The 52,302-nt window shown below is 61.9% G+C and carries 43 protein-coding genes; 21 read left to right on the top strand and 22 right to left on the bottom strand.

Going from position 1 to position 52,302, the window contains the following annotated elements:
- A partial coding sequence (locus tag SGJ19_01095) for a PQQ-binding-like beta-propeller repeat protein (protein MDZ4778831.1) occupies positions 1–462 on the bottom strand: 462 nt, incomplete at its 3' end.
- Between the two features lie 221 nt (positions 463–683).
- On the opposite strand from SGJ19_01095, the gene SGJ19_01090 reads away from it, so the two are divergent.
- Positions 684–1,598, top strand: a complete 915-nt coding sequence (locus tag SGJ19_01090) for an AraC family transcriptional regulator (protein MDZ4778830.1) — start codon at positions 684–686, stop codon at positions 1,596–1,598.
- A gap of 44 nt (positions 1,599–1,642) precedes the next feature.
- Here SGJ19_01090 and SGJ19_01085 read toward each other — a convergent pair whose 3' ends face one another.
- From SGJ19_01085 to SGJ19_01070, 4 genes are all read right to left on the bottom strand, one after another.
- On the bottom strand, positions 1,643–3,034 hold the full coding sequence (locus SGJ19_01085; GenBank protein MDZ4778829.1) for an aspartate aminotransferase family protein: 1,392 nt from the start codon (positions 3,032–3,034) through the stop codon (positions 1,643–1,645).
- A gap of 6 nt (positions 3,035–3,040) precedes the next feature.
- Complete coding sequence (locus SGJ19_01080; GenBank protein MDZ4778828.1) at positions 3,041–3,526, bottom strand: TIGR03067 domain-containing protein; 486 nt, start codon at positions 3,524–3,526, stop codon at positions 3,041–3,043.
- 86 nt (positions 3,527–3,612) lie between these two features.
- Positions 3,613–4,176 (bottom strand): hypothetical protein, encoded by a 564-nt coding sequence (locus SGJ19_01075; GenBank protein MDZ4778827.1) that lies wholly within the window; start codon positions 4,174–4,176, stop codon positions 3,613–3,615.
- 14 nt (positions 4,177–4,190) lie between these two features.
- On the bottom strand, positions 4,191–4,790 hold the full coding sequence (locus tag SGJ19_01070; GenBank protein MDZ4778826.1) for a hypothetical protein: 600 nt from the start codon (positions 4,788–4,790) through the stop codon (positions 4,191–4,193).
- Positions 4,791–4,950: 160 nt separating this feature from the next.
- On the opposite strand from SGJ19_01070, the gene SGJ19_01065 reads away from it, so the two are divergent.
- Positions 4,951–5,637, top strand: coding sequence for a response regulator (locus SGJ19_01065; protein ID MDZ4778825.1), 687 nt, complete (start codon positions 4,951–4,953; stop codon positions 5,635–5,637).
- Between the two features lie 3 nt (positions 5,638–5,640).
- Positions 5,641–7,449 carry an ATP-binding protein gene (locus tag SGJ19_01060; protein MDZ4778824.1) on the top strand — a complete coding sequence of 603 codons (1,809 nt, stop codon included), beginning with the start codon at positions 5,641–5,643 and terminating at the stop codon, positions 7,447–7,449.
- On the opposite strand, the gene SGJ19_01055 is transcribed toward SGJ19_01060, so the two are convergent.
- Together SGJ19_01055 and SGJ19_01050 are read right to left on the bottom strand one after the other, a co-directional pair.
- A complete protein-coding gene (locus SGJ19_01055) occupies positions 7,435–8,901 on the bottom strand; it encodes a hypothetical protein (GenBank protein MDZ4778823.1) in 1,467 nt (488 codons plus the stop codon). The genes SGJ19_01060 and SGJ19_01055 overlap by 15 nt on opposite strands.
- 82 nt (positions 8,902–8,983) lie before the next feature.
- Positions 8,984–9,520 carry a PEP-CTERM sorting domain-containing protein gene (locus SGJ19_01050; GenBank protein MDZ4778822.1) on the bottom strand — a complete coding sequence of 179 codons (537 nt, stop codon included), beginning with the start codon at positions 9,518–9,520 and terminating at the stop codon, positions 8,984–8,986.
- A 270-nt stretch (positions 9,521–9,790) separates the two neighbouring features.
- Here SGJ19_01050 and ahcY point away from each other — a divergent pair, with 270 nt between their 5' ends.
- On the top strand, positions 9,791–11,104 hold the full coding sequence (gene ahcY, locus SGJ19_01045) for an adenosylhomocysteinase (GenBank protein MDZ4778821.1): 1,314 nt from the start codon (positions 9,791–9,793) through the stop codon (positions 11,102–11,104).
- Between the two features lie 179 nt (positions 11,105–11,283).
- Here ahcY and SGJ19_01040 read toward each other — a convergent pair whose 3' ends face one another.
- The 6 genes from SGJ19_01040 to SGJ19_01015 all read right to left on the bottom strand — a co-directional run bounded on the left by SGJ19_01040 (position 11,284) and on the right by SGJ19_01015 (position 19,301).
- Positions 11,284–13,599 (bottom strand): ankyrin repeat domain-containing protein, encoded by a 2,316-nt coding sequence (locus tag SGJ19_01040; GenBank protein ID MDZ4778820.1) that lies wholly within the window; start codon positions 13,597–13,599, stop codon positions 11,284–11,286.
- Between the two features lie 280 nt (positions 13,600–13,879).
- Positions 13,880–14,356 carry a TerB family tellurite resistance protein gene (locus tag SGJ19_01035; GenBank protein MDZ4778819.1) on the bottom strand — a complete coding sequence of 159 codons (477 nt, stop codon included), beginning with the start codon at positions 14,354–14,356 and terminating at the stop codon, positions 13,880–13,882.
- A 74-nt stretch (positions 14,357–14,430) separates the two neighbouring features.
- The gene (locus SGJ19_01030) at positions 14,431–14,952 is read right to left on the bottom strand and encodes a hypothetical protein (GenBank protein ID MDZ4778818.1); all 522 of its coding nucleotides are present in this window, start codon (positions 14,950–14,952) and stop codon (positions 14,431–14,433) included.
- 38 nt (positions 14,953–14,990) lie between these two features.
- On the bottom strand, positions 14,991–16,049 hold the full coding sequence (locus SGJ19_01025; GenBank protein MDZ4778817.1) for a polysaccharide biosynthesis/export family protein: 1,059 nt from the start codon (positions 16,047–16,049) through the stop codon (positions 14,991–14,993).
- A 262-nt stretch (positions 16,050–16,311) separates the two neighbouring features.
- A complete protein-coding gene (locus tag SGJ19_01020) occupies positions 16,312–18,531 on the bottom strand; it encodes an ABC transporter permease subunit/CPBP intramembrane protease (GenBank protein MDZ4778816.1) in 2,220 nt (739 codons plus the stop codon).
- A gap of 2 nt (positions 18,532–18,533) precedes the next feature.
- Positions 18,534–19,301 (bottom strand): ATP-binding cassette domain-containing protein, encoded by a 768-nt coding sequence (locus SGJ19_01015; GenBank protein MDZ4778815.1) that lies wholly within the window; start codon positions 19,299–19,301, stop codon positions 18,534–18,536.
- 488 nt (positions 19,302–19,789) lie between these two features.
- Here SGJ19_01015 and SGJ19_01010 point away from each other — a divergent pair, with 488 nt between their 5' ends.
- The 4 genes from SGJ19_01010 to SGJ19_00995 all read left to right on the top strand — a co-directional run bounded on the left by SGJ19_01010 (position 19,790) and on the right by SGJ19_00995 (position 25,150).
- On the top strand, positions 19,790–21,004 hold the full coding sequence (locus SGJ19_01010) for a hypothetical protein (GenBank protein MDZ4778814.1): 1,215 nt from the start codon (positions 19,790–19,792) through the stop codon (positions 21,002–21,004).
- A gap of 13 nt (positions 21,005–21,017) precedes the next feature.
- On the top strand, positions 21,018–21,389 hold the full coding sequence (locus SGJ19_01005; protein MDZ4778813.1) for a CoA-binding protein: 372 nt from the start codon (positions 21,018–21,020) through the stop codon (positions 21,387–21,389).
- A 118-nt stretch (positions 21,390–21,507) separates the two neighbouring features.
- Entirely contained in the window at positions 21,508–23,856 is a 2,349-nt protein-coding gene (locus tag SGJ19_01000; GenBank protein MDZ4778812.1) for a hypothetical protein, read from the top strand.
- Positions 23,857–23,932: 76 nt separating this feature from the next.
- Positions 23,933–25,150 (top strand): VCBS repeat-containing protein, encoded by a 1,218-nt coding sequence (locus SGJ19_00995; GenBank protein MDZ4778811.1) that lies wholly within the window; start codon positions 23,933–23,935, stop codon positions 25,148–25,150.
- 106 nt (positions 25,151–25,256) lie between these two features.
- Here SGJ19_00995 and lpxI read toward each other — a convergent pair whose 3' ends face one another.
- The 5 genes from lpxI to SGJ19_00970 all read right to left on the bottom strand — a co-directional run bounded on the left by lpxI (position 25,257) and on the right by SGJ19_00970 (position 30,487).
- Positions 25,257–26,144, bottom strand: coding sequence for a UDP-2,3-diacylglucosamine diphosphatase LpxI (gene lpxI / locus SGJ19_00990; GenBank protein MDZ4778810.1), 888 nt, complete (start codon positions 26,142–26,144; stop codon positions 25,257–25,259).
- Between the two features lie 75 nt (positions 26,145–26,219).
- Positions 26,220–27,275 carry a UDP-3-O-(3-hydroxymyristoyl)glucosamine N-acyltransferase gene (gene lpxD / locus SGJ19_00985; protein MDZ4778809.1) on the bottom strand — a complete coding sequence of 352 codons (1,056 nt, stop codon included), beginning with the start codon at positions 27,273–27,275 and terminating at the stop codon, positions 26,220–26,222.
- A gap of 236 nt (positions 27,276–27,511) precedes the next feature.
- Positions 27,512–28,999, bottom strand: coding sequence for a hypothetical protein (locus SGJ19_00980; GenBank protein MDZ4778808.1), 1,488 nt, complete (start codon positions 28,997–28,999; stop codon positions 27,512–27,514).
- A 102-nt stretch (positions 29,000–29,101) separates the two neighbouring features.
- Positions 29,102–29,668, bottom strand: a complete 567-nt coding sequence (locus SGJ19_00975) for a hypothetical protein (protein MDZ4778807.1) — start codon at positions 29,666–29,668, stop codon at positions 29,102–29,104.
- A gap of 48 nt (positions 29,669–29,716) precedes the next feature.
- A complete protein-coding gene (locus SGJ19_00970) occupies positions 29,717–30,487 on the bottom strand; it encodes a GYF domain-containing protein (GenBank protein MDZ4778806.1) in 771 nt (256 codons plus the stop codon).
- Positions 30,488–30,737: 250 nt separating this feature from the next.
- On the opposite strand from SGJ19_00970, the gene SGJ19_00965 reads away from it, so the two are divergent.
- Both SGJ19_00965 and SGJ19_00960 read left to right on the top strand, forming a co-directional pair.
- Entirely contained in the window at positions 30,738–31,322 is a 585-nt protein-coding gene (locus SGJ19_00965) for a hypothetical protein (protein ID MDZ4778805.1), read from the top strand.
- 204 nt (positions 31,323–31,526) lie between these two features.
- On the top strand, positions 31,527–32,714 hold the full coding sequence (locus SGJ19_00960) for a tetratricopeptide repeat protein (GenBank protein ID MDZ4778804.1): 1,188 nt from the start codon (positions 31,527–31,529) through the stop codon (positions 32,712–32,714).
- Positions 32,715–33,175: 461 nt separating this feature from the next.
- On the opposite strand, the gene SGJ19_00955 is transcribed toward SGJ19_00960, so the two are convergent.
- Entirely contained in the window at positions 33,176–34,924 is a 1,749-nt protein-coding gene (locus SGJ19_00955) for a DUF1598 domain-containing protein (GenBank protein ID MDZ4778803.1), read from the bottom strand.
- A gap of 1,366 nt (positions 34,925–36,290) precedes the next feature.
- Between SGJ19_00955 and SGJ19_00950 the strand changes: the two genes are divergently transcribed.
- A complete protein-coding gene (locus SGJ19_00950; GenBank protein ID MDZ4778802.1) occupies positions 36,291–36,629 on the top strand; it encodes an Hpt domain-containing protein in 339 nt (112 codons plus the stop codon).
- Positions 36,630–36,741: 112 nt separating this feature from the next.
- Here the strand turns inward: SGJ19_00950 and pgk are convergent, their stop codons facing one another.
- The 3 genes from pgk to SGJ19_00935 all read right to left on the bottom strand — a co-directional run bounded on the left by pgk (position 36,742) and on the right by SGJ19_00935 (position 39,809).
- Entirely contained in the window at positions 36,742–38,133 is a 1,392-nt protein-coding gene (gene pgk / locus SGJ19_00945) for a phosphoglycerate kinase (protein ID MDZ4778801.1), read from the bottom strand.
- Positions 38,134–38,301: 168 nt separating this feature from the next.
- Positions 38,302–38,652: a nucleotide pyrophosphohydrolase gene (locus SGJ19_00940; protein MDZ4778800.1), complete on the bottom strand. Its 351-nt coding sequence runs from the start codon at positions 38,650–38,652 to the stop codon at positions 38,302–38,304.
- Between the two features lie 191 nt (positions 38,653–38,843).
- Entirely contained in the window at positions 38,844–39,809 is a 966-nt protein-coding gene (locus SGJ19_00935; GenBank protein ID MDZ4778799.1) for a hypothetical protein, read from the bottom strand.
- A gap of 159 nt (positions 39,810–39,968) precedes the next feature.
- Here SGJ19_00935 and SGJ19_00930 point away from each other — a divergent pair, with 159 nt between their 5' ends.
- The 10 genes from SGJ19_00930 to SGJ19_00885 all read left to right on the top strand — a co-directional run bounded on the left by SGJ19_00930 (position 39,969) and on the right by SGJ19_00885 (position 52,213).
- Complete coding sequence (locus tag SGJ19_00930) at positions 39,969–41,051, top strand: mannose-1-phosphate guanylyltransferase (GenBank protein MDZ4778798.1); 1,083 nt, start codon at positions 39,969–39,971, stop codon at positions 41,049–41,051.
- Between the two features lie 191 nt (positions 41,052–41,242).
- Entirely contained in the window at positions 41,243–43,177 is a 1,935-nt protein-coding gene (locus SGJ19_00925) for a PSD1 and planctomycete cytochrome C domain-containing protein (protein MDZ4778797.1), read from the top strand.
- Positions 43,178–43,230: 53 nt separating this feature from the next.
- Positions 43,231–43,641, top strand: a complete 411-nt coding sequence (locus tag SGJ19_00920; GenBank protein MDZ4778796.1) for a GxxExxY protein — start codon at positions 43,231–43,233, stop codon at positions 43,639–43,641.
- A 107-nt stretch (positions 43,642–43,748) separates the two neighbouring features.
- Positions 43,749–45,173, top strand: a complete 1,425-nt coding sequence (locus tag SGJ19_00915; GenBank protein ID MDZ4778795.1) for a DUF1501 domain-containing protein — start codon at positions 43,749–43,751, stop codon at positions 45,171–45,173.
- A 63-nt stretch (positions 45,174–45,236) separates the two neighbouring features.
- A complete protein-coding gene (locus SGJ19_00910) occupies positions 45,237–46,520 on the top strand; it encodes a hypothetical protein (GenBank protein ID MDZ4778794.1) in 1,284 nt (427 codons plus the stop codon).
- 297 nt (positions 46,521–46,817) lie between these two features.
- A complete protein-coding gene (locus SGJ19_00905) occupies positions 46,818–47,585 on the top strand; it encodes an ABC transporter permease (GenBank protein MDZ4778793.1) in 768 nt (255 codons plus the stop codon).
- Between the two features lie 142 nt (positions 47,586–47,727).
- Positions 47,728–48,558 carry an ABC transporter ATP-binding protein gene (locus SGJ19_00900; protein ID MDZ4778792.1) on the top strand — a complete coding sequence of 277 codons (831 nt, stop codon included), beginning with the start codon at positions 47,728–47,730 and terminating at the stop codon, positions 48,556–48,558.
- A 261-nt stretch (positions 48,559–48,819) separates the two neighbouring features.
- Entirely contained in the window at positions 48,820–49,896 is a 1,077-nt protein-coding gene (locus tag SGJ19_00895; GenBank protein MDZ4778791.1) for an MlaD family protein, read from the top strand.
- Between the two features lie 157 nt (positions 49,897–50,053).
- The gene (locus SGJ19_00890; GenBank protein MDZ4778790.1) at positions 50,054–51,025 is read left to right on the top strand and encodes a phosphatidylserine decarboxylase; all 972 of its coding nucleotides are present in this window, start codon (positions 50,054–50,056) and stop codon (positions 51,023–51,025) included.
- Between the two features lie 111 nt (positions 51,026–51,136).
- Positions 51,137–52,213: an isocitrate/isopropylmalate family dehydrogenase gene (locus SGJ19_00885; protein ID MDZ4778789.1), complete on the top strand. Its 1,077-nt coding sequence runs from the start codon at positions 51,137–51,139 to the stop codon at positions 52,211–52,213.
- Positions 52,214–52,302 lie beyond the last annotated feature (89 nt).

The following is a 52,302-nucleotide window of genomic DNA, read 5'->3' as shown; positions in this document are numbered from 1 at the left end:
GACGATCTCTCCGTCGTGTGCATTGAGGCAGGCCAGTCGTCCGCCCATTCCGAGCACGGAGACGCGGTCGCCGTCGACCGCGGGAGTACCGCCCGGACCTCCTTTGGACTGGGGCATCCGCTGTTCCACCGCCGCGCCGATGGACTTGGACCACAATTCCTTGCCGTCCTCTTCTGAGAGAGCCCAGACGACCTCCTCGTCGCCGCGATTGCTCATGCCGAAAATGCGCCCGTCTGCGATCGACGGCGCACTGTCCCCGCCCCCGAGCTTGTCAATTCTCCAGGCCAGCGGCGGGCCGCCTTCGGGCCATTCCTGCAGCAGCCCCGTCTCCTGGGAGATGGAGTTCCGTTCCGGGCCTTGCCATTGCGGCCAATCGGCGGCCGTGGCGGTGGATTGCCATCCGTAGCCCGCCAACATCGAAGCCCCGACCCATGGAATGCATTGCAGGCTACGACCAGCCATTTCCAGACTCCGAAGCACGAAAATCGGGGAAGGCGCGTGCAATGAGGCGGTGATCCTCAACGACACGCGTAATGCTTATTTAACCCTTGGGTGGCACGAATGGCCTAAAACGATTCGCTTAAAGTCTTGCCTAATCCTCTTGGCGATTGGGAATTAGCAGCTGAGAATGAGAGCTTTGGTATCCTCATTCTGTGATTTCGTCCTCGTCCGAGGTTTTCACGATGTCTGCAGTGAGTGACGATCGCGCCCGGCTGGCCTCGCTATTGAACGAGGTGGCTGTCCAAGAGGGGGTCCATCCGACGCTTGTCGACGGCGTCCTAGTGGCTCGCCATACCAGTATTTTGCCCCGCACATCGGTCGTGTATGAACCCGCGATTGTGTTCGTGGGGCAGGGCCGCAAGCGTAGCTATCTCGGCGATCAGATCTACGAGTACGGTCCCTCGAACTATCTGGTCTTGTCTGTGCCGTTGCCGGCAGAGTGCGAGTGGGACGCTGGACCCGAGGAGCCGTTGCTCGTACTGGGCGTCAAGATAGACACCACGATGCTCGGCGAAGTCATGCTGGAAATGGACGAACCGTTGACGCCAGCGCGTGAACTGCCGCGGGGCGTGAGCACGCGCGCGCTCGGCGAACAGCTCAGGAGCGCCGTGATTCGACTGCTGGAATGTCTCAAGTGCCCACTGGACTGCCGAGTGCTAGGCCAGCAGTTGGTCCGTGAGATTGTCTACCGCGCGCTTCGCGAAGACCAAGACGGTGCGCTTCAGGCGCTCGCCAACCGGAGCGGCAATTTCATTCGCATTGCCGGCGTCTTGAAGGAAATTCACGCGAACGCCGTGAAGACCTACACGGTCGAGGGCATGTCGAAACGGGCAAGCATGAGCGTTCCGACATTTCATCACAACTTCAAACTGGTGACCGGCTGCGCACCGCTGCAGTATCTCAAACGCATCCGACTTGACCGAGCGAAGCGTTTGATGATTCACGACGGCTACAACGCCAGCACCGCCGCTAAGGAGGTGGGATACGAGAGTGCGTCGCAGTTCAGTCGCGAGTTCAAGCGGCAATTCGGCGTGACGCCGATGGAAGACGTGCAACGTTTGCGACAGGTCTTTGCGGGACCGCAGCGGCAAGCATAGCCCTTTCGCGGAGCGAAAGGCGACTGTGGGCCTGACTGAACAATTCAAACCGTCGCGCGCCGCCCTACGGACGCGAAAATCTCGTACATCACTTGTAGGTAATCCAGCGCCTCGTCGAGCGGCATCACCAGCGGCGGGCTGATGCGCAAGACTTTGCCGGCGAGCGGCCCTAGAAGGTGGATCGCTTTGCCGTTGTTGTCGCCCAGGTAACAGGCGCGGACGCATTCGTTGGCAATTTGCTCGGCCGTGCCCTGGCCGACGGCGGCGCATTCCACGCCCCAGACGACGCCTTCGCCACGCACGCGGGCGACCACTGGTAGCTCCGCGAGCCGGCAGAGTCCTTCTTCCAGCACTTCGGCGAGTTGTTTGGCGTGATCCAAGACGTCGCTGTTCTCGAATTCATCCAAGGTTGCCAGCACCGCCGCCGAAGCGAGTGGGTTGGCGCTCCAGGTGTCCGACGCTTCGCCGTAATGCATGTTCGCGAAGACGTCCGCGCGGCCGACCACCGCGCTCACTGGGATGCCGTTGCCGAGGCCCTTGCCCAATACGACGAGGTCCGGTTCCACGCCGTAACGCGTGAAGGCGTACATCGTGCCTGTGCGTCCGAAGTTGGCCTGCACTTCGTCGAGGATGAACAGCAAATCGTGCTCGCGGCAGAAGCGCTCCAGCAGTTGCAGATATTCCGGTTGCGGATGAAACGAACCGCCGCCGCCCAGGTACGGCTCGGTGATCACGCAACAAATGCGCGCACCATGTTCATTCCATAGTCGATCAAGTTCGGCCTCGTAGGGCGCGAGATCCAGCGGTTCCTTGCGGCGCGCGACGCTGCCGCATTCTTCCTGCGGAAATGTCAGAAACTTGACGCGAGGGTCGCGATCCGCATCGGTCTCCGTTCCCGTCACGGCGCCGGCCAGGCCTTTCTTGCCGTGAAAGCCGCGGCGCGTGGCGAAAATCATCTCTTCGCCGGGGCGACGATCGAGCGCGGCCCAAAGGGCTTTTTGAATCGCTTCACTACCGCTGGCCGCCCACAGCACCTGCTGCAACCGGCCGCCGCCGGGCTGTGCTTGCAAGTTCTCTATCAGTCGCTCGGCGGCGCGGATCTCGATTTCCGTGGCCGAGTTGTAAGCCGTTAACGGCGCGGCCGCCGCAAAAGGGCGCGATTCATCGAGCGACCCCAGGCCGAGATAGTCCTGCACCCGGAACCACCAACGCGTCGGATTGTGGCCCAAGTTCGCCACGAGAACGCCCGACGTGAAGTCCGCCAGCATGCGGCCTTCCGGCGTCCAGTGGTAGCAGCCGGCGCTCTTGGCGATCACCGCCAGACTAGGCGTGAAGGTCCGCAGGCTGTGCGGCTCGATGGCCGACAGCCTGCGGCGCAGCGCGTTGGAGACTTCTTCGCCGGCATGCTGCACCGGCGGGTGCGGGACGTGCGGCATGACGCGCTATTTCTTCTCTGCTTCTTTCTTACGCTCGTACGTGATCAACATGTACGGCTCGCCTTCCGCGGACTTGAATTCCTTGGGAAAGCCGGCGTTCGAGAGGTCGTAGCAGACGACCAGCTTTTCCTCGTCGAACTTGTAGATCGTCTTGGTCGCCATGCCGGCGTTCGAGCCTTCTTTCGGCTCGACCGTCATTTCCTTGATTTCCTTCGTAGCGTCGATTTTCACTTCGCCCGACTGCTTGCCATCCGGCGTGCCTTCGACGGTGTACTTCTCGCCTTCAAAAGTCAGCACGATCGACGTCAGGAATTCCTTGGGCACTTCCTGCCCGCCGGCCTCGCCCTTGGCGACGATCCACACGCCCTGGAGCTTTTCCAGGTCCGCCTTGTTAACGTCTTCCGGCTTGTCGGCGGCCTTGTCATCAGCGGTCAGCGGCGCGACGGTGAATGCCAGCAGGGCGAATAGCGCGACTGCGAAAGAACGGTACATCGACTAACTCCACAAGTGAATTGCCATGAAAGTTGACTCAAAGACGCGCCCCATCATAGTCGCCGCCGGCGCCCGTCCATAGCGGCTCAATCTTCGCTGACCAGAAACCAGCCGTCGCCGAGCTCCAGGCTCGATGACAGATTCAGTTCCGGCTGGCCGTTGGCCCGACAGCGGACCAGTCCGGTGTTGCCGCCAGGTTGGAGGCGAATCCAGAGACAGGGCTGTCCGGCTCGATTGGCCTCGGCGACGCGAATCCAAAACAGTCCCGCATATTCGGGCGTGGTCATGGATCGCCCTTGTTGGACCCGATCTGCCAGCGCGTCGATTGCCCTCCTCGATAGCTGAAACCGCGCCCGCAGCGGCCAGTCGGTCGTCAGCACCGACAGCACGCAGCACAGCACTGCGATGTTCAACAGCATCCGTCGAAGCGAGACTTGCCAGGGGCGCCGGAAGGCGTCGCTCAAGCGAAACTGAATGCCTAAGAGCGTCGCCATGCCCCAGGCATAGACGGCCCCACCGACGATCAACCAGACCACGACCCGTTCACAGGCCATGGCACTGGCCAGGATGGCGACCACCGGCAGCGCGAGCGTGGGGAGCAATCGACCGAGCCCCCAGCCGCGCGCCGTCGTTGTTTCGGGAGGTGTCATGCAAGCACGAAAGGCTACGCTTCGGTTGCTTGGCCGTCGTCGGTCAAGCCCTCATCCGTCGGTTCTTCGTCGGCCACGGTGGAAATGAACGAGTAACGCCACCGGAACGTGCGCGGCTGGCTGACGGCGGGCGCCGCCACGCGCCAGCGCAAGTTGCCGCCCGTCACTTCGGCTTGGATGCGTGCGTCGACATCGAACGACAACGCGGTGGCGACGACCTCGCCTTCCACGTTGAACCAGATCTGGTCGCCGACCACGCGCGTGGGGACGGCCAGACGATAACTCATCCCCAGCCATTCCGGGACGTCGCTGGTGCGACAGGCCACGTCCCAGGTCGGGCCGCCGGCCTCGGGACGGATCTCCACACTGCTCGACCAGTGGCTTTTTCCGGCCATGCCGACCAGCAGGGCCACGTTCGCGCCATTTTCCCGGGCCTCGAAATGGACGTGCTGGAACGGCGGGCTCGCGGGCCACGTTTGGTCGGGCGTCCCTTCCAGCGACTCCGCCAGCAGCGTCTGGGCGTCCGGCGGGCCCCAGAGAATGCGATGCCCGACCCGGTCGTGACAGCGGAAGAACTCGATTTGCCAGTTCGGATGCTCGATGACGCCGATCATTGTGCCCTCCGCCTGATGCCGGCGGAATCCAGGGAATTGAGGTCCACATCAAACCAACACAAATTCAACAACAAAACCACATCTTCAGCTAATGAATGGCTAACTGCCGTCGGCTAATCGTATGCTTAAGAGAACTGAAATTAGGCGAATGGATGGGGACATGGCGCGCGAACGCATTCTAATCGTGGACGACGAGGAAGACCTGCTGGAATTGGTCAACTACAACTTGACCAAGGAAGGCTACCGTGTCACGGGGGTCGGCACCGGCGAGGAGGCGTTGCGCGAGGCCCGCACCACGGCGCCGGATTTGATCCTGCTGGACCTGCTGCTGCCGAACGTGGACGGCCTGGAAGTCTGCCGGCAGTTGAAGGGCGATCCGCGCACGAAGACCATCCCCGTGATCATGCTCACCGCCAAGGCCGAAGAGGCCGACCAGGTGACCGGCCTGGAGTTGGGCGCCGACGACTACGTCGTCAAACCTTTCAGTCCCCGACTGTTGCTGGCCCGCATCCGCGCCGTGTTGCGGCGCAAGGCGGCGGAACGGATGGGCCCCGAGCAGCCGATCAGCGCGCACGAGTTGGTGATTCACCCGGGGCGACACGAGGTCCTGGCGGCCGGCGAACCACTGACGCTGACGTTGACCGAGTTCCGATTGCTGCATTTTCTGGCGCAGCGCCCCGGCTGGGCGTTCACGCGGAACCAGATCGTCGATGCCGTCAAAGGAGACGATTACCCCGTGACGGAGCGTTCGGTCGACGTCCAAGTCGCGGGCCTGCGCAAAAAGCTTGGCGACTACGGCGTTTACATCGAAACGGTCCGGGGAGTAGGCTATCGGTTCAAGGAGTAACCGATGGCCTCGCGGCGGTTGATTTGGCGGCTATTTCCCAGCTACCTGGGAATCACGTTAGTTTCGCTCCTCGCGGTTACGGTTTATGCATCGTACTTGTTGGGCGAGTTCGCCCACGCCGATGTGCAGCGGCAACTAGTGTCGCTCTCTAACCTGGCGGCCGCGCAATTGCCGAAGCGGCTAACGGCAGAAGAAACGCCGCAAGTGCAGGCCATCTGCCGGCAGATCAGCGACGCAACGGGCGTGCGGCTGACCGTCGTCCTTCCCTCCGGCGAAGTCTACTGCGACACGGCGGAAGACCCGAGCAAGATGGAAAACCACGGGCAGCGTCCGGAAGTTTCTGCGGCATTGCGCGGTTATCCTTTGAGCGTGACCCGCGCGAGCCCGACGTTCCATGAGCCGATGTCCTACTACGCGGCGCCGCTGAAGGCGGACGGAAAAACGATCGGCGCGGTCCGTTCGGGCATCACCACGGCCGCGGCCTCGGCGCTCCGCCGGCAGCTCCAATGGCGCGCCGCGATCGTTGCGTTGGTCATCCTGGGCTTAGCGAGCGGACTTTGCTTTTACGTAGCGCGTTCGATCAGTCGGCCGCTGGACGCAATCCGCGCCGGAGCGGAGCAATTTGCGCAAGGCGACCTCGCTTACACCTTCCCTGAGACAGAAACCTGGGAAATGGATCGGCTCTCGCACTCCCTTCGGAGCATGGCCGAGCTGCTGGAAGAACGGCTCCGCGCGCTCGAAACAACCAATAGCGAACATGACGCGATCCTGGCCAGCATGAGCGAAGGCGTGCTGGCGGTCGGCACGGATCGCAAGGTATTCAGCCTCAATGCCGCCGCGGCCAAGCTGCTGGGGAGCGAGCGGTCGCGCATTCAAGGCCGTTCATTGCATGAAGTGGTGCGCCATCCTCTGTTGCGCGGATTCATGGAGCGCGTGTTGCAAAGCCGCGCGCCGATCGAAGAAGACTTGGAGCTCGGGGCGAACGCCCATGACTTCGTGTTGCAGGCGCGTGGCGCGATTTTGCGCGACGCCAAGGGGAATCTCCAGGGCGCGGTGATCGTGTTGAAGGACGTCTCACGGATGCGGCAGTTGGAAACGATGCGCACCGATTTCGCGGCCAACGTCTCGCACGAATTGAAAACGCCGATCACGTCCATCAAGGGCTTCGTCGAAACGTTGCTCGACGGCGCAATGGCGAACCCGGACGATTGCCAGCGGTTTTTGCAGATCGTGGCTAAGCAAAGCGACCGACTTAACGCGATTATCGATGATTTGATGAGCCTGGCCCGTATCGAGGAAAGCGCCGCGTCGGCGGAAATCACGCTCGAAAGCAGCTTCGTGAAGCCGGTGCTGGAAGCCGTGGCCGAGGAATGCCAGGCCAAGGCCAGCGAGCGTGAAGTCACGCTCGAAGTGCGCTGCGCCGCGGACACGCGGGCGATGATCAACGCCGCGCTGTTGGAGCAAGCAATTGCGAACCTGGTCGACAACGCCATCAAATACAGCGGTCCCGGCAGTCTCGTGTCGATCAGTGGCGAGCGGAGCGATCGGGAGGTGACGATCGCCGTGCGCGACCCCGGCTGCGGCATTCCAGCCGAACATCAGCCGCGGCTATTCGAGCGATTCTATCGCGTCGACAAAGCCCGCAGTCGAAAACTGGGCGGAACAGGGCTTGGCCTGGCGATCGTGAAACACATCGTCTACGCCCACCGCGGCCGGATCACGGTGAACAGCGCCCCGGGCGAGGGGAGCACGTTTACGATTCACTTGCCGCTGCCGGTGCAACGCTCGACGGTGGATTCATCGGCGGCGTAAGAAGCGTCGTCCCGCGATCGCTGGAATCGTCAACACGAACGTCCAAAAAGCCATCGCCAGCCCACTCGGCTCCGGCACGGCATTCGACGCCGCGCCAGCGCCAAGGTTATTGCGCACGGCGTTCAAGTCCTCGACGTCGACCACGCCGTTGAACGGAAACGTGTCGCCGAGTACCCCTTCACCGGCCTCGCCGAAGTTGTTGCGGACGTTGTTCGCGTCCGTGATGTTGACCACGCCGTCGCCGTTCGTGTCGCCATCGACGGCACCTTGGATGACGTCCTTGGCAGGATTCAGATCGAAGACCATGCTGCCTTGGCCAGAGCCGATGTCTCGAAAGTCGAAGTGGACGTCGTTCAGAAATCCTTCCGGACTCTCGCCAGTGCAAAACTCTGGAAACAGATCGCAGATCAATTCGCTGATGATCGCGTCGGTCCAGCCTTCGGTAAAGAAGTTCATCCCGAAGATGCCGGCGATGCTGGGATCGATATCGCGGACGCCCACGGAGAGGTCCGTCCAGCCGATTTCGATTCCTTCGTCGGTGATCACGCTCAGGCGTCCGACCTGAACGACCGGCATCAGCGCAATCCCGCCCACGCCCGTGATGGGCATAAAGTCAATCGCGTCGTCGTCGACTGAGCCGTCGCCGTTTTCATCGACGCCCAGGGCCAGCGCCATCGCGAGCGAAATGACCGACATCTGCGCGCCGGTGTCAACCAACATTTCACCGCGGAACGACTGCCCGGCATCTTCGACATCCACCGGCGTAAACGGGAGAGGCGCCCAGGTCGGCAGCGGATCGTTCGGATGGCGCAGGCCAGACTGCTCGAAGTCCTGCATCCTCAGCGGCACGCGATACCGATGACCCGCGTCGGCCGGCATTTCGTCGGGAAACGTGACGGGCGGCGATAACGCCCCCAGCGACAGTCCGCCGCCGCTGGAGATCCACTCGCCGTTGATGCCCATCGACATGATCTTGCCCGCCATGCCCGGCATGCCGATCAGCCCATAGAAGCCGGCGGCCGAGCCGAAATCGAGATCCGCGTTCGACATGATGCGAGCGTCGGGAATCGTGAATCGCTGTCCGCTGGAACCCGTGTAGTCGAGACGATACGCCTCCGAGACGTCCATCGGCGTGGTGCCTGCGACGCCGGATTCGTCGTAAACGGAGACAGTTTGATAGCCGCGGGCTCGGAGCGCATCGTAAGCCCCGCCGTCGAGCAAAATGCCGTTGGCGCCGGTATCGAGGAGCAGGTTCTTCCGCTCGTCCGTGGGGCCGAAGCTATGCGTCCCGGCCGCGTCCTGGAACACTTCGAAGGACACAATCGGCTGCCCCAGCGCGAAAGTGTCGGAAGGCCCGAGCGTGATGAATCGCTCCGCCTGGGCGTCTCGCCACCCCCAGAGCATCAGGCCCACCGCCAAGACCGCCGCCAGGAACCGAAGTTGGATGCGCATAAAGAAGTTCTGTCTGTTCCGTCGCCGAGCGAGCGTCCGCCGAAAAGCCCTCTCGTGAGTGTTTCAGAAATGGGGGGAATGGTCAACGAAAATCGCCGGCGCCGCGGCGCTTCCGCCAGACGATGCCAATCGTAGCCGGAATCGCCAGAGCGGCGATCACGAACGTTGCCGGCTCCGGCACGTTCGACAATTCTTCCACCACGGTGTAGCTCCAGAAGCCGACCATGCCGTTCGTGTTGCCGATCCAGGCCGGAACGTCCCGTTCCACGTCGCTGGGCCAGCCGTCGAGGACTTCGATCGTGTTGTCCGCGAAGCCGACGAACTCCGTGACGTGCCAATTCCAGGCCGGTTGGCCCACGGCGCGGTAGTCGCGATTGATGCCGTCGGGGCCTTCTGCGATGCGGGCGACGGCGATCGTCGCGCCGGCCGATGGGCCGAGCGAGATCAACTCCCGCGCGTGGGCGATGTCGAGCGGATTCTCTAGCGGCAAGACATACGAGTCGCCATGTACTTCCTCCCCGGGCAACTCGGCCACCAGGAAATAGACCGGTCCGGCCTGGGCGGTCGGGACCAACGCGGCGACGGCCAGCACGGCCAACATCCATAAGCTGCTACGCATGGTTCGGTTCCTCACTCAATTCCAAGTTGCCAGTTAATCGGGCGGGATGTTAAGCGGTTCCTAAGCCGCTCGAAAGAGCGGAAATGCGCTCGTTTCCATCGCCCAGGGGGGTGAAAACGCCACTTGCGGGAAACGTCGTCCCACCTATCATTTTGTTTGACCCCATCGTACCCGGCGGAGTTCCCCGGGAGTGCTCGCACACGAGCGCAACGGGCGGATGCGGGCGCACGAACGCCGGAAAACTGGGCGGAATACACAAAGGAGCAGCACGTGTCGCAGGTCGAAACCAGGCTTCCCTATAAAGTCGCAGATCTCAAGCTGGCCGATTGGGGCCGCAAGGAAATCCAGCTCGCCGAAAACGAAATGCCGGGCTTGATGGCCCTGCGCAAGAAACACGGCCAGAGCAAGCCGCTGAAGGGCGCCCGGATCGCCGGCTGCCTGCACATGACCATCCAGACGGCGGTGCTGATCGAGACGCTCAAGGAACTGGGCGCGGAAGTCACCTGGAGCAGCTGCAACATCTTCTCCACGCAGGACCACGCCGCGGCGGCGATCGCCAAGGCCGGCTACCCGGTCTACGCCTGGAAGGGAATGACCAACGAAGAGTTCGATTGGTGTATCGAGCAGACGCTGTTCTTCCCGGACGGCCAACCGTTGAACATGATTCTGGACGACGGCGGCGACCTGACCGCGATGGTTCACCAGAAATATCCGGAGCTGCTGGCCAACGTTCGCGGGCTGAGCGAGGAAACCACCACCGGCGTGCATCGGCTCTACCAGATGCACGCGCAGGGGACGCTCAAGGTTCCCGCGATCAACGTCAACGACTCCGTCACCAAAAGCAAGTTCGATAACCTCTACGGCTGCCGCGAGTCGCTGGCCGACGGCATCAAGCGGGCCACCGACGTGATGGTCGCCGGCAAGGTCGTCGTCATCGCCGGTTATGGCGACGTCGGCAAGGGTTCGGCGCACTCGATGCGTTCGCTCGGCGCCCGGGTGATCGTCACGGAAATCGATCCCATCAACGCCCTGCAAGCGGCGATGGAAGGCTTCGAAGTCACCACAATGGAAGAGGCCGCCGCCCGTGGCAACATCTTCGTCACCTGCACCGGCTGCCGCGACATTATCACGGGCAAGCACATGGAAGTGATGCCGGACGACGCGATCGTCTGCAACATCGGCCACTTCGACCTCGAAATCGATATGGCCTGGCTGAACGGACAGAAGAACGTTAAGAAGGTCGAGATCAAGCCGCAGGTGGATCGCTACACGTTCCCCAGCGGCCGCTCGATCCTCGTGCTGGCCGAAGGCCGCCTGGTGAACCTCGGCTGCGCGACCGGCCATCCGTCGTTCGTGATGTCCAACTCCTTCACCAACCAGGTGATGGCGCAACTGGCCCTCTGGCAAGAGCCGGACAAGTACCCGCTCGGCGTGCATCGCCTGCCGAAGGAACTCGACGAAGAAGTCGCCCGCCTGCACCTGGAAAAACTCGGCGTCAAGCTGACGAAGCTGACCAAGGCCCAATCCGACTACATCGGCGTGCCGGCGGAAGGGCCGTACAAGCCGGATTACTACCGGTACTAGACGCGGTCAAGAATAAGATCTGCGTTATCAAAAATTGTGGGTGGCTGGGGTCGAATGTACTCATTCGCCCCCAGGTCGAATGCGCTGGGGGCGAGCGACTACGCTCGACCCCAGCCACCCACGCTATCAGGTAGCCAGAAGATGAGGCTTTGCAAACGCGCCATAGCGGCCGGAGATTTTTACTGTGCGGATTTGGCGTGATACTTCGCCAAGAGTTTTTCCATCTCGGCGGCGTTTTCGTCATCCTCCTCACGCAGCTGGTCAAGTGGCGTATTGCCTTCGTTGTCCTTAGCGTTGACGTCCGCACCGGCTGCCAGCAGCAACTTGGCCACCGCGATGGTGGTCACTCTGGCGGATTCATGCAATGGCGTGGCTCCGTCCGCCGACTTCGCGTTCACGTCCGCTCCGGCTTCAATCAGCATCCGCGCGATCTCCTCTCGGCGCCAGAATGCCGCCGCGTGAAGCGCGGTCGCATCCGGCGAACCTGTTGACTTGCTTTTGTTGCGAATCTCCAGATCACAGCCCGCTTTGATGAGTAAGGCTACGATTCCGCGGTGGTCGAAATCGACGGCGACGTGCAGCGCCGGCCGGCCTTCCGGCCCCAGGTCGTTGGCCACCGCGGCATTCGCCGCCAAGGCCGCGGCCACGGCCTCTTCATCCCCCAATTTCACGGCGGAATGGAAGTCGACCTTGACCCCGTGATGCTTCAAGACGTCGACGCCCTGGCGGCCTTCCCTGCTGTCCGGCTTGTCTGACGGGTAAATCCTAGCCACCGCGTTTTGCAACGCCGTCCTGCCGTATAAGGTCACATTGGGATTCGCCCCTTTGGCAATGAGTACTTCTATCAGTCGCGGACGTTCGGCTTTGTCGGTCACCCAAATGGTGGACGCGAATTTCCACAGGGACTCGTCGAGCAATTTCTTTCGCACGCCTTCGTCCGCTTCGTCGAATTTTGGATGATTGATCATCGCCTCGGCGCTCGCGGCACTGCCGCAAGAAGCCGCCACATCGAGGGCCATTTGCTTAGACAAATTGGGGGTGATATCTTGGGTTTCGGCGAAAATACCCACGCCGTTGTCGATCAACAACGTCACTGTCTCGGCGTTGTTCGCGTAGGCCGCGAAGTGAAGCGCAGTGGCATTGTCGCCAATTGCCTTGCCACCTCCCCAACCGCCTCGCCACGTAATCCGGGTCTTCAGGTCGGCGCCGTTCGCAATCAACAGTCGCACGATTTCAGGAAACTGCACCGCTTCCGTGATAATGGGAAAGCCGCTGCCTCCCTCGAAATCGTCGACATCCACGTCGTATTGCTCGATCAGTAGTTTGCAGATGTCCACGCGTCCCAACCGCGCTGCCATCCGCAGCGGACTCCGGAACAACCGCTTCTTGGCCTGCTGCGGATCGGCCTCGAGAATCTGCTTAACGCCCGCCAGATCATCCAAGTGAATGGCCGCGAAAAGGTCGTACTCCGCGCCTGTTGTCAAATAAAGGTCGATGATCTTGCGCCATTTCGTGCGCTCAGGTTCGTCGCGGGCGTCCGTGAACTCTTCGATCGCGTCATGATAGGCTGACCGCAGGTTGTCGGCTGAGTCTGAATTGCGCGGCGAAACGTCGGCGTGCTTCGTCAGGAGGAGTTCGACGATCTTCGGATCGTCCGTCAGGTGCAACGCTGTGGAGTCATTGTACGTCTTTGCATCAACGTCGGCGCCGTGTTCGAGAAGCCAGGTGAGGGCCTCCACGTTGTTTCGCTGAGCCGCGACGTGGAGCAGAGTCATCTCGTCAACGCGGCGACGTAACGCCCGCCGATCCTGGCTGGCCAATTGGATTGCCTGTTTCGTGTAGCCCGCCACCAGATAGTCGTGAGCGGTCTTTAAGTCGGGCGCAATGTACCTGGCGGAGATGGGATCGCTTTGGATCGTTCCATGCCATACGCCGGAGCTGTCGGTGCCATCGCTTTCGGAAGACTCCAAAATCGCCGTGACCTCGAATTGGGTCGATGAATTGAGATCGGGCAGATTCTCCCAGACGTCGTTTTCGTTAGCGTAGTCGGCGAAACGGACACGAATGAAATGGGTGTCGCCGGGCGCGATTTCGATGGATGACGAAGGTGGTACGACTTGCTTCATCGTCGAATTCCAATACTCATCGTCGCTGATGTCTCGCTTGGCCACGACTAGCGACTTTTCGGAATGAGGATCTCGAAAGCGAAAGGACAGCTGCCGGTAGCCTTGGCGAAGGCGCGGATTCCAGATGCGAAGCACTTCGTTTGAGTTGTTCTTCAGCACGACATGGAACGGTTGTTCGAGATCGATGTCCTTCGTCCGACCGTCCGCGGACAATTCAATCCGCAGGGCCAGTGCGTTGGCGCTGGGATCGGATTGCAACTTACCTGGCTGCGCAGGCTCGAAGGGTTGGGCGGCGGACGATGCGACGCAGGCGGCCCATACCGCGAAGAACATCACTAACACGATTCGCGTGCGATGGCCTAGGTCCATTTTCGAGCTCCGCGACGATGAAGAACGCGTGCGCCGTGGGATGTGATTCATCCCCTAGCATACCGCTGCCGGGCGGATTTCACACGCTGTGCGTGGAGCGGGAAAAAAACGAGGGCCCGTCGTCGCGTTCCCGGCAATTCTGGCGGGTCAACACCACCAAACGCCAGGGCGCAAATCCCGTGCCGCCAACGCCGTAACAGCCGCGGGACCAATGAACAGTTGTGTGTATAGGACGGGTCACAGACCTTGGCTACAGAAGCGGCTGCCAATACTGATGCGACTACGCGCGGCCGCCGACGCACCAGTTGGTTGTGCGGGCCGAGAAGGCGGCTTCGCACATCGCGTCGAATTCCGGCGTGGATTCCTGGACTTCCGCTTGCAGTTCGCGAAGGAATTGCTTTTCCTGTTCGCGGATGCGGCCGTCCGAATAGATCATCTTCAGGAGGTAGAACTGTTCGTCGAGTCCCACCAGGCCGTCGGCGAGGATGGCTTGCTTGAGCGCCGGGAAAAACAACGCGTCAAACCCGGGGCTGACTTCGCGTGCTTCCGACAGGAGCGAAACCAGGAACTTGACGTCGTCGAGGTCGAGCTTGCCGTTCTGGTCGACGTAGGCGCGAATCTTGTCGACTTCGCAATCGGTGATGCGCTGGTCGGTGAGCAGTTCGTCTTTCAGCCGGAATAACTGGCCCATGGCGATGGCTTCCTCGTAAACGATCTCGTGAGACGGACTGCGCCCGGCGCGCAGCATACCGCTCAACTCTAGCTCGCTCCGCGACAGCAGGTCGCCTGACCATGGCGTAGCGATCACACCGGTTGCGACGGCAACACTGCTTAGCGGACCTTCGTTACCGCCTCGACGTACTGAACCAAGTGTGCGGTCCAGCTTGGTAATCGCCGGGGCGCTGACGACTGTGGTTCTGGCTCGCGACTCGGGATTTCCAAGTCGGGGGTTTCCGGCGCCGAAGGGGGCGGCGGGATATCGAAGATCTGTTCGTCGGTCAGCGGTGGCACGATCGGATCGGGATCCGGCGCGGGCGGCGACTCCATTGCCGGCGCTGACTCGACAGCCGCCGGCGGCGCAACAACCGGCGTCGGACTCGTGACCTCTTCCACGATCACGTATTCATGCGGCCCGCATTCCTCGGGATAACGGCTCCAGGTCGTCGGCGTGTAGCCGAAGCAGTAGCCGTTCGTGGGAACATGGCATTGAGCGCTGACTCGTTGCCAAGTGGTTTGATAACGAGGCGGCGCAGCTCGACAACCGCTGAGTCCGATCGAAGCAACCACCAGCAGCGCGCACTCCCAGCGGCATTGCGCAAATCGGACGACGAATGTGGCTGCTGTCCGTGTCATCGAATGAACTGCCCCCAAGCGAAACGAACCATCCCGCACTAGAAGTTGTTGCCGCCACGCCGCCCCTGATGGAAGAAACGCACCCCCGAGACCGTCTGCGTGCTGAGCGAGACGAAGCCGGCGATCCGTTCCCACGGCGAGATCATCTTGCTCACCCAGGTGTCCATCGCCACGAGGCGGTCTTCCTGGATAAACACGCGGTCGCCGGGCATCAACTGGTAATTCGTGCTGGCGCTTCCCAGTTCCGTCACGGCTTGCCAGTCGACAGGCAACACGACTACGCCCTCCGGCGAAGCTTCCGAGGGCCGCGCCACCCAGATGCGCTTCGAGCTAACGGCGTCGAGCCCGTTCACTTCGGCGATCGCATCCAGCACCGTCTCGTTGCCGGTGATGGAGAACTTCGTCACGCCGTCGCCGAGCCCGGCGCCTTGCGTTACGACGTAGTAGAACTTGCTGTTGTAGGCGAAGACGTCGACGGCCACCTCGGGCTTCTCAAGGAATTGCGACAAGTGCCCTTCGATCGCCGCGCGGACTTGCGATTGCGTCATCCCGGCGACGAAGACTTTGCCGTACGTGCCCAGGCTGACCATGCCGTCCGGGCCGACCAGATGTTCGCCGGCGATCTGCTGGCGGGCGATCGTCGAACCAAGCTGCAAAGTGACCTGCGGTTCCGACAGTGTCTGTCGCAGATGCGCTTCAATCGCCTTCGTGGCTTCATCCAGCGTCAAGTCCGCGACATTGACCGAACCATATGGCGGACCGAAGTTAATCAACCCGCCCGATTCCACGGTAAACTCGCCGCTAATCGGCTGTTCCGGCAGCGCTCCGGCGACAAAGACGACGAGCGTATCGAGCGTATGAACGCGATACGGCGGCAAGGGCACGACTTTGATCGCGTCGATTAGCAGAATGTCCGGCGGTTCGATGACGTAGTCCGGCAGAGCCGTCTTAGCCAATTCGCGCGGCATCGGCTGCGGCCGCACCTTCGGCGGCGGCGGGCACGGCAGATCGTGCCGCGGCAGGCTTTGGCAGCCGACCAGGCCCGTCAGCGCGAGCGCCACGATCAACCAGGGGCGCACCGCCCGAGCGCTAGACATGACATCCCTCCATGGACGCTTCCCCAACGCGCCGCCTCTAAGAGGCGGGAATCGGGACCAACGGCAAATCCGTTTCGCCGTCGGGCAAGGCATTCTCTCGTCGTGAGCATCGACGCGGAAAGTACGGCATCTTTGCAATGCCAGCGCAACGCGTCGCGACTGATTCAGACGTTACATGAGGCATACGGCTGGCCGCAAAGCAACCATTCCGCGAGTGACGTCTGTTACGCCTTTGCCGGAATCATGCGTCGTAAGGTGGACGCTAACCGACCGGCGCGCTGGAGGCGTCGTGGCGGATAGCTTCGTAGAGCTTCTCTTCCGGCGTCTGTCGGTAACGCACGCGATTGATACCGGACACGAGCAGAATCGCCGCCAGTAGGCCCGCCAGGACGATGCCGTGCTGATATTCCCACTTGCCCGGACCGGTTTCCACCATCAAATACCGCAGCAGGGGCCAGCTTCGCACCATTGCAGTGTCTACTTGGCCCATCACGATCGCTAGGCTGTTGTGGAGCACATGGAACAGCATGGGGCACCAGATGCTGCCGCCGCGAATCACCAGGAAACCGAGCACCAGGCCGGTCATCGTCGCCAAAATCGATTGTTGATTGACGGTGTGCGTAATCCCGAACGCCAGGGCCGAGATCACGATCGCTTGCCGTCGATTGCCCAAGTGGCGCAATCCCGACATCACGAATCCCCGGAACGCCAGTTCTTCACAAAACGCCGGCAGACAGGCGAACAGCAGCAGCACTTGCCAAAGCGGCATGGCGTTCAGTTGTTGTTGCACACCCACTAACTGTTCCGAAAGTTGCGGTGGCACGGGATATAGCTGCTGCACAAAGGCCGAGGCCATCGTCGCGGCGGGGTGCAAGCAAAGCGCCAACGCAGCGGCGCCGGCCAATCCGAGCGGTTTCGGCGACTGGAGCTGAAACGTCTCGCGCGGGCTGCGCGACAGGAACCACGCGCAGAGCAGCGTTGGCAGCAGGATCGTCGCCAACTGGCTGCCTAAGGCCACCGTCGTGATGGACGTCCCACTGCCAATCCATCCCTGCAGCCCGAATTGGGCGAACAGAATCGCCGCCACGCAAGTCATCGCGGCGCCCGCCGAAGGAGTGGCCTGGCGATCGCGCCACAGGTGCTTGAGCCAAAGCCGGAGGTCGAGCCGCTCGCTCTCACGGAACAAGACGTTTTCGCGGCTGAATTGATCCACCGCCCAACGAATCGCCATATGGCAACACAGCCCCGTGACGACGATCACCGGCGGCGCAAAGCGTAGGGCGTTCCAAAACTCCCCTTCGAGCAGCGCCCTTAGCAGTAGCACGATGCCGGTCACCGGAATCAGGCTGAATCCAAGCGTCAACTCGACACTCGGCCAAAGCGTCACGAACACCAGCGGCGTGATGACCAGCATCACCGGCATTAGGTAGTACTGCCCTTCCTTGGTGCTGCGGGCCAAGGCCGCCAGCGCCAGGCAAACCGCGCTGAAGAGCGCCGAGACAGGCACCAAGGCGATCAGCAGCCAAACCATCGCGCTCCAGGGGGGCGCGCCGAACACCGGAAATTGGCTAGCCACAAACCCGCCGGTTGAACCCAGGCTCAGCAAATTCAGCACCGCGGTAAAGACGCTGAACAGCATCACCGTGAGCAGCTTGCCCCACACGATCTCACCGCGTTCCGCGGGGCTGATCAAAAGGGTTTCCAGCGTGCCTCGTTCTTTTTCCCCGGCGCAAAGATCGACCGCGGGATAAAACGCGCCGGTCAGCGCCCAAATCAGCAGAATGAATGGCAGAATTTTCGACCAACCGGCCACGCCACGGCGACTGGGCGGAGAGATGTCGGCCGACTCGATGCGAAACGGAATCGCCGCAGCCTCGGGCAATCCGGCGCGGGCCAGGTTGTCGCGGCCAATCGATTCGCTCCAAGTCTGCAAGACTCGCTGCAAGCGGATTTCCGCCAAGCGCGAGTTTTCCTTCCCGTCGTTGAAAATCAACCTGGGCCGCGGGAGCCTCGCGGATTCCTCCGGCGCGGCGGCGCCACTGCGGTCGGGCAACTTGGCGCGGAACTCGGCCAGTCGTTCCTTGAAGCTACCGGGGATCACCAGCACCGCCTCAAGCTCTCCCTTGGAGAGCATTTTCTTGGCGGCGATTTCCTGCTTTTCCGGGGACTGTTTGGTGTCCTCAGGATAGCTCAATTCGAGCAAATCGACTTGCTTCGGATCGTCGAACAGCGAGCTCGCAAACCGCGTGTCGGCGATTAGCGGCGGCGTTTCGGGCAGTTCCGCCTGGCCGATCACCATCACGCGGAACGGCTTTTGTTGCAGAAACTGCAGCACCCGCAAAAAGCTCAGTCCCAGAAGTGGGTACAGGAGCAACGGCAGTACGAAGATCATGAACAGCGTGCGCCGATCGCGCATCTGGTCACGCACTTCGCGCTCGAAGATGATGCGGACGTTGCCCCAGTTCATTTTTGCCCGTTTCATCGTCAGCAGACCGCGGCGTCGAGCCGGCGTTGTTCGTCATGGCGGGAAATGAGCTGGAAGAACAATTCCTCCAGGTCGTGCTCTTGATGCCGTTCGCGCAGTTCGGTCAACGTCCCTTCGGACAGCAGGCTGCCGCGGTGAATGATCGCAATGCGATCACACAGCTTCTCGACTTCGGTCATGATGTGTGTCGAAAACACGATGCACTTGCCCTGCGCCTTCAATTCGGCGACCGTGGTCAGCAACGCCCGGGCGACCAGCACGTCGAGCCCCGAGGTCGGCTCGTCGAAAATCACCACCGGCGGATCGTGAACAATCGCCCGGGCAATGGAAACTTTTTGCTTCATGCCGGTCGACATCTTTGCGCCGAGCACGTCACGAATTTCGTTCATCTGCAGCCGCTCGAACAGTTGTTCCATTCGCGCGCGGAGCGGTTCATCGTGCAGCCCGTATAAGCGGCCGAAGTATTCGACCATTTCCCAGGCGGTCATGCGATCGTAGACGCCGGTGTTGGCCGACATGAAACCAATCTGCCGCCGCACCAAGGACGGCTGCCGCACGACGTCGCAGCCATTGATTTCGGCCGTGCCGTCGGTCGGTTGCAGCACCGTGCTCAAGATCCGTAGCGCCGTGGTCTTGCCGGCTCCGTTAGGGCCGAGCAATCCGTAAATCTGGCCGGGATACGCGTCGAAGCTCACGTGATCGAGCGCCACGAACTCGCCGCGCCGCAGGTCGGCGTATGTCTTCGTCAGACGCTGCACGTGAATCATGGATCGCAGCGATGCGAGGGGACGCACCGTTCGAGGGCCGTACCTATTCCAGGGGGGAGGCGGTGCCGCCCCACCCGGGGAGCGCAAGCCGGCGGCCGGCGCCTTCCTTAGTCCGTTATACCAACGTAGCTTGCGTCGCGCCGACCCTCGGACTAACTTCGCACCGGACTTCGTGTGAATCGCGGCAGGTTGGACCGTCTACGCCGATCCCCCGGGGTGACGGGGCAGCACGAATTGCCAACACTAGCCCGTAGCGCCAGCGAGGGAGGTTTGACATCAGGAATCGGTTGACATGAACCCCGGGCCGGCTCTGCCGCGTCGCTGGAGGGGAACTGGATCGTAATGAAAAGGTCCGCTTGGCGTATTCGTTGTGGTCATCACCGGCGTCAACTCTCCTTCGCTGGCGCTACGGGCTAGTGTGGAACTTGCTTCCCCTGGACCGAGTCCGACCCTTATACTTAAGGGGAACGCCGGAAGGAGACAGCCGAATGGGTCACACGACGCGAACGCTTTGTATGTTGGCCGCACTGGTCTGCGTGGCCGCGCGCGCCGAAGCGGAAGTCTTCGTGCTGGAAAACGAAGGCCGCATCCAAGGTGAATGGCTGAATAAGGACGATGCCAAGGCGGACCATTATCTGATTCGCACCGCGACCGGCGGCTCGGTGAAGCTCGCCCGCGATCAAGTGGTCAAGGTCTACGTCCCAACGGCGGACGAATTGGAATACGAGCGCATTCGCGATACGTATGAGGACACCGCCGAGGGGCAATGGTCGCTCTCCGAATGGTGCCGGGAAAAAAATCTCCGCGAACCGCGGCGCAAACATCTGGAACGCGTCATCGCGCTCGACACGAATCACGCCGATGCCCGTCGAGCGTTGGGCTACACGCTGATCGAAAATGAATGGAAGACGCAAGATCAGGTCTACATCGAGCGCGGTTACGTGCGCTATCGGGGACGTTGGCGTTTGCCGCAGGAAGTCGAACTGGCCGAGCGGCACCGCAAGAAAAAAAAGGAAACCGGCGAGTGGTTCAAGAAACTGAAACTCTGGCGAATCTGGTTGGACGATGAACGCGCCGGCCAGGCGGAAGAGATGCTGCGCGACGTGACCGATCCCAATTCGGTGCCGGCGATTGCTCAATACTTCCGCGGCGAGAAGGTTCCCAACGTTCGCATCCTGTACGTCGAGACGCTGGCGCAAATCCCTTCCTCCGACGCGATCTACGTCCTGGGAGACGGCGCACTCTTCGACGGTGACTTGGAAGTGCGCTTAACGTGTCTTGATTTTCTCAAGAAGGAGCCGCATCCCGAACTCGTCAAATACTACGCGGGCGTGCTGAAACACAAGGACAACTTGATCGTCAATCGCGCCGCCTATTGTCTGAAGGAATTACAGGATCCTTCCGCAGTGACCGCGTTGATTGACGCCCTGGTGACGACGCACAAGCACACGATCAAGGAAGGTGGCGACAGCCAGTATAGCGCCAGTTTCGGCGGCCCTGGCAACCCGGGCGGCGGCGGCGGCGGACTTTCCGCCGGAGGCAGCACCAAGGTCATCGTTGAGCACGTTCGCAACACGGACGTGCTCGACGCGCTCGTGAGCCTGACTGGCGCGAACTTCGGCTACGACCTCCAGGCCTGGAAGTACTGGATGACCGGCCAACAAAAAGCCGCCGCGGCCAACGTGCGCCGCGACGAGAATTAGGCGAATCGATTCCATGCCCAAGACCGTGGCCATCCTCGGCGCCAGCGCCGATCCCAGCAAGTTCGGCAACAAGTCGCTCCGCGCCCATCAGCAGCAGGGCTATGACGTCTACCCGGTGAATCCCAAAGGGGGCCGGATCGAGGGGCTCGCCGTCTACGCGCGGCTCGCCGACGTGCCGGTCGAGCTCGACCGCATCAGCGTGTATCTGCCGCCCAAGATCGGCCTCGGCATGATCGACGAGATCGCCGCCAAGGGATGCCGGGAGTTGTGGCTCAATCCCGGCAGCGAGAGCCCGGAGCTCATCGAAGCCGCGGAATCGCGCGGCCTGAACGTCGTCGTCGCCTGCAGCATTGTCGACCTCGGCGTCAGCCCGGTGCAATTCTAGACGCACGTGGTTTCAATCGTAGCGGTTCTTCCGCCGCGTGGTCATTTCGCCTCGCCTTACGTTGCCGAAAAGCGACGCATGCCGCTTTTTTGGTGGTAATTTTCAGTTGAGGCGAACTATGACGACCATCGGTCAACATCGGAGCCATGCTGCGCGCTGCGGCTGGGCGCTTCTCGCGCTCTGCGTCGGCGGCTGTGCCGGCGGCATGCCCCGACTCGACCCCAGCGGCCGCGGACTGCTCGTCGTCGACCCTCCCGTCGGAAGTTCCAGCGTGACCACAATCGCGCCGCCGCCGACCGGCGCCGCCGCGCCCGGGTGTGCGCCGATCATCGCTCCGCCGGTGGTGATGGCCCCTGCCCCGGCATTGCCGACGATTCCGATTCCCGCGCCGCCGGTAGTGTTGTCCTCCGCGCCCGAGGTTGTCTTGCAACTCGCCCCGGCGGATATAATCGCGCCGGTGGGCAGCGAAGTCACGCTCGTGGCTGGCGTGTTCGGTTCGCAGCAGGTGCTCCAGCCGCGACAACGCGTCGAATGGACGATCGATCCGTCCGGCGTCGGCCACGTGGCGACGATCAGTCAACGCGCGCCGCTCGATTGGCTGTTCGGCGGCGCAGGTTCGGCGCAGAAAATCGACGCCGACTACGCCATCAGTTCCACGGCGACACGCAACTACATCCTCAACCGCGGCACCGCCTCGACGGCCGACGACCTGCCAATCACCGCTGGGCAAACTTGGATCAGCGTCTCTTCGCCGGCGGAAGGCATCAGCCACGTGACTGCCTTCGCGCCGCAGCTCGGCGCGTGGGAAGCTCGTCAACGCACTGCGCGCATCTATTGGATCGATGCTCAATGGAGCTTCCCGCCGTCGACCTCGGCGCCGTCTGGCGGGGAACAGGCCCTGACGACCTCGCTGCTGCGGCTTTCGGATCGGACCGCGCTGACCGGTTACCGTGTGCGGTACTCAGTCGCCGGCGGCGCGCCTGCCAGCTTTGGCGCGGGCGACGGGCAATCGGTGGAGTTGGAAACCAGCCCGCAAGGCGAAGCCACGGTTGATCTTCAACAGGCAACCGCTGCGGCCGGCACGACCGACGTGCGCGTCGAAGTTATCCGCCCCGGCACGCTGTCGGGCTATGACGGGCGGACCTTGACCGTGGCCACGGGCATGACGCGCGTGAGTTGGTCCGGCGCCGGCACGCCGATCACACCTTCCCCGCCAGCAAGCGCCCCGTTTGATCCCGCGCCCATTCAACCCGCCGCCGTCGAACCGGATCCGACGCCGACAGCGCCGGCTGGGTCGCAGCTAAGCGTCCGCATTTCGAATCCGCCCGCCGCGTCGGTCGGCGAGGTTGTGAAATGCGAGATCACGATCGCGAACCTCGGCACGACCGCCACCGGACCGTTGCTCGTGCGCGACGAGTACGACGCCGGTCTGGAGCATGAAATCGAGCGCAGCGCGCCGGGCCAAAAGATGGTTGAGCTCGATTTGGCGTCCATTCCGCCGGGACAGTCGCGCACGCAGCCATTGAACTTCACGGTACTCGCCGCCGGGGAATGGCAGCATACCGTCATCGTTTATACATCTGACGGAACGACGACGCTCGCGCAAGGACAAGGCAACGTGCTGGCGACGGACCTCAACGTCGCGCCTCCGCCGGTCGGTACTCCCTACGAACCGCCACCATCGACCGAGCCTGCGCCAAGCATTCCGCCGGCAGCGTCCGGCGCCGCGCAACAAGGCGATTTGCTCGTCGAATGCGCCGGGCCGGCCAGCGGAAACACGGGCGACGAGCCGTTGTTCACGATCAAAGTGACCAACAACGGCGCCACCGATTTGCATGACGTCACGGTTTTGAATCAGTTCGACCCTGGATTAACTGCGCTACAATTGGCGCCGTCGGCACATGAACGCGTCGGCGAAGACATCCGCTGGACACCCCTCGCGACACTGGCCGCCGGGGCGTCGAAGACCTTCAAAGTGAAATACCGCTGCGTTTCGGCGGGCAATTCCATCTGCAGTTCCGTGACCGTCACCTGCCGCGAGCAACTGCGGGCCGACGATCAGAAGTGCATGAGCGTTCGCGCCGCGGCGAGCAAACTCTCCGCCACGATGTTCGACAGCCGCGATCCGCTGGCCGTGAGCAAAACTGGCTTCTATGAAGTGCGCATCACCAACGAGGGCACGAGCGCTGATACCAATGTCGTCGTCACCGTCACGCTGCCGCCGGAACTGACCGCGGTACCGGCCGGAACCGTCGGACCGGGCGGAGTCGGCGCGCAGGTCGAAGGCCAGCGCGTGCGGTTCGATCCGCTGGCGGAAATTCGTCCTGGCGAGCCGGTATCGTTCCGTGTCGTCGCCCGCGGTGTCACGCCGGGAGCGGCACGCGTGACCGCGGAGATCGCGAGCACCGGCCTCGCGCAACCGGTCGCCGCCGAGGCCGAAACCCGGGTAATCTCGGGAACGGATTAGTTGCGAAGTTGAAATGCGGTGACGCGGCAGGTTTAATGACGGGCGTGGCTTTGCTCTGCTCCGGAGAACGTCCTCGATGCACCGCCGTTACTGGATTGTTTCGTTCATTTGCGCTTGCCTGCTGCCTGGCACTTCTCGCCTCGAGGCGGAATGGGCGTTCGACATGGCTGAGCCAGAGCGCGAACTGGGCGTGGGATACGCCGTCTCGCTCGCCGACGTGAACTCCGACGGGCGGCTCGATATTATCGTCGTCGATACCGAACGCGTGCTCTGGTACGAAAATCCCTCCTGGCAGCGGCGCGTGATCACGGCCGGTACCACGGCGCGCGACAATGTCTGCGTCGCGCCGCACGACATCGACGGCGACGGGCGGTTGGACCTAGCCATCGGCGCCGGCTGGAAGGGACTCGATTCCAACGCGGTCGGCACCGTGCAATGGTTGACGCCGGGCGCGACGCTCGATGAGCCGTGGACGGTGCGGCACATCGCCGACGAGCCGAGCGTGCATCGCATGCGGTGGGTCGATCTCCATGGAGACGGCCAGCCGGAGTTGGTGATGCTGCCGCTCTTGGGCGCAGGCACAACGGGCCCCGCGTTCGCCGAGAAGACCGTGCGCCTGATGGCGTATTCGATCCCCGCCGCCCCCCTCAAAGATCGCTGGCCAGCGACGGTGCTCAATGAGGAATTGCACGTCGCGCATAACTTCTGGCCGACTGACCTGAACGGCGACGGCAAGCTCGACCTACTCACGGTCAGCTTCGAAGGCGTGTCGCTGCTGGAACGCAACGACGACGATACCTGGCGAAGAACCGTGATCGGCGCCGGCTACCAGGTCGAAGGCGCACCGTCGCGCGGAGCAAGTGAAATCAAGCGCGGGCAATTGGCGAACGGCCGCGACTACATCGCCACCGTCGAGCCTTGGCACGGGTTTCAAGTCGTCGTCTACACACGACCGGCCGACGCCGCGCAACCGCTCTGGGATCGCCACATGCTCGACGAACAACTTAAATGGGGCCACGGCGTCTGGTGCGCGAATCTCGACGCCGACGCCGACGAGGAATTGATCATCGGCGTGCGGGACTCCATCGACGAAGCCAACCCGCGCGGCGTGCGTATCTACGATCCGGCTGTGGACGTCGCCGGCGCAATCACTTGGACACGGCAACTCGTCGATCCTGCCGGCGTCGCCGTGGAAGACCTCGGGGCCGCAGATTTGAATCGAGACAGACTCACGGACATTGTCGCCGTCGGCCGCGCGACGAAGAATGTGCGCGTTTACACGGGGAAGAAATAGACGGTGATCGGTATGCCGCGCTGTTAAGCCCAGGGAAGGTCGTCGAAACCGCTCCATGGGCGGAAGTCATGGACGACCTTCCCTGGGCTTGGCGCGAAAAGCCGCGCTACGCCGCCGCGGCTTGCGCATCGTTGCGTCGCGCGACGATCACCAGGCCGTGGCGATTGGCGAACTCCAGCACCGCCGCCTCGTCGAGGATGATCGTTTTATCGGCTTCGATGGCCAGCGCCGCCGCGCCGGCCTGTACCATCGTTTCCAGCGTGCCGACGCCGATCGTCGGGACGTCGAACCGCATGTCTTGCTGCGGTTTCGCGGTCTTCACGACGGTGAAGCCGCCGGACCGGCAAAGTTGCCCCGCGCGGCGAATGCATTCGTCGGTCCCTTCGATCGCTTCCACGGCGAACACGGCGCGGCCTTTCACAGCGACGCTCTGCCCCACGTCGAGCCGACCCATCTCCTTGGCCAACGACCAGCCGAAATCCATATCAGCGACTTGCGCCGCCGTTGGTCCGCGACGCGTTAGTTGTCCTGCTTTCACGAGCAACTCCGGAGCAAAATCGGTGGCCGGTGCGACGGTGATGCCATCCTTCGCGAACTCCGCAATCGCCGCGCCCAGTAATGTGTCATCCTTGCGATCGCTCTTCGTCAACCAGAAGTGCGGGTAATAGCACTTCACCGCCCGCCAATCCGGCACGATCTTCAACCACACCCAAGGTTGAAACAGTTGCACCTTGTGAATCTTGCCGGCCATAGTGATCTGCGTGCAGCGCTGCCGGCGATAGTAGCGAATCGCTTTCCCCAACTGCGCCATGCCCAGCCACTCAAAGTCAGCGCAAATCTCGCGCAATGCCGGATCGGCGTTGTCCTTCAATCCCAGGCAATAAATCGAATAGCCTTGCGCTCGCAACGCTTCGGCGACCACGATCGGATAACGCCCCCAACCAGCAAGCAATCCGACGCGCGGAGGACCACCGGCTGCTGTTGTCGCGGGCATGGGTGAGATACAAGTGATGAGTGATGAGTTCACTTTACTCGACTGAAAACTGAACACTGAAAACTTCAAACTTCCTCATGCCGCCTTCTTTTCATTCGCCAAACCTAATCGCTCGCGCAACTCGGTCACCTGGCGGACTAACTCGCGGAACTGCGCACGCATCTCGGGCAACTTCGTCCAAGCAGCTTGCTTGACGTGTTGCTCGCGGATCGGCGTGGCCGGAATGCCCATCATCACGACGCCGTCCGGAACGTTGTTCGTGATACCTGCCATCGCCGTGATCACCGCACCACGGCCGATGTGGACGTGATCGCGCACGCCGACTTGTCCGCCCATCACGACGTAGTCGCCGGTCGACGTGCTGCCGGCGATACCGACCTGGGCGCAAAGTAGATTGTGTTTGCCAATGCGGCAGTTGTGGGCAACCTGGACCTGGTTGTCGATTTTCGTCCCTTCACCGATCACCGTGGGACCATAAGTGCCGCGATCAATCGTCGCGCCCGCGCCAATCTCCACGTCGCTTTCGATTTCCACCCAACCCAGTTGTGCGGAGATCTCGTGTCGCCCGTTCTTTTGGGAATAGCCAAAACCGTAGGCGCCGACGATCACGCCGCCGTGAATCGTGACGCGATCACCAACGATGGTCTCGTCATACAGCACCGCGCCCGGAAACATTGTGACGTCGCGTCCAAGTCGGCAGCCAGCCATCAGATGAGCGCCGGCGTGGATCGTGCCGCCATCGCCGATCACGCAGTCGTCGCCGATCGTCGCGCCGGGGCCAATCGAGACATTGTTTCCCAGCGTGGCGGTGTGGCTGATCGAGGCCGTCGGATGAATTCCCCGCGCGCCCGCCGTCCGCGCCGGCCGAAAATGCAGGACCAGCCCGGTAAACGCCTGGTGAACGTCGTCCACTTCAATTGCGGGCCGGGAAACCCCCGCGAGACCTCGCGGAATCACCACCGCGCCGGCCGCCGAGCCGTTGAGCTTCGGCAGTTTGTCGGCGTGATCGATCAGGCTAATGTCGTTCGCCCCGGCGTCGCGCAAGGTCTTCGCGCCTTCGACGCGGAACTGCTCGTCGCCGCGGACCGTCCCCTGAACTAAGGACGCCAATTCGGCCAATGTCGCGGCCATGGGACGGATTCCTTTCCGTGCGGGTACGCAATGTCACCCAAGCTAAGCTCGGGCGGAAAATGTACCCGGAGTAGCTGTGCAGGGGCAAGCGGAATGTCGAATTTCGAAGCTCGAATGACGAATGAATGTCGAAATCCGAATGTCGAAACAGGGGCTCTACGAAAGATGGCGGGGCGTGGCCATTTAGACATTCGACATTCGGAATTGATTCGTCATTCGGATTTCGGCATTCCGAATCACCCCGCGCCGCGGCCGCGGTCGAAAGCGTCCTGGTCGCGGAGGTAGATCGCCAACGTCGATTCGAAGGTCTCGGGCGAGATCTGCCAGACCGGTTGTTCGTTCGTATGGGCGTTGGAATGAGCCACGAGCAGCCGGTACAAGAACCGGAACAAATGCCGGGGCACGCGCAGTTGCCGGAAGGAATCGATCAACCGGCGTTCGGAAATGCCGTCGGACAAAAGGGAGCGGATGTTCGGCTTCGCCCCGTCTTTCGCACAGGCCTGCAACCGGGCATTGGCGACGTCGAACAAGGCCTCGCCCGACCAGTTTAGCGAAGGAACCATGTTCTGTTTGTCGAGCCGGGCGCGCTGGTAAAAGTCGCGTTCCTCGCGATCGACGTCGTGCCCGAGCTCGATCGGCAACAGCAATTTGATTCCCAAGCCAGGATGCTTGAGGAATTTGTTGTCGAGCATGGACCAAATGAGCTGCCGCATCAATTCCGATGCGCCGTTGATCAGATGCGGTTCGTCGACGCGGTCGACCAGCACCACGATGCCGGTATAGCCAAGGCTCCGCAGCACCGATTGGAACTTTACCAGCAGCTCGTAGCGATCGTCGGTGCGATCCTTATTCGGTAGCGGCTGCCCGGCGATTTCACGATACGGAAACAGGGCCAACAGGCGCGAGACCGCCCACGGCCGATGATCGATCACGCGGCAATGGCGTTGCAAGGCGTTTGCTGGCCAAAACGACGCCCACATGCGCCACAGCCACGGCGTCCAACCCGCCAGCACCAACAAATACGGCCAGGGGAAGCGGCTCCAGAGTTGATTCCAGGCGCCCTGCGCGGCCAGAATCGCCACGACCGCGGCGGTGACGAGTAGGCCTAGGACGATCGGCCACTGCGAGGTCCAGGTGGAAAACTTGAGCACGCGCGCGAGCCGCCGCCAGCGCCCTTCGATCGGCTCGGCGAGCGTGCGATCATACGCGGCGGCCAGCAATAACAAATCGCGGCGCTGCCAGTGATCTAAGCGTTCGACTTCGGGACGCTGCGTTCCGGATGCGTGCGAGCCTTGTCCGAGCACGCGATCCACCAGCGATGTCACGCCCAACGACAGGATCGCGTCCATGTGGTCCCACAGACGCCATTCGGCCAGCATCAAATCCGGGCGGCGGCGGCGCGACGGCAGCTTTTCGCGAAAACGATCCAGGAACGGATTGAAGTCGTCATACTCGATGACGAACTGCCGCTCTTGCGGATGGACGCGATTGAATTCTTCCAAGTGGCGGACGATCTGCAATCGCAACGCCGTCTTGCCGGCGCCTTTTTCGCCGAACACCACCGAGGTCGCCGGTTCGCCAGGCTCGCCGTACACCTTGTCCCAGGCCGGATGGTACGTGCCGGAGATGCAGTGATCTTTGAACACCGGATCGGTCTGCGCATCCTCCTCGGCGAAGGGATTGCTGAGCACGCCGTGATGTTCGAGGAAACGCTGAATCTTCATAACAAGCGACGCGGATCGTGCGGCGGGAGGGCGAAAATCTGGGCGAGCCCGAGGCACCGCAAGCATAGCTTGGGGAACGCCCGGTCGCATCCGCTCCCGGGGCTACTTCGCTTGCAGTCCTTCGATCATTTCCACAAAAGCTTGGTGTTGTTCTTCCACGGTTTTCGCGGGTCCGTAGAACTTGACGAAGTACTGGCCGATCTTGTCGCCGACGAGGATCGCCGCCACCATCCGGTAGTTTTCCCGCTCGACGCCGGCCGCCATCGGGTTCGGGCGGTCCATGAACGTGCCGGCGATATCCACCAGATGCACTTCCACATCGCCGACCTTGAGCTTCTCCGGCTTGGCCGCCTCGACCGCGCCGCCAGCCGGTTGCTTGAACTGGGCGTACCAGCGCTCGATGTTGGCGTCGATCGAACCGCCCGCCGCCATGATCGTCATGCGACCAGGTTGCTCGTCTCCTTCAGCTACCGGCACACTGAACTCGTGCTCGATGATCCGCGAGCGCGGCTCTTCGCGCTTCCAGTCCTCCGGCGCGGTCAGTGTGAATTTCCCTTCGGCCAATTCAATGGCGCGATTTGCTTCCGCTTCTTCCGCCAGCACCGGCGCGGTAGACAACACCAGTGCGCAGGCCGTCGCGCGCACCAAAGCTGGAATCCAAGAGTTCATCAGGGTCGTCCTTTTGAGGAGAAGCAAAGCAGCAAGTGAACCGGGCGCTCAACTCAGTTGCGCCTCAGACAAAACCGAGCGAACGCTTGGCCATTGGCCAGTCGATTCGCCAGCCGGCGGCGTACCGCCTGGGTTGGTGAGCACATAAATCAAAATGGGCAGCAGCAACAACACACAGAGCACGAGCACGCCCATGATGATCAGCCCGGTCGAACGAGCACGTTTGCGTTTCGCCAGCAACATCGCCGTGGCGGCGCTCGCGGCGTCCAACTCATCCACATCCTGCGGAATGGGCGCCGTGGGGAAACTCACCATGGTCTTCGACGACAGCGCTGGGCGCTCGGCCTTCACCGGCGCAGTCACCGGGACCGGCCGATTCCCCAGTTCGGAAAACGCCGCCGCAGCCGGTTGCCATTCCGGGTCACCCTCGCGCCAGATCAACGTATCCGGCGTGATTCGCCCTTCGGCGATCCATTGCCGCAGCACGCTTTCCGCCGCCGGGCCGTATTGGCCCCCGGAAGGCGGTCGCACGAACCACTTTGATTCAACAGCCGCAGCGGCGGCGGACATTCCGTTGGAAGCGACCGGCGCGGGCGCAGGTGCAACGGGCGACGCAGCGCCGTTGGTCGCCGCACCGCTTGGCGAGACCGCGGCCGCCACGGCCTCCGCTTCGTCAGAGGCCGGAATCTGGATTTTCGCCTGGCACTTCGGACAAGCCCCACGTTTGCCCGCCAACTCGGTCTTAACGTTCAGCTTGGCCCCGCAGGCCGGGCATTGAAAGCGAATTCCCATCTTGAGCTTGGCAGCCCGCGACCCCAACAGCCGCCGGCCTCCTCCTGTTCCTTGGTCCGATCTCCCTGACCGGTAGCCCCGTTGCGATTATACGATTCCTTTCGTGGGGATGGGAAGCAAGCAATCGGACCGGCCGTCGCCAAAGTCGCAGTCCGGGCGAACCTGGCAACTTGGCGAAAGCGGAGCGTTGACCGATGGAAGCATGCCCCGTAACCTCTCACTGCCGCTGCACGGCAGCGAAAACCCAAGGTCGCGCTCCAAACCATGAGTTGATTGCATGCCCACGCCCGAACCGCCGCTCGAAATCGCGATCGTCGGCGACCTGACCGAACACGAATCGGAGCTCACCGATCGGTTGCTGGACGTACCGCCGGGCGGGGAATGCATCCTGTATTTTGATTCCCCCGGCGGCAGCCCCTATGTCGCCTTAGCATTGATGAACCTGATCCGTCTGCGCGGACTCCGTGCGACGGGAGTGGTGACGGGCGAATGCTCCTCGGCCGCGATCTGGCCCTGGGCCGTCTGCGAGCGCCGGTTGGTCACGCCGCTGAGCGTGTTGCTATTTCATCCCATGAAGTGGCAGAGCGAGGAGCACGTCGGACTGGCCGAGGCCGCGGAATGGGCACGGCATTTTGCGTACTTGGAACGCGAAATGGACGTTCTCCTGGCCCAGGTCTTCGGCGCCAGCATCGATGCGGTCATCGCCTGGATGCAACCCGGCAGGTACGTCATCGGCCAGGAGATCGTCGACGCCGGTCTGGCGGAAATGTTGGACCCCAGTGCGCCGATGGTCCCCGCAGCCGCCAGGAGCGGCGCCACGAAGCGGCGCAAGAAAAAACCTCGCAAGGATCGCAGCGGCTAGCATCGCGCCGCGGATCAAAATGTCGGTCGCACCGGTTTCGCCGGTGGGCGGAATTTGCGCGATCGTATTGCGGCGCGCTGCTGTCGCTACCTTCCGCTTAATGCGCACTCTCTGGAGCGCCTCGCGCGCCCTGGCGGGCGGTCGCCGATATCATTCGATAAGTGCGTTCATCGATTGCCCACGGCGGACTCTTCGGAAAGTACCATGACCGTTTCCCGCACCGTCCAAGTGATTCGCGGCTTGCAAGGTATTGGACTGTCCGCCGTATTGGCCGGCGGCGCCGCTGCGCAACCGCCGGACTATTTGTTCCAGCAAGCGCCGACCGCGGAACAACCGGCCGCGGAAACGCCGACGACGGAAACTCCCGCCGCGCCGGTGACATCGCCGACAGTTGAGACGCCGGCCGCGACAGATGCCGCCGACGCTACGGCCGAGGCCGCGGCGCCCGCCGAAGGTCCGCAAATCAACGATGATGCCTTGGAAGCCTTTCAACGGGCTAACATCTTGGTCAACCAAGGCGACTTCGCCGGCGCTCTCGCAGCGACGGACGAGGCGATCAGCTTGCAGCCGGACTACTTTGACGCCTTTTTGTTCCGCAACCTCGTCTATCGTCTGACCGGCAATTTCGTCGAAGCGATCCGCGCCGTCGACCAGGCGATCGCCATCGACCCTGTCGCGGCGAACGGCTACTTGAATCGCGCCTTGACCTACGTCGAAACGAAAGATTTCGACAAAGCCCTGGCGGACGTCGACGAAGTCCTCAAGACCACGCCCAACAACGCGCAAGCGTTCGTGGTGGCCGGTCAGATTCACGCGAAGCAGGAACATTGGCAACAGATGGCGGATGCCTATAGCAAGGCGATTGACTATGCAGCCACCGCACCGGGCACGATCGGCGATTCACTCATGCAGCGCGGCATCGCGTTATTCCATTTGGGCGAATACGATGTCGCTAAGCTCGACTTCGAACAGGCCGCGATCTTTGGCGGGGGACTGGGCGGCGAAGCCAACCGTTGGCGCGGATACATCTACGCCATCCAGGGCGACTACTACCGCGCGATTCGTTGGTACGATCGCGCGATTAAAGCGAACCCTGGCAACGCTCAAGCGTTTCGCAACCGTGGGATGGCGTACCTGAACCTGGCGGCATCCGAACCCCAGATCGAGCATTTTGCCCTGACGGAGGCGTTGGCCAGCTTCAACGCCGCGATTCGCCAGTTGCCGAACGACGCGCAGCTCTATTACCGTCGCGGCGTGGCCTATGACCGCCTGGGCGCCAGCGACAGCGCTCGCTCCAGCTATCAAACGGCCGTTCGTCTTGATCCGAAACTCACCGCCGCGGCTGATAAGTTGTCCTCGCACGAATCGACCGAGTACTGGTACGACGAATAGCGGTCGCCGCCAGCACGCCTGCTTGTCGAAAAAGCGGGTCGTAGCAATTCTGTGTCCCACGATGCCGATCTCACGCATCGAATCGCTGGTCCGTACGGCGCCGGCAAGGCATGTCGGCGAAAAAAAGCTAAGGTTCCACTGGTAGGTGAACTATGTGGAACCGCGCTATATTCATGATCGAGCACGCTTCGCGTGCGTGGGACTGGCAAGAATGGGTCGGCGCGTTCGCGTGCCTGTACCTCGTGGCCTTCGTATTCTTGTCTGCCTTTCGCCTGCGCCGCTAAGCGTTGCACCAGCGTTCCTCCGTAGCCGAGGAATTTGACCTCGGCCGCACCGTCCACAATCGCGCGCATCGGCCTCCTCGCGGCGAGCCTTGTGTATTCCCACCAGCTCCCCTCAAGCGATGCCCCCTCCCCGAGGTCGCAGACCTCGGCTACAGCGGAGGACGCGGCGGCAGCACTTCAATCCCACCACCAGCGGTCGGGTTGATCTGATACTCGCCGAACGCGATCGCGTTCGCTGCCGAGCTTTCCGGTCGTGTCCTTTTGCGGTGGCGTGTTGCGGAGCGCTGCGTACGGGTCGAGCCGCACGCCGCCGGAAACAGCCGCGATGATTTGTTTCCCTTTGATCACGCGATGGTTCACCACCGACTCCACGGCCTGCGGTGCGGACGCCAGCGGAATCGAAAACTGCTGCGGGTTGTTGAAACAAGTCAGATGCCAGCCCACGCGATCCGGCACATGCTGCGTTTCCAGCAGCGCGGCCACAAGCGCGAGATCGAAGACGTTTTGTAGTTCGGCGTACACGGGATACTTCTCCGCCAGCTCGCCAAAGTGCTGCGTAAAACTGTTGGCGAAAGCCTGATTCAAATCATTCGCTTGTCCTGTGTGCTGGCGCTGACCGTTCGCGGCGAGGAATTCGTTCTCGCTCTGAACTTGTACGCCTTGTCCGCGTAGCTCATAGGCCAACCCTTCCTGGTCAGCCACCACAGCGCTGTAGTTCATGGTGAACCACCAACGCAACACGTCCATCAGCGGCGCCGTCTGGCCCGGCGCGAGCTTCACCGAATCGAGGTAACTCACCACGCCTGGCACCGATTCTTCCAGCCCGATGCCGACCAGCTTCATACGATAGTCCGCCTCGAACAACACCTGCGCCACGCGGGTGCGCGGGTCGATGCCGCGAAAGCGCACGTCTTGGAGACCGACGCGATCGCGGATGCTTTCCAGCCAAGCGCTGCGCGCTCCGGCCTTGAGCGGCTTGGCGCTCGTGGCGTTGATATACTCCTGCGCCGCGGCCAAGTTCTCCGCGCGCGGGTCAATGGAACAGGTCATGGCAGCGTCCGGCGCCGCGCGCATGGCGCGGAGCAGCGTCACGAGATCGTTGAGCTGCACGACGGGCCGCCCCGTTTCCGTGCTCACCGCGCGCCCTTCGGCATCGCGCTGCCAATTGCCGGCCGGTCCGGCCAGCACGATGTCGCCGGTCTCCGGATAGACGAGCACATATTTCACTCGCTGCAGTCCGGCCAGAAACGCCAGGTCTTCCTCGATCGGCTCGCCTGCGGCCAGGCGCACCTGGACTTCACGCTCCAATCGCGTGAGTGAAATCTTGCGCAGTCCGGAAGTCGCCCGCACGGAACCGGCCGTCGCAGTCTCATTCTTGGCCTTTTGACGCAGATCTCTCAACCAGTCCGAATCCGCGCTCGCCAGCTGTCGATGTACCGTTCCGGCGGCGTCGATGTGGACGCCGGATTGGAATTCCTGGACTGCTCCTGCACCGCCGACTTCGGTCCAAGTCGTGGGCGCGATTGTGGATGTAATCAGTTCAATTAATGAATCAAAGTCCGGCTGCACGCCGCCCCCCTGACGGAAGCCGGTCTGATTGCCGAGATTCGCCATGGTATCGCTGCGGGCCAGATCGTCATCAATCGCGCCGGCGCTGTCGAGCGAAGCGCGCTTGGCGCCGACTGCGGCTTGGGCCATCGCCAGTTCTGCGAAGCGCGCGTCTTGTTGTTTGGCGTCCGCCGCTTGTGCCGCCGCTACGCGGGCCGGTGCGAATTCCCCCGCGGCCAGTTGCTCGGCAAACAACGGGTCGGCCGCAGGCTCTTCCGCACGAGCGGGATTGCCGACGCAGAAAATGCCACACCCAGTGATCAGTGACAAAACGCCGCGCGGCAGATATGCACGCACGCCAACGGCTCTGGAAGCCATGAGACGCTCCTCTCGCCAAGAATTGCCTGTTCCGTCTGCTCGCCCAAAGGATCAGCGTGACGGATCACCGGGGGGCGTGTCAAGCAATTCGAGGAAAATCGAGCAGGAATTACACTAGCCCGACGCGCCAGCGAGGGGGAGCGGACGTGGATTGGAGCACGACACTTACTCCAAGACAACCTCATCTTCCCCTCGCTGGCGCGTCGGGCTAGTGAATTAGAAGCAGCCCACATCGATAGCGCCAGCACGGACGCTGGCGAGGGAATATCGAATGAATGACGAAGGGTCGGCCTGTTAACTAGGGGTGACGGCATTTTGACATTCGACATTCGGACTTGATTCGACATTCAGATTTCGTCATTCGACATTCCCCCGCCGGGCGGTACTACGCGTCCCGCAACTGCAATCCTCACTACCGGAAAACAACAACGGCCCACCCGGATGCCCGGGAGGGCCGTGTGTTGATTCAGGTTGTTGCGATCGGACGTGCGGTGCGAAGCGAGGGCGAATCGCACCGACTCCGACGCGACCTTAGTTGCAGCCGCAAGACGATTCGCAGCCGCAAGCGTCCGCGCACGGATCGCAGCACGAATCACAGCAGGTCCGCTTGCAGCACGAACGGAGCCAGCCGCCCAGACGGTGCAGCAAGCGCGGACGGCAGCAGGGATCACAGCACGGATCGCAGCAGGAATCACAAGCGTCGCCGCAAGGATCACAGCAGCTCGTCTCGGCTTCGCAGCTCGGTTCACAAGCGTCGCACGCGTCGGCGCAAGGATCACAGCACGTATTGCAGCAGTCACAGCCGCCACAAAGACGCTTCAACAGGCCGCAGGCGCTCGCATCACGGGCGTCGGCCAAACAGAACAAGGCGGCAATCGCCACCATCGGAAACAACACTCGCGACTTCATGAGAAGTCTCCTGTAGGGGAGGAAAGACTGGCTGGTTGCAAATCGAAACACGATCTTGGTAGCGCTCGAGCTAGGGTTCGTATCGGCGCGTCCCCGCCGCCCCGTTAATCCAGGAAAACCAGTTAGGATAAATCCATCCAGAACATCGCTAACGGCTGGGAAAAGATGAACAGTTGCGTTGACCCGGGCGACGGGCGAATCGCTGCGACCGTTTCCTTCGGAACCGGAATTTGCGCATAACTCAGGCGACCGTCGCGGCGGGCCGTGTTTCGCCTCCCTGACCGTTCCCCGCAGCTTGGCCCGTTGACCGTATCCATGCGACCGGCAAATCTGCCTGGACCTGGGAAATACCCCCAGGGGGAAGGTGAACTGTGAGCTAACTTTTCCCATTGGTCTTTTACTTGCGGTACCGCCCCCTCGTGCTAGGAACCGTTGTTTTGTGCCTCGAGGTCGTCACATGACGTTGTCTGTCACCCAAGATGAGCCCCCGTTGTCGTATTCCACGCTCGCGGACGATTCGGATCTCGCCGAGATCGTGGAGATGTTCGTGCACGAGATGCCCGATCGGGTGTCGAATTTGCTGCGCCGCTTTGAGTCGCGGGATCTGCCGGAGCTAGAGCGCGCAGCACATCAACTCAAGGGCGCCGCGGGCAGCTATGGCTTCCACCAACTTACGCCAGCCGCAGCCCGACTCGAAGCGACGCTGAAACAGCGCCGGCCGGAAGAAGAAATTCTCGCTGCCTTGGACGGGCTCGTAACGCTCTGCCGCGGCGTCCGGTCCGGCGCCGGCGCCTAGCTATTCACGCTCGCGCAAGAAAAAAACTCAAAGCCCAGGGAAGGCCACCGAAGTCGTCGCCGATGGTACGACTTTTAGGGCCTTCCCTGGGCTTAGCGCAACCGTCGCTTTCCTACTTCTTAGCGGCCGCCCGCAGCGCCACGAGGTACGGAACCGGCTGGCTCCCGAGCGCATTTAAAACCGTGCCGCCGGCCGTGAAGCAATGGGTGATCCAATCCGGCTTGCCATACCGGTCCAGCGCCGTGCCCCCTTCGCCGCCGCCGATGTAGACCTCGGCCCCGGAGTCTTTCATCCGTTTCAACTGGCTGACGAAGCGCCGCGTACCCTCTTCGAAACGCGGGTCCTCGAACATCCCGAACACGCCATTGTGGAACACCACAGGCGGCTCCGCTCCTTCGCGCTTCTCCGCCAAAAACTCGCCGACCTTCTGTTCAAACAGCGCCGAGGTCTTCGGTCCGATATCGAATTGCTGATCCGCCGGGCCAATCACTTCCGCGGCACGGCCGTCCTGCAGAATGAAATCGACCGGCAAGACAAAGCGAATCCCCTTCGCGCGGGCGTCGGTCAACATCGACTTCGCCTGATCGATTCGCGCGCGTTCGATGTAGTACGGCCTGTCGGCGTGCGCCGGGTCCTCTGCCACGCCGAGTGAAAACGTCTGACCATCCAATTCCGCCGCCGCCTTCTTGAGCGCCATGGCCAGCGAGCCGGCGGTGAACACCCAGCGAATCGTGCCGCGGCCGATCATCGCTTCCAAGTCGTCGAGCTTGTCTGTCTTCAGGCCAGAGAAAATCACCAACTGCGTTTTGAGGCAGCGCCGCATTGGTCCGTCGAACTCGCCCGCCACGTATTGCCCCAATGCCACGCGGTCCATCGCCAGCGGGACAATCGTGCTGGAAGCGTCGAGGCTCCCCGCGGACAGGGCTTCATTGATATAAATCCGCGACACCTTCGCCGCCAACTCGTTAGCGAACTTGGTCAAATCGCCGACCAGATTGGACAAATCGCCCGGCTTGGCCTTCCAGAGCACGCGTTCGACGTCGTAAGCACGCGTGTTTTCCAGCACCAGCACGCTGCCCGGCGCGGCGTCGGCAATCGCCTTCGCGGTGGCCTCTGTCACCGTCTTCGTGTTCGCGTCGTACCAGTTGGTCAGCAGCGGAACCGGCGCGCCGAGCAATTCGCCAAGTCGCACGGCGACCGCCTTCAACGAGCCTTCCGGCTTGCGGCCGATGTGCCCGAAAATGATCTGCTTCCAGCCGCGCTCGCGGCCGAATTGAAGCGTGGCCAGCATCGATCGCAGCCGCACGTCCCCTTCGCCGACGGTGGCGCCCGGCTTGGCATCGACGTCGCCCCGGATCAGCACCGGCGTCCCGGACGGCACGTCGCTGAGTGAATTCAATCGGGGAATCGCCGCCAAATAGCCTTCCAGCGTGCTCTCCGGCGCCGGGGCGTCTCCCAACAAAGTGCGACAAAGCTCCAACAACGCTTGTTCCTGGACCGGCATGACGACCATCTCCCGTGCTGTTTTTCCAACGGTTTTACCGTCAAGCACGATAGCAGATGGTCGTTGCCAGGGAAAAGCGGGCGCAAGACGGCAGTTTGAAGTTTTCAGTGTTCAGTGAGGACTGCGCGCCCTGACACTGAAAACAGAACACTTCAAACTTCAAACTACCTACTTATACTTCCCCCGGTATTTATCCGCCGGGTACTTTTGCCGATTCTTCCCCATCTTCAGCTCCATGGCCGCCGCGACGTCGATATCCAATTCGTTCGCCAGCGCGAAGGCGTAACACACCACGTCGGCCAACTCGTCCGCCACGGCAGCCAGGTCTTTGTCCTGCTTGGCGATCGCCCGGGATTGCTCCGGAGTGAGCCATTGAAAGTGCTCCATCAATTCCGCCGCTTCGATCGCGAGCGCCATCGAAATATTCTTCGGCGTGTGGAATTGCTTCCAATCCCGCTCGCCGACGAACTCGCGCACCATTTCGCGCAATTCGCCCAACGGAGTTTCCTGATCGTTCATCGCGCGAGCCTCCAAGAAAGACGGGGACCCTCCTACACTAGCCCGTAGCGCCAGCGAGGGGGAGCGGACCACGCGTACAGTTGGAGACGAAACTCTCAGTCGGCCGGTCCATTCGCAACCGAGAGCTTGGACGTGTTCACGTTGGCAACGTCTTCTCTCCCTCGCTGGCGCTACGGGCTAATGTTCGCGCTTCAAGCCGCTTGGGAGGACATTGCCGTTTCCCCGCTGCGGCGGCGATATTCCTCCGCCAGGTAGAGCATCATCTCCAGCACCAGCAAATCGGCGCGCGTCAGTACATGCCGCGTGCTGCGTGCGCCGAGGCCGCGCACCAACTCTTCCAACGCCAAGAGATGCAATTGCAACGTCTGCCGGGCGCTGATGTGGGCCGTCGCCAAGAGTTCGGCGAGCAAGCGCATTTCTTCCGCCAGGTTGCCGGAGCCCATGATCACGTGGGTGCGCAGCAACTCGCGATAGTGCGCCACGAGCGGCGCCGGTAAATCGTTCTGTGCCGCGGGCAACGTATTACGCGAAGCCAGTTCGGCGCTCGCGGAGGTAACCGCCTCGGAATCTTCCGTCCCGTCCTCGCAACGCCGATGTAACGATTCCAGGTCGCGCACCAAGGCCCGCTGCTCGCAGAGCACGTGCTCGGCCTCGTGGTGCTCGCGTTCCAATCGCGAGCGCTCCAATTGCGAAAGGCGGCGATTCTCGCGCACCATGCGGCAGCGTTCGACCGCTTTCGTCAACGTCCAGAGCAGGCCGCGCGTTGACGTTGTTCGCTGCGACAAATACGCATCAGCACCGACCTCGAAGCTGAGCGGCGCCATCTCCAATTCCGGTTGCGCGCCGAGGATCACCAGCGCCTCGTCGCCACCAGCGCCGCGGATTCCTTCGACGATCGCCAAGGCGTCTTGCACGCCGTCCAGATGCGTGACCAGCACCGCGTCGAACGAGGCAACGTTCAATTGTTCCAGCCCAGCCGCCGCGCCGGCGATCTCCGTCAATTTCACGTCGACGGCATTATCCGCGGCGAAGGCCTCGGCCAGCCAGGCGTCCGCGCGCCCCTCCGGCGCGATGTGCAACACGCGAAAGGTGCTGGGCAGCGAGCCCCAGCCGCCGCGTGCTGGCGACGGAATCTGCGGCGGTGAGTAGGTCGGCATCGGCCGGCTCCGCGCGAGGTGAATTCGGGGGCGAACTGTACCTGTCTCTTGGGATTGGGTCAACGCCGCGCCTGGCCCTCCCTTGCCAGAACCCGCCAAAAACCGCAAACTGCCAAAGCGCCCACGGGAATCCAGACGCACAGCAAGGAGCTGCCACGCATGCTTTATCCCGTGATCATGGCCGGAGGTTCCGGCACCCGATTCTGGCCGGAAAGCCGCCACTTGCGGCCGAAACAACTGCTGCCCCTCGTGGGCGAGCGGACGATGATCCAAGCGACCGTCGATCGGCTGATCGGGCTCGCGCCGGCGGATCAAATGCTGATCCTCACCAACGCCCAGCAAGCCGACGCGATCGCAGCGCAATTGCCATCGCTGCCGGCCAGTTCCATCATTCGCGAACCCTGCAAGCGCGACACCGCGCCGTGCATCGGCCTGGCGGCGCTCCTGCTGGCCACCCGCGATCCGGACGCCACGATGGCCGTCATGCCGTCTGACCATGTCATCGGTCCGATCGAGGTCTATCAAGCGGCGGTGAAACAAGCCGCGCGCCTGGTCGACGCCCAGCCAGGCCGGATCGTCACGTTCGGGATCAAGCCGACGTATCCGGCCGAAAGCTTCGGCTACATCGAACGCGGCGAAGCGTTGCCCATTGCATCTGGCGAAGCGCCGGCGTTCCGCGTGAAGAAATTCCGCGAGAAGCCGAACGCCAAGTTGGCGGAAGAATTCCTGGCCGCCGGCACGTTCTACTGGAACTCCGGCATCTTCGTCTGGAAAGCCCGCACGATCGCCGACGAGTTGCAGCGTCGTCAGCCGGAAATGTTCGCGCATCTGAAAGCGATCGTCGACGCCTTCGGCACGGACAAGTACGAAGCCACGCTGGAGCGAGAATTCGCCGCCATCAAAGGCATCTCGATCGATTACGCGGTGATGGAACACGCCACCGACATCGCCGTCATCGAGGCGCCGTATTCCTGGGACGACGTCGGCAGTTGGCAAGCCATCGCGCGATTGCTCCCCTCCGACGCCGACGGCAACACTGTCGCAGGAAAACATCTCGGCATCAACACTCACGGCACGATCGTCCGCGGCCCGGACGATCACCTGATCGTCACGCTGGGGCTCAAAGACTGCCTCATTGTCCACACGCCCGACGCTACGCTGGTGGCCAACAAGCACGACGAGGAAGCCATCCGCAAGATCGTGAAAATCATGGAAGAACGCGGCTGGAAGGAATATCTGTAGTTTGTAGGTCAGGCTTTCCAGCCTGACAGGAGGCGGCCTCGCGCCGTTGAAAAGAATCGGTGCCGCAACTCGTCAGGCTGGAAAGCCTGACCTACGGCGCGTGCGCCACTTGAACCGCCGTCCGTCGTCGTCGATGATGGAAGCTACCCCGCCCGCCTGCTCCCGCCTGTCCGCTTCTGGAGACGCCCGAGATGTCTGTTTCGCGCTTGATGTTTTGCCTGCTTCTGCTCAGCGGTAGGGCAATCCCGGCTCGCGCGGATGAAACGCCGGATTTGCCGCCGGCCGCAGAGCGGCAAATCGACTTTCATAAGGACGTCGCGCCGATTCTACTCGGCAGTTGCGTCGCCTGTCATGCCGGGAAGAACGACGACGGCGGGTATCAGGTCAGTACGCGCGAATCGGTCCTCGCCGGCGGCGATTCCGGGCCGTCGGTGATCGAAGGCAATAGCGCCGAGAGCCTGTTGATTCACCTCGTCGCGCAACAAGACCCGGATCGCGTGATGCCGGCCAAGGGGCCGAAGCTCACGGCCGCGCAGGTCGGCATCCTCCGCGCGTGGATCGACCAGGGGCTCGCGTGGGAAGAAGGGTTTGTGATCCGCCCGAAGTACGTGCCCGCGGAGTTGAAGCCGCGCCAGCCGGAGTTGCCGTCCGCGGAAACGGCCGGCAGCGAACATCCGATCGATCGCCTGCTCGCACCTTATCTAGAGGCCAGCGGTCATTCGTCGACTGAGCTGGTAGACGATCGCACGTTCGCTCGACGTACGTATCTAGACGTGATCGGCTTATTGCCGTCGCCTGAAGATTTGGATGCGTTCTGCGCTGACTCTGTGCCAGGCAAGCGCGCGATGCTGGTCGATCGCTTATTGGCCGATCGGCAGCAGTACGCCACGCACTGGCTCAGTTTCTGGAACGACGCACTCCGCAACGACTACCAAGGCACCGGCTACATCGACGGTGGCCGGCAACAAATCTCTCAATGGCTGTTCACGGCGCTCGGTGAAAACAAGCCGTACCATCAATTTGTCCGCGAGTTGGTCACCGGCGCGCCGGGCGCCGAAGGGTTTATCAAGGGCATCACGTGGCGCGGCGTCGTGAATGCCAGCCAGGTCCCGGAAATGCAGGCGGCGCAGAATGTCTCGCAAGTGTTCCTGGGCGTGAATCTCAAATGCGCGTCGTGCCACGACAGCTTCATCAACGATTGGACGCTCCACGACGCGTACGGACTCGCTGGCGTCTTCGCCGAAGCCCAACTCGAGGTCCATCGCTGCGATCAACCCAAAGGAGAATACGCGCCGCTGAAGTTCCTGTATCCAGAACTCGGCGCGATCGACAGCCAGGGAAATCGCGACGTTCGCTTGCAGCAGCTCGCCGACCTGCTGACGCACGAACAGAACGGCCGATTCGCGCGGACAATCGTCAATCGACTCTGGGGCAAGTTCCTGGGGCGCGCGATCATCGAGCCCGTCGACGACATGGACAACACGCCCTGGAACGCCGACTTGTTGGATTGGCTCGCCGTCGACCTCGCCGAACACGGCTACGATCTCACACACACGCTGCGCTTGATTCTCACCTCGCGCGCCTACCAGATGCCGGCGGTCGATCGCGGCGAACGCGACGCCGAGACCTTTATCTTCCACGGGCCAGTGGTGAAGCGTCTCTCGGCGGAGCAATTCTCCGACGCGCTCTCTCAAATCACGCATAACTGGCCAGAAAAGCCGGACGTCGAAATGCCGCCAGTCGGTGGCGAACCGGCCGTAAAGGACATCGGCGTGCGCGCCGCGTTGAAAACGTCCAACCCATTGACGAACGCGATGGGCCGTCCCAATCGAGAACAAGTCGTGACGTCCCGCCCGCAAACGGCGACCACGCTCGAAGCGCTGGAATTGACCAACGGCCAAACCCTGGCGGATCAACTCGCGAAAGGGGGCGCCTACTGGCAAGCGCAAGGCGTAGACCGCGACGAACTGGTGCAACGCATCTACCGAGAAGCCCTCGGCCGCAGCCCACGCCCGGAAGAACAAGACGACGCGGAATCACTCCTCGGCTCAGAAGCCACGGCGGAAGGCATCCAGGATCTACTCTGGTCCATCATCATGTCGCCGGAGTTTCAGTTGGTATACTGAGAGAACTTGGAACCGCTAAACTCGCGAAAAGGCGCGAAAAAGGAGTTGGGGAAATGGCTGAAGGCAATAGCGAGTTGATTTTCAAGCAGGAATGCTTTGAGATTGTTGGCGCTTGTTTTGACGTTTACAAAGGCATGGGAAGCGGCTTTTTGGAGGCCGTTTATCAGGAATGTTTGGGGATTGAATTCGCGAATCGAAGAATTCCGTTTGTTCCCACGCCCGAGTTGCGATTGTCCTATCCTGGCCGCCTTCTAAACCAAACGTATTTTCCCGATTTCCTGTGCTACGAACAAATAATCGTCGAGTTGAAGGCGGTCACTGGCTTAGCAAACGAACATCGAGCACAAGCGATCAACTATTTGCGAGCAACGAATCTCCAACTCGCCATACTCGTCAATTTCGGCCACCAACCAAAACTAGAATACGAACGGCTCGTGCTCACCAAGAAGTCTGATTCCCAATGAATTGAGCCGGCATGTATCAATCAAGAGCACATTTCGCTAAACAGTCTTTTCGTCCCCTTTTCGCGTGATTTGGCGCATTTCGCGGTTCCAACATCCGAGGCGATTCGATGTCCTCCTCCCCCTCTCGCCGTGACTTTCTCAAGACTGCTTCCGCGGCCACTTTGTCCGCGTTGGCGGCCGGTTCGCCGCGCGGGCTGCACGCGGAGTTGACTTCCGATGTGCTGCTGCCCGCCACGGCGGATGCGGTGATCGTGTTGTGGATGGGGGGCGGGATGGCCGCTACCGAGACGTTTGACCCCAAGCGGTACACGCCGTTCGAGCCGGGCGTCGAGTCGAATCGCATTCTCAGCACGTTTCCTACGATCGACACCGCGGTGGACAACATCAAGTTTTCGGCCGGACTGGAGAAGACGGCCGCGGTGATGGATCGCGGGACGTTGATCCGCTCCTACCGCGCCGGCGACTTGGGCTTCATTCTCCACTCGCGTCATCAATATCACTGGCACACCGGTTACGCCCCGCCGCAAACCGTGGCCGCGCCGCACATCGGGGCGTGGATCTCGAAGACGCTCGGCCCGCGCGATCCTGTGGTGCCGGCCTTCATCGATATCGGGCAAAGGTTCGACGTCGGGGAAGGGGAGGAACTCAAGGCCTTTCACCAGGCCGGCTTCCTCGGCACCGAGTACGGCCCCTTCTTGCTGCCGTATCCGGACCAGGCCGTGAACGCGATTCGCCCGCCCGGCGGCATGAGCGCCGAACGCTTCAACGCCCGGTACGAGTCGTATCGCAAGCTCATCGCGCAGAGCCCGGTAGCGCAACATGGCAGCGACTATCAACGCGAGTCGCTGGAGCGGAGCGTCGAAAACGCCTACCGGTTGCTTAGCTCGCCGGCGGCGAAGGCGTTCGACCTAAGCGAGGAGCCGAAGGAAAGCTACGACAAATACAACACCGGCCGCTTCGGGCTCGGCTGCTTGCTCGCGCGGCGATTGGTCGAAGTCGGCGCGCGGTTTATCGAAGTCACCACCGAATACATCCCCTTTAAACATTGGGACACGCACGACAACGGCCACACACGGCTCTCGGAATTGAAGCCCGAGATCGACGCGCCGATCGCGCAATTGATTCTCGACCTCGAAGCCCGCGGGCTGCTCGATCGCACGCTGGTCGTGTTGGCCAGCGAATTCAGCCGCGACATGATGATGGAAGGCAAGCCAGGCAATCAGGTCAAGGATCAGGTCGAAGTGCCGGACGTGGTCAACGAGCTGAAATACTACGGCATGCACCGCCACTTCACCGACGCCGGCTGCGTGCTGATGTTCGGCGGCGGCATGAAAAAGGGCTTCCTCTACGGCAAGACCGCCGACGAACGCCCCTGCAAGACGATCGAAAACCCGATCCAGATCGAAGCCCTCCACGCCACGATCTACCGCGCCCTCGGCATTCCCGCCAACCACGGCTACGAAATCGAACGCCGGCCGTTTTATGTGACGAAGGATGGGCTGGGGGAGCCGGTGATGGAGCTGTTTGGGTAATGTTAAGTGCGAGCAGATCTACGCGTTTCGACGTGCCCCGTTTTTCCGGAGCGAGGATATCACATGGACGAAATTACGCAACTTGTTCGCGAATTCGGGAAAAAGAAATGGAAATGCGATGCTCAGGAACGCGGACTCGCGATGGCCTACGAGTCTCCCGACGCTGCGTATGCAATAGCACGCGAATTGCTGGCCTGCGTGCAGGACGGCCATACATTCATTGAGGATGTATTGAGCTACATTCCCAACGACCGTTGGCCCGAACTTAGCGGTCAAGCGATCGAACTATTGAACAAGCAGCAGAACTGGCCCTCGGCCGATTCGGTAATCTGCCATGCATCGCTGCAGTGCGTCAATTCGCTGCATCCACATCTGCCCGCAATTTTTCACCGCGCACCGAACCAAGGTAGCTTCTACAAAAATTGGCCCTGGAGGGAGGCCGACGACGCGGCGGTTGAGTGGCTATGTGATCAAATCGATGCTACGGGCGCGCCGCAGGGAATCAGAAAGAAGGCGTGGGATTGTCTCCTACAAATCAGAAGCGAAAGCGCGTTTGCCGCTGCGATAGACCGAACCAAACAGATCGATTTAGGCGAAACATACACGGCGTCTGGTGGTCTGGAGCCGCTAACGCTTGCCTACTATTTGCATGCTGTGGGCTTTGAATCAGTGAACGGGAGCGTTAGGCCGCTTTATTTGCCCAAACCACTGCACATAGCGTTTCCGCACGACTATTTCCGCGCGGACCGACCTTCGTGGCTCATGCAACATCCGACGTGGACCGCGTCAAGCACGGCTGTATCGCGCGCCAGAATTGGAGGCATTGGAAACGCCGTCTGCGGCAGTTGCGGACGGCACACCAACATCCTGATCAGCGCCAATTGCACGGAGGGGTTTCCCTGGGTGTCGGAACTCAACCGTCTGACGATTGAGTGTTGCCTGCGGTGCTTGGGTTGGGTAAAGGAAAGAATGTACTACCGGCACGAAAGTGACGGTAAACCAACTTGCCTCACTGTCGAACCAGGCGAGCCCGAATTCCCGGCAGGCGATATTCTTCCTTGCGAAGTTGCGTTCGTTGATTCGGGCGAACGTTGGCGGTGGCAGGATTGGGGGAACTCAAATAGCCGACAGAATCTCAATCGCGTTGGCGGATATCCAACATGGATTCAGGATGCACAGTACCTTAACTGTTTGTCTTGCGGTACGAAGATGGGGTTCTTGATGCAGCTCGACTCCCTATTGCCGACCGCCGAGGGCGGAGAGCTCCTTTGGGGCAGTGGGGGAATTGCCTACGTATTCTGGTGCGACAGTTGCAAAGTGAGCGGCCTGCATTGGCAATGCACTTAGTTTGCGCGAAGCCAGCCAGGATGGGGAGATTGGCGAGCTTGCCCGAGTCGTATTCGTGCCCTGCAACCTTAAAATCCACCCAACCCGCAGACTTTGCTCACGCCTAAATTCTTGCCGGACGATAGTCTATGCGCCCCATTGCGCGCCGACGGGCGGCGCGCTCTTTGAGCGGAGGCGCAAACCATGGCCACCGGAAGGCTCCCCACTGTTGCCGCGCCGCGGAACGGGCTGGTGCGCGCCTTGTTTTCCGGTGTGGGGCGGGCGGCGCTCGATATGTGGCGGCAGTTCAACGGTTGGATGGTCGCCCTCGGCGGGCTGGCACTGTTTGGTTTCAGCACCTTGTCCTGGCTGTTCACCCGGCTGCCGCGGCGCGAGACGCTGATCCCGAATTTTTATCAGATCGGCGTCCTCAGCTTGCCGGTCGTCGCCTTGACGGGAACGTTCATCGGTATGGTGCTCGCCGTGCAGAGTTATGCCCAGTTCCGCGTGCTCAGCTTGGAGACGCGGCTTGGCGCGGTGATCAATATGTCGCTGGTGCGCGAGTTGGGGCCGGTGTTGGCCGCCACCATGCTGGCCGGACGCGTCGGCAGCGCGATGGCCGCCGAATTGGGCACGATGAAAGTCACCGAGCAGATCGACGCCCTCGCTAGCATGGGGGCGAACCCCATTCATTATCTGGTGGTCCCGCGCTTCCTGAGCTGCCTGTTCTTGATTCCGACGCTGACCATCATGGCCGACTTCATGGGCGTGGCCGGCGGCTGGTTTTACAGCGTGGTGATTCTGCACATCGATTCACACCACTACTGGGACCACTCCCAGCGGTTCGTGAGTCTGTTCGACTTATTCAGCGGCGTCTTCAAGAGCCTGTTCTTCGGCGCCGCGATCTCCGTCATCAGCTGTCATCGCGGCTTCCATTGCGATCCCGGCGCCGAAGGCGTCGGCCGCGCCGCCACCAATTCTTTCGTCGCCTCGTTCGTCGTCATCCTCATCATCGACCTCCTGCTCGGCATCCTGCTCGACGCGTTCTACTTCTACCTCTGGCCAGAAGGGCCAAGGATTATTTGATGCACGAGAAAGCGAATTTACTAGCCCGACGCGCAAGCGAGGGGGAGCGGACGTCGATTTGAGTACGACGTGTTCTCACGGCCAACGTCAACTCCCCCTCGCTTGCGCGTCGGGCTAGTGAGATCCATTAGGAAAATCCGAAGTGCCCAAAACCCGCCGTCCAACGCCGACCGACTCCGGCGAGCCGCTGATTACGGCGCGTGACGTGTCCGTCGTGTTTGACGGCAATGCGGTGCTGCGCGAGATCGACCTGGAGATCCCCCGCGGGCAGACGGTGGCGATCATCGGCGAGAGCGGGTGCGGGAAGACGGTGTTTTTGAAGACGATGATCGGCCTCGTGCGTCCCACAAGCGGCGAAGTGATCTTCGACGGCCGCGACTTGACCAAGCTGAATGACAAGCAACTCACCGCACAACGTCTGCGGTTCGGCTACGTTTTCCAGATGGCGGCGCTGTTTGACAGCTTGACCATCGCCCAGAATATCGCGTTCCCATTGCGCCAGAACGACGACGTGAAGGCCGGCGAGATCGACGACATCGTCCGCGAACGCTTGCTCGAGGTCGGACTCGCCGAAAACGTGCTGAGCAAGAAGCCGGCGGAACTCTCCGGCGGCATGCGCAAACGCGTCGGCCTGGCCCGGGCGTTGGCGATGAATCCCGAGGTAGTCCTCTACGATGAGCCGACCACGGGCCTCGACCCGATCATGAGCGACGTCATCAACGAGTTAATCCTCCGCACGCGCAAGCGCACGGGCGTGACCGGCATCGTGGTCACTCACGACATGCACTCCGCCCGCAAGGTGGCCGACCGCATCGTGATGTTCTATCCGCTGTCCCGGCTGGAACGCGGCGAACCGCAAATCATCTTCGACGGCGCCCCGGAAGAACTCGACGATCACCCGGACCCGCGCGTAACGCAATTCGTCCGCGGCGAAGCGGGTGAACGCCTACAAGAATTAGAGAGAAGCAAATAGATCCCGTAGTTCAGGCGCCGCCATCACGTAGGTCAGGTGCCGCAGTCGAAAGCAAACGGCATGAATCGAATCAAACCATCTTCATGCCCCGAGTCGCTGACCCGCTTGTGCCTGACAGGAGCGACGTCGATGCTGTCAGGCACAAACCTGCGCAGCATTTTGGGTGTAGCTGCGACGTGATTTCGGCGCGGTGACTTTGACATCGACAGCGGTGCCTGACCTACTTTGTTACCTCACCTACTTTCACTAGCTGCTCCCGCCATGGACGAACGCACGATGCAGTTTCGGGTCGGCGTGATGGTGCTGGCCACCTTCAGCATCACGGGGATTCTCGTGCTGCTGTTTGGCGAGCTGCCGTCGTTTTTTCATCGCCGCTACACCGTCTTCATCACCTTTCAGGACGGCAGCGGCGTCGTGCGCGATACGCCGATCAAGAAAAGTGGGATCACCATCGGCCGCGTAACCAATGTGGAGCTGAAGGAAGACGCCGGCGCACTAGTCACGGCCGAAATTGACGCGGACCGCAAGCTGATGAAAAACGAGGTGCCCCGCATCGGTAGCTCGCTGATCGGCGGCGACGCGGCAATCTCGTTCGTCAAACGCGAGGATCTGGGCCTGCCGGCGGACGAGATTCAGCCGGGCGATTTGCTGGTCGGCGAAGACAAAGTCGATCCCACGTCGATTCTCAGCGAGATCGAAGACCCGGTGAATCGCACTTTGATGAGCGTCGAGCTCGCCGGGCAGGAAATCAGCCGCCTGGCGCAGCGACTCAATCGCGTGCTGGCGTCGGAGGATGATCAACTTTCGCGGATCGTCGACAAGGCGGAGCGCACGCTCGACAACCTGAACAAGTCGATGGACAACATCAACGAAATCACCGGTGACCCGGAACTTCGCGCGAACATCAAGCAGGCCGCGGCCGATTTACCCAAGCTGCTGGCCGACGCCCACGCCACGATCGACGAGATGCAAGTGGCCATCGGTTCGGCGAATCGAACTTTGAAGAACGTCGAGAGCATCACCGCCCCGCTCGCCGAGCGCAGCGAAGAGATCGCCGCAAAATTCGACACCACGCTGACCACGCTCAACTACGCCCTGGATGGCGTCGGCCGGTTCACCGATCGCCTGAACGATTCCGAAGGCACCGTCGCGCAACTGCTCAACAACCCGGACCTGTACTACAACCTGAACAACACAGTCCTGAACATCAACCAGCTCACCAAGGACCTCCGCCCGGTAGTGGGCGATATTCGAGTGTTCACGGACAGCCTGGCACGCCATCCGGGCGGCGTCCTGCGCGACGCCGTCCGCCCCGGAGCGGGGACGAAGTTCAAATAACGACGACTTTCTCCGCCAAGCCCAGGGAAGGCCACCCAGAACTTTGCCATCGCCCACGACTATTGGGGCCTTCCCTGGGTTTTACGCTCGCTACTATGGAATCAACGCCGAACACTCCCACTCCGCGCTGCCCTGTCCAGATAGTACGCTTATCGTGATGAACCACACGAATTCGTCTCAGCGCGCCGAGTTGGAACCGCTGCCTGTCAACATTCCGAGCGTGCAGCCCGGCGGCGGCGTTTGCTATCAGATCGAGTTGGCCTGGGGCCGCGTCCGCCGCTGGTACCTGAAGACGTTTCGCAAGGCGTACGTCGTGCGGATGGCCAAGCTCCGCCACGGCGACCCAACCGGCTGTCCGCACGAGGTGCTCGACCCGCGCGATTTGAAGTACTTCCGCAATCAATGCACCGCGTCCTGGCCGGTCTCGGACGATCCATTTCAGTGGCGGGAGCGGGTCCCGTTCGCGCGCTGGGGCCTCTGCGAGTTGCAATTGATGGCGTACCCCCTGGCGCTCGTGACCATTATCGCCGCCAGCACCTTTCGCCGGACCTATGTTCCGTTTTACTTGATCGCGCCCGTCACCTGCGTGATTTGCGGACTCATCGTCTGGTTCTTCCGCGACCCGGAACGAGCGATTCCCCAGGAGCCGAGCCTGTTCGTCTCGCCCGCCGACGGCAAGGTGGTCGACATCACACGGCTGGAATACGACGGCTACATCGACGGCCCGACGGTGCGCATCGGCCTGTTCCTGTCGATCTTCAACGTCCACGTCAATCGCGCACCGGCTGCGGCCCGCGTCACGGCGCTACGTTATTTTCCCGGGCAGTTCATCAGTGCACTCAATCCGGCGAGCGCGGTCGAAAACGAAGCGATGTGGATCGGCATGGAAGAAGAAAAGCCGCCGTATCGCCGCTTCGCCGTGCGGCAGATCGCCGGCCAATTCGCGCGACGCATAGTCTGCGAACTCCGCCCGGGTGAATCCGTCACGCGTGGACACAAGTTCGGCATGATCAAACTCGGCTCGCGCACGGAACTATACTTGCCGGCCACGGAGGGCTTGGAAATTATCGCCCAACTCGGCCAAAAAGTCTGTGCTGGCGCCGACGTGCTGGCGAAGTATCAAACGTAGCATGCGACCCCACAGTCTCCTTTCGCTCCGCGAAAGGTCCGGCCTTTCGCGGAGCGAAAGGAGACTGTGGTCGACTCGCTCAAAACGTCTGTCATCGAAACGAGCAAAAACATGCCCCCCGCGCCTCGTCGTCATCGCATCGCCGTCTACCCCGGCGACGGCATTGGCCAGGAAGTGATCGATCAGGCGATCCGCGTACTTGACCAAGTCCAGTCGTTCGAACCTGGCCTGAAGCTCGAATACACCTGGCTTCCCTGGGGCGTGAACTACCACCGCAAGCACGGCCGCGTCGCGCCGGCGGATTTCCTCGATCAACTCCGCGGACAGGATGCGATCTTGCTGGGCGCGGTGGGCTGGCCAGCCGAGCTACCGGATCATGTGACGCTCGCGCCGCTCGTGGAACTCCGCCAGCGCTTCGATCAATACGCCTGCGTGCGCCCCGCAAAGTTGTTTCCCGGGTTGAAAAGCGTGCTGGCCTCCAAAAAGAGCGGCGACATCGACCTGATCGTCGTGCGCGAGAACTCCGAAGGGGAATACGTCAACAACGGCGGACGGTTCAAGATCGGCCAGCCGGAAGAATTCGCGCTGCAAACGGCCATTCACACGCGGCGCGGCATTGAGCGCATCCTGCACTTCGGCTTTCAGCTCGCGCGAACACGGCGGCGCAAGCTGACGATGATCACCAAGTCGAACGCCATGCGCTATAGCTACGTATTGTGGGATGAAATCCTCGACGAGATTACGCCGCAATACATCGACGTCGTCACCGACAAGCAACACGCCGACGCAGCAGTGATGAATTTCGTCCGCTGGCCGGAGGCGTTCGATGTCGTCGTCGCTTCCAACCTGTTCGGCGATCTACTGACCGATCTGGGCGGCGTCCTCGGCGGCGGCTTGGGACTCGCGCCAAGCGCCAATCTCAATCCAGAGCGCACGTTCCCCTCAATGTTCGAGCCGGTCCACGGGTCCGCGCCGGATATCGCCGGCAAAGGCATCGCCAACCCCACGGCTGCAATGTTAAGCGCCGCCATGATGCTCGACTGGCTCCAGGAACCCAGCGCCGCGGCGCGCATCCGCCGCGCCGTCGAACAATGCCTGGCAGAAGGCGAACGCACGCCCGACCTCGGCGGCCGCCTCACCACGAGCGAAATGGGCGACCGGATTCTCGCGGCGCTTAATTCCGCGTAGGGCGGGCCGGGACATCGAAATAGAGCATTGCCCGCCGGAAATCATCGAAGCGCAAATCGACGGCGCTTATTGGTCGAGTAGGCCCGCCG

This window comes from Planctomycetia bacterium, from assembly GCA_034440135.1.
GTDB lineage: Bacteria > Planctomycetota > Planctomycetia > Pirellulales > JALHLM01 > JALHLM01.
The sequence above is the reverse complement of the archived record's forward strand: the minus strand, read 5'-3'. Positions and strand labels throughout refer to the sequence as shown.

Excerpts from the sequence above, each read along its gene's own strand:
- SGJ19_01040 (MDZ4778820.1), bottom strand. The coding sequence starts at position 13,599 with ATGGACCTAGGCCATCGCACGCGAATCGTGTTAGTGATGTTCTTCGCG.
- SGJ19_00905 (MDZ4778793.1), top strand. The coding sequence starts at position 46,818 with ATGGTCGCCCTCGGCGGGCTGGCACTGTTTGGTTTCAGCACCTTGTCC.
- SGJ19_00960 (MDZ4778804.1), top strand. The coding sequence starts at position 31,527 with ATGACCGTTTCCCGCACCGTCCAAGTGATTCGCGGCTTGCAAGGTATT.
- SGJ19_01015 (MDZ4778815.1), bottom strand. The coding sequence starts at position 19,301 with ATGATTCACGTGCAGCGTCTGACGAAGACATACGCCGACCTGCGGCGC.
- SGJ19_01005 (MDZ4778813.1), top strand. The coding sequence starts at position 21,018 with ATGCCCAAGACCGTGGCCATCCTCGGCGCCAGCGCCGATCCCAGCAAG.
- SGJ19_00895 (MDZ4778791.1), top strand. The coding sequence starts at position 48,820 with ATGGACGAACGCACGATGCAGTTTCGGGTCGGCGTGATGGTGCTGGCC.
- SGJ19_01085 (MDZ4778829.1), bottom strand. The coding sequence starts at position 3,034 with ATGCCGCACGTCCCGCACCCGCCGGTGCAGCATGCCGGCGAAGAAGTC.
- SGJ19_00965 (MDZ4778805.1), top strand. The coding sequence starts at position 30,738 with ATGCCCACGCCCGAACCGCCGCTCGAAATCGCGATCGTCGGCGACCTG.
- SGJ19_01020 (MDZ4778816.1), bottom strand. The coding sequence starts at position 18,531 with ATGAAACGGGCAAAAATGAACTGGGGCAACGTCCGCATCATCTTCGAG.
- SGJ19_00885 (MDZ4778789.1), top strand. The coding sequence starts at position 51,137 with ATGCCCCCCGCGCCTCGTCGTCATCGCATCGCCGTCTACCCCGGCGAC.
- SGJ19_01065 (MDZ4778825.1), top strand. The coding sequence starts at position 4,951 with ATGGCGCGCGAACGCATTCTAATCGTGGACGACGAGGAAGACCTGCTG.
- SGJ19_01050 (MDZ4778822.1), bottom strand. The coding sequence starts at position 9,520 with ATGCGTAGCAGCTTATGGATGTTGGCCGTGCTGGCCGTCGCCGCGTTG.
- SGJ19_00975 (MDZ4778807.1), bottom strand. The coding sequence starts at position 29,668 with ATGAACTCTTGGATTCCAGCTTTGGTGCGCGCGACGGCCTGCGCACTG.
- SGJ19_00995 (MDZ4778811.1), top strand. The coding sequence starts at position 23,933 with ATGCACCGCCGTTACTGGATTGTTTCGTTCATTTGCGCTTGCCTGCTG.
- lpxD (MDZ4778809.1), bottom strand. The coding sequence starts at position 27,275 with ATGGCCGCGACATTGGCCGAATTGGCGTCCTTAGTTCAGGGGACGGTC.
- SGJ19_01060 (MDZ4778824.1), top strand. The coding sequence starts at position 5,641 with ATGGCCTCGCGGCGGTTGATTTGGCGGCTATTTCCCAGCTACCTGGGA.
- SGJ19_00915 (MDZ4778795.1), top strand. The coding sequence starts at position 43,749 with ATGTCCTCCTCCCCCTCTCGCCGTGACTTTCTCAAGACTGCTTCCGCG.
- SGJ19_00935 (MDZ4778799.1), bottom strand. The coding sequence starts at position 39,809 with ATGCCGACCTACTCACCGCCGCAGATTCCGTCGCCAGCACGCGGCGGC.
- lpxI (MDZ4778810.1), bottom strand. The coding sequence starts at position 26,144 with ATGCCCGCGACAACAGCAGCCGGTGGTCCTCCGCGCGTCGGATTGCTT.
- pgk (MDZ4778801.1), bottom strand. The coding sequence starts at position 38,133 with ATGCCGGTCCAGGAACAAGCGTTGTTGGAGCTTTGTCGCACTTTGTTG.
- SGJ19_00930 (MDZ4778798.1), top strand. The coding sequence starts at position 39,969 with ATGCTTTATCCCGTGATCATGGCCGGAGGTTCCGGCACCCGATTCTGG.
- SGJ19_00980 (MDZ4778808.1), bottom strand. The coding sequence starts at position 28,999 with ATGAAGATTCAGCGTTTCCTCGAACATCACGGCGTGCTCAGCAATCCC.
- SGJ19_00950 (MDZ4778802.1), top strand. The coding sequence starts at position 36,291 with ATGACGTTGTCTGTCACCCAAGATGAGCCCCCGTTGTCGTATTCCACG.
- SGJ19_00920 (MDZ4778796.1), top strand. The coding sequence starts at position 43,231 with ATGGCTGAAGGCAATAGCGAGTTGATTTTCAAGCAGGAATGCTTTGAG.
- SGJ19_01025 (MDZ4778817.1), bottom strand. The coding sequence starts at position 16,049 with ATGTCTAGCGCTCGGGCGGTGCGCCCCTGGTTGATCGTGGCGCTCGCG.
- SGJ19_00940 (MDZ4778800.1), bottom strand. The coding sequence starts at position 38,652 with ATGAACGATCAGGAAACTCCGTTGGGCGAATTGCGCGAAATGGTGCGC.
- SGJ19_00955 (MDZ4778803.1), bottom strand. The coding sequence starts at position 34,924 with ATGGCTTCCAGAGCCGTTGGCGTGCGTGCATATCTGCCGCGCGGCGTT.
- SGJ19_01055 (MDZ4778823.1), bottom strand. The coding sequence starts at position 8,901 with ATGCGCATCCAACTTCGGTTCCTGGCGGCGGTCTTGGCGGTGGGCCTG.
- SGJ19_01000 (MDZ4778812.1), top strand. The coding sequence starts at position 21,508 with ATGACGACCATCGGTCAACATCGGAGCCATGCTGCGCGCTGCGGCTGG.
- SGJ19_01070 (MDZ4778826.1), bottom strand. The coding sequence starts at position 4,790 with ATGATCGGCGTCATCGAGCATCCGAACTGGCAAATCGAGTTCTTCCGC.
- SGJ19_01090 (MDZ4778830.1), top strand. The coding sequence starts at position 684 with ATGTCTGCAGTGAGTGACGATCGCGCCCGGCTGGCCTCGCTATTGAAC.
- SGJ19_01075 (MDZ4778827.1), bottom strand. The coding sequence starts at position 4,176 with ATGACACCTCCCGAAACAACGACGGCGCGCGGCTGGGGGCTCGGTCGA.
- SGJ19_00925 (MDZ4778797.1), top strand. The coding sequence starts at position 41,243 with ATGTCTGTTTCGCGCTTGATGTTTTGCCTGCTTCTGCTCAGCGGTAGG.
- SGJ19_00910 (MDZ4778794.1), top strand. The coding sequence starts at position 45,237 with ATGGACGAAATTACGCAACTTGTTCGCGAATTCGGGAAAAAGAAATGG.
- SGJ19_01010 (MDZ4778814.1), top strand. The coding sequence starts at position 19,790 with ATGGGTCACACGACGCGAACGCTTTGTATGTTGGCCGCACTGGTCTGC.
- SGJ19_00890 (MDZ4778790.1), top strand. The coding sequence starts at position 50,054 with ATGAACCACACGAATTCGTCTCAGCGCGCCGAGTTGGAACCGCTGCCT.
- SGJ19_01030 (MDZ4778818.1), bottom strand. The coding sequence starts at position 14,952 with ATGACACGGACAGCAGCCACATTCGTCGTCCGATTTGCGCAATGCCGC.
- SGJ19_01080 (MDZ4778828.1), bottom strand. The coding sequence starts at position 3,526 with ATGTACCGTTCTTTCGCAGTCGCGCTATTCGCCCTGCTGGCATTCACC.